Raw genomic sequence first — 57671 nt, 5'->3', positions numbered from 1 at the left:
GCGCTCCTCAGTCAGAAAGGTCCAGTCCGGACTCTCCCACAGACTCAGGGAACGAAGAATATTGGGATGCCGCTCGGGATTGAAGCGCCACATCTGCAGCGGCACGGCCTCGTAACGAGTTTTGTCCACGATCCGAGAAGGCGGCAGCAGGTGCACTGTGATCTCTTGCGAGAGCTTCGTATTGATGGCCGGAATGGAGAAGGGATAGCGCCGAGCGGTCTCGACATCCTCCACACGAAAACGTGTTCCCAGAATGGTCTCGACAGGCACATTTTCGAGCAGGAGCTCCTGCAATTGAGACTGCGGCAGGAGTGCGGGATTCACCACTAGATGCTTGCGGAAATTGCGTGCCTTGATGTTGCTGGAAAGAGCGCTGAACGCCTCCCTAACGTCATCCCGCAGCTTCTCAATGGAGCCAGGTGCATTGGCTGGGTCCGTGAGAGCTGCACGCACTGCAGTCCGCAGCCCCATGGGCAGCTGCGTCAACGCAGGAAAGCGATCAGGATTTTCCCCTGCATAAGGCTGCCCTGTGAGCAGAAGAAAGATGAGTCGGCAAGTCTCGACCACCAGACGGGCGCCGCTCTGACCTTCAGTCCCAGCGTCCAATTGCGAAAGACCGTAATCAAACACGCGCAACTGGAGAAAGGTGTCCTCCAGTGTGGTGACGAGCACGCGATCCAGATGCATGCGGGAGACAAGCCTCTGAAAGCCTTGAAGCTGAAGCAGATCATCAAGCAGTTGATACACCAGTGCCAGCGCGGTGGCCGGGGCCACAGCTCCGCGCCGCTTCACGTAATCTTCGACAAACTCTCCGTCATTAAGGTTGCTGGTGTAATACACCATACCCTGATCTTCCCCCACCTCCAAAATGCGCATGAAGGCATGTCCGCGAATCTCCGAGGCCTGTCGCGCACGCTCAAAAGCGGACTTTTTCATCGCGACATCCAGGGTACTGCCGCCACGCAGCACATGCAGCTCCACCAACCGGGCGATCCGGTTGTCGAATGCCAGGAAGACGACCTCCTCCTTGGAACGCACCAATTCCACCGGCGCTCCACCGGTGCGATGCGCTACTGAAAGGCTGCCAAACTGCTGAAGCTCCTCAATCATAACGATGTAAATGAACCATATAAACCTGCCGCGTCCGAATAAAGATTTAGCGCCGCGTCCAAGCTCATATTATTCTCGAATCTAAGGGTTGTGGCTCAAAAATGCAAAGATTTTCTGAAAAGTCTGGTAATTTGACGACATATTTTAATCTTTCAGCCATATCATGGAAAAAATCCCCTCAACTAGTAATTTTATCAAATCCAGAAAATGCCAAAGCCACTCAAAAATGAGATATTGGCATTTTTGAAACTCACCCCCCTCTCTCTCCAACTACTTCATGTGGGGGGGCTTTAGTGACACCATGTGCGAGGTTACATCATGCGCAATAATCATGCCGAGACGCTTCTTCTCATCTGCGGACCATGAATACGATGGATCTGCCAGGGCTTCCCGGGCTACGGCCTTGATCTCATCGGCGTTGGAGGAGCCGGGGTAGAGCAACAGCTCCCAAAGGGAAATAGCATCCGCCTTCACCCTCTTGAGCAATTGGTAACACACCTGTCTGCGCACCTCGGCATCATTAGGTGGATCTAGATGCAGCCAGACTAGAAGCTGCATATACTGCGAACTCTCGAAGGGCATCTCTTTACCTCTGCCGGTGAGTGTTTCTTCATTCTCACTCCAGCTCCCAGTTTTAGCCTTGTCATGCTGGGGAGTGTATAGCGCGAGTTCAGCAGCCTTTTGCTTCAGGGTATCGTTGCGCCAAGCGGTCAGCTCTGCCTGAGTCGTTATGTCCGCCCGCGGCTTGAGGGTATCCAGAATGCGCACCACAAATTCACGTGGCAGAACAAGCACGGTCAGGATCATGGCCAGACAGCCGCAGAACCAAGGCAGAAGAAAACGTGCCAGCGGCGTGGCCTGTGGATGGGGGCGAAACTCCCGATTTGCGAGGTCCTGCTGCGATGGCGGCGCTTCCACAGGAGTGCGGATGGCAAACGGGCTTTCCGCCTTGTCCTGCTCAGGCTTACGGACAGACTGCGCCAGTTTGTCCTGAGCCTGGGCAAACTTCATGGCCAGCCCCCACCAGCATTGGGGAAGGATTGCTTTATAGAGATCAGCTCCTTCAGCATCCGCCGTCAGCCATTCAGAAAGATGGTCGAGTGCCTCAAGTTCCGCTTTGTTATGCCAACTCCAAGCTGTCTTGGGTCTGCGCAGGCGCAGATCCCAGAAATCACGCTCGTCCTGGGCGGCGCTGCACACAACCCGTCCGGCGGCCAGCCATCGCCGGGCATCCGCCAGCGGCTCCTGGTGCTCTTCTGTGGCAAGAGGCTGCGCGGCATTGAAAAGCTGCTCAGCGCGCGAGAAACGCGTGACAGCCAGCGTGGCCGCTAGAGCCAGCATAATATCCACCGAGTGTACATTCTTGGCAGCGTGGGATGCCACGATGGCATCTGCGAGACGAGAAAGTCGATGCGTCTCTCCGCGTGCCGCCCAGCGAGAAGCCACCATGCACGTCACGCTAACCTCCCCGCTGCTCATTTCGATGACGAGATCCGGGATGCGAGCCATTTCTGCCAGCTGATCCTCATCTTCCTCGAACATCTCGGCGATGAGCCGGCTGCTGACTGCCGCCCATTCAGGTTTGGCAAAGGCCTGGCAGCAAAAAGCGTCGAAATGCCCGGGCACGGCCACTTTGTTCACCACGGCGCGTAGAAGCCCCCTGGCGGAGCTGCGCAGTTCCTCAGGCAATTCGGCTTCTATCAGCGTTTCCAAGCGCCGTGCAGCCTCCGAAACAGGAACCTCGGCCTCCGCACCACCAGAAGTCATATCGCCGGAAGAATCGCCCAGATCGAGACTGGGAGACATCTGCAAGTCGAGTTCTGAGGCGCGGTTACCCATTGGCTGCGCCATTGATAAGGCCAATCACGACCATTGCAACGCATGCGTCACAAGAGAGGACAAAACTAAGGCTTCATACCATGATCTCCCTGGCCACCGTGCCGTAAACATCTGTCAGGCGGAAGTCACGGCCTGCATAGCGGTAGGTAAGACGCTCGTGATCAAGGCCCAGCAGCGCCAGCACTGTGGCGTGCCAGTCATGCACGTGCATCTTGTTCAGCACGGCCTCGTAGCCGTAGTCATCCGTCATGCCGTAGTTCATCCCGCCTTTCACCCCGCCGCCGGCCATCCACATGGAGAAGCCCTTGTTGTTGTGATCGCGTCCGTCTTCACCCTGGCTATGGGGGGTGCGGCCAAACTCACCTCCCCAGATGACCAGCGTGTCTTTGAGAAGTCCGCGCTGCTTGAGGTCGGTGAGCAGGCCCGCGATAGGCTTGTCAATCGCCGCCGTGTTGCGCTCCAGCGAAGCCTTGAGGTTGGTGTGCTGGTCCCAATTGCCATTGGTGATTTCGATGAATCGCACGCCGGCCTCGACAAACTTGCGTGCCATGAGGCACTGCTTGCCAAAGGTGTCCGTCTCCTGATCGTCGATGCCGTAGAGCGCCTTGGTGGCGGCGGTCTCCTTGCTTAGATCCATGACTTTCGGAACCTCCGCCTGCATGCGGAAGGCCAGCTCGTAGGACTCGATCACCCCTTCCACCTCGGGGCTCACGCCGCCGTCGAGCTGCATGCGCGACCTGTTGAGCGCCTGCACCAGATCCAACTGCGTGCGTTGCTCCTCGGTGCTGTAACGGTCGTTCTTGATATTGGCCACAGTGGACTGCGGAGCCATGCCGCCAAATCGACGCCCCTGGCCACCGCCCGGAAAGCCGCCTCCGCCGATCTTAGTGCCTTGGTAGATGGCAGGCAGGAAGGCGCTGCCATAGGTGCGCGTGGCATTCGCAGGTGGATTCACCGTGATGAAGCCGGGCAGGTTTTCATTGAGCGTGCCAAGGCCATACAATGCCCAGGAGCCCAGGGATGGGCGCACAAACTGCGTGGTGCCGGTATGCAGCTGCGAAAAGGCCTGCGGATGTGCCGGCAGGTCTGTGGCCATGGAGTTGAGGATGCACATCTCATCGGCGTGCTTTCCCAGATTGGGGAAGAGTTCGGAAATGTAGAGGCCGCTTTTGCCATTGCGGGTGAATTTCCAGGGAGAGCCCATCAGCTTGGCCGTGCCGTAGCGGCCTGCGGCTGACGGAGCGTTTTTGCCGGAATCGGCCGCCAGTTTGGGCTTGTAGTCAAAGGTGTCCACGTGGGAGGGCGCCCCCTGCATGCAGAGAAAGATCACGTGTTTGGCGCGAGCGGTAAAGTGGGGTGCCTTGGGGGCCAGCGGGCCTGCGGCAGTCTGCTGTGCAGCACGCAGCACCTGCTGCTGAGCCAGCGCGGCAAAGGCCAGGTAGCCAAAGCCGCTGGAGCTGGTCTTCAAAAACTCGCGCCGTGAAAAGGGGGTCGTGTTCATGATGTTGCGTGGGTGAGATGGGGATCAGTTCAGGTAGCGAAACTCGGCGCTGGCGATCAGGCTCTGGCAGAAAGCGGACAGTGCGGCAAACTCGGAGCGGTCGCGGGAATCCTTGTTGTTGCCGCCGCTTTTGGCCACCTGCTGCTGGAAGCGCATCCAGAAGTTGCTGATGGCGCTCTTCTCCTGCGTGGTGGGTTCACGTCCAAAGGCTAGCTCGTAGGCATAGCTCAGGCGCTCGGCGGAACTGCCCTTGTACTGGGCGATGCGTTGCGCAAACGCATCCGCCGCATTTTGAGCCTGCGAATTGTTCAGCAGGTAGAGGCTCTGCGAGGGCACATTGGTAGTGTCGCGGTCACCGTTGACGAGACTGGCATCCGGGAAATCAAAGACAGAGAGCATCTCGGGAATCTGGTCGCGGATGATCGGGATGTAGATGGAGCGGTAGTTGTAGGGTTTGTTGCTGAGGTCTCCGCGCATAGCGGAGAACATGCCCTGACGCCCCTCGCCCATCAGCGCCACGGGTGAGCCATCCACGGGGTAGAAGTTGAGTTTGCCTCCCACGGCCAACATGGCATCGCGGATAGCCTCGGCATCCAGGCGGCGCTGATTCATGCGCCAGTGGTATTTGTTATCAGGGTCGTGGGCGTAGTTTGCCGCATCATAGGTTGAGCCCATCTGGTAAACACGGCTCAGCATGATCTCACGGATGAGCTTTTTCACCGACCAGCCGTTTTCCATGAAAGTGACCGCCAGGTAGTCCAGCAGTTCCGGATGCGTTGGCTTCTGGCCCATGGTGCCAAAGTTGTCCGGCGTAGGCACGATGCCGGCGCCCATGAGCTTCAGCCACACGCGATTGGCCATCACGCGGGCGGTCAGGGGATTGTCTTTGGAGGCAATCCAGAAGGCCAGGTCCAGGCGGCCGCTGCCGCTCTGCGGACTGATGTTCAGCGGTTCGCCCTTGGCACACAGTACCTCCACGAGGCCGCGTGGCACCACATCTCCGGGCTGCTTGATGTCTCCACGCACGAGTATTGGGCTGTTGATGGGATTGGGGCGGTCCAGCACTCCCATGGCCAGGGTGCGCGGCGTGCCGTCATCATTAAACAAATCCATGTCTGCTTTGATCTCCGCTGCACGGTCGCGCGATCCACGCACACGCAGGAAGGTGTTAACGCCCGCCTTCGTACGCTGCTCCGCAGTCATGGAGAAAACCTCCCGCTGCATTTCTGCGGCAGATGTCTGAGCCCGCTCGTAGCTGGTTTTCAACTCGGCCACCTCGGCGCGTGAGATGCGTGATACGGCACTCGTCTGCTCCGCTGCACGATCCAGCTCAATCAGCCCAGCCGTGTTGTTGTTTTGGAGCTGCTCGTAGGTGCCGAACAAAGTCTCGCTGCTCAGGAAGATGCCCGCAAGGGCGTAATAGTCACGCTGCGTCACGGGATCAAACTTGTGGTCATGGCAGCGCGCACAGGCCAGAGTGAGTCCCAGCATGGACTGTGACACCGCATCGATCTGTTCATCTACCAGATCCATGGCGAACTGGCGACGATCACGGTTGTTGTGCCCCTTCGAGCCGATGGCCAGGAAGCCTGTGGCCACGATCTTGCTAGCTTGGTCGCGCTTGTTGTCAAACTTCAGCAGGTCTCCTGCGATCTGCTCTTTGAGAAACTGATCGTAAGGCTTGTCCTTCTTGAATGACTCAATGACATAATCACGGTAACGCCAGGCGTGCGGGTAGAGCACGTTCACCTCCTTGCCGCTGCTTTCCGCATAGCGCGCCACATCCAGCCAGTGCCGTGCCCAGCGTTCGCCGTAGCGCTCAGAGTCCAGATACATGTCCACCACGCGTTTCACCGCATCAGGGGACTGGTCTGCCACAAAGGTGCGCACTTCATCCGGCGTCGGCGGCAGGCCCGTGAGATCAAAGGCGATGCGGCGAATCAGCGTGGGCCTGTCGGCATCGCGCACAGGATGCACGCCATTGGCCTCCATGCCCGCCAGCACAAACTGGTCGATCGGCGTTTTGGCCCATCCATCGGTCTTCACCGCCGGGGGATCTTGCTTCACCGGCTTCTGAAAGGACCAGTGCTTCCTTCCTTCGTCCATGTCGATCACGCGCTTGCCGCCACTGGCGTTGGCCACCTTGTTTTCACGCGGGTCTGGCGCGCCCATCTCGATCCACTTTTTAAAATTGGCGATCACCTCGTCCGGGAGCTTCTGCTTGGGCGGCATCTGCATGTCATCGTTCTTCCAGGTCATGGCCTCATAGATGCTGCTCTGCGCCACACTGCCCGGGGTCACCCCCGGATGCCCGGATTCCCCGCCCAGCAGCGTGGCCTGCTTGGTATCCAGCGTCAGGCCGCCTTTGACCTTGGCCGTGGGCTCGCTGGAGTGGCACTTGTAGCAGGACTGCACCAGGACGGGGCGGATGTTTTTCTCAAAGAACTGCAGCTGATCTGGCGTGATTCCAGCATGAGCCGTCTCTGCTGCGGTGTCGGCAGCAAGCGGAGCCAGAGGGGCCAGCAGGATCATGGAGAGGGTCAGGGTCTTCATGGTGGAGTGAAGCTCTGTAACACCCTGCTGTTGAAAAGGTTTCTCCAAACCTGTCCACGCCATCATCCGCCACTGAAACTCCCTGCCCGCGTGGGCCTTTAGAACCAGCGCTTTCTCATTTCATCACCTCATGCGCCACCTCATTGCCTCCCTGCTACTGCTCGCCACCGCTCATGCCGCCGAACTTGCCATCCCGGACAACGTGACCTTCACGCGTGACATCGAGTTTTCCAACCCCGACAACCAGCACCTGCAGGTGAACCTGGCGCAGCCAAAGGAAGGCCAGGGCCCCTTCCCTGCCATCGTCTGTATTCATGGAGGTGGCTTCCGAGCAGGCAAGCGCGAGGGCTACGACAAGCTCCTGCTCACCCTCGCGCAGCACGGCTATGTGGCCATCACCGTCACCTACCGCCTGGCACCCGCCTATCCCTTCCCCGCTGCCATACATGACTGCAAGGCCGCCGTACGCTGGCTGCGGGCCAACGCCGCTATGTATCACGTGGACCCCGCGCGCATCGGAGCCATGGGCGGCTCCGCCGGCGGGCACTTGGCGCAGTTCCTCGGGGTCACGGCGGGGGTGCCCCAGTTTGAGGGTGAAGGCGGCAACCCAGGCCAAAGCAGCGCCGTGAGCTGTGTGGTCAATTTCTACGGTCCGAGCGATTTCACCAAAAGCTACGACAAAAGCGTGGATGCCAAAGACGTGCTGCCGCTCTTTCTCGGCGGCGACCTCAGCACCAAGCGCAAGGAGCACATCATCAGCAGCCCTCTCTATTGGGTGACACCCAATGCGGCCCCCACACTCTACCTGCATGGCACGGCGGATGAATACGTGGCCTTTGAGCAGGCCTCTTGGATCGTGGACAAGCTCAAGGCCGCCAGTGTCGAAGCCGAACTCATTGCCTTCGAAGGCGCGGGCCACGGACTCAAAGGCGTGCCGCTGGAGAAGACCGAGAGCCCTATGATCGCGTTCTTCGACAAGCACTTGAAACCTGCGGGGGCAAAATAGGCATAATGCAGAGCCGCGACGCTTCGACATGCGGCCAAAAAATCAGAAAGCCCTAAATTGCTTTATCAATTTTCCTGATCAACTCATTGCAGACTGCTTATTGCCCATGACAGTTCAGATGAGTCATGCTCCATACAAGCACGTTCCATTAGAAAAAGTCTAAGCAAGCTTCTTTGAAAGCACCTAACACCCAACTCTCTCGATAAAGCAGCTGCCCATGATCAACGGTAACCACTCCCCCATTTGCATTTTGAACTGCGTCACCGGAGACCGCGCCATTTTTAAAGATGGCAGCTACATGATTGGTGCATCAAGGCAGGCAGACTTCCAGCTTAGCTCTCCGCATTGTCCCCAAGTTCTGTGCAAGGTGACCAAGACCGGACAGGCCGTGGACTTTCAGTTCAGCGGCGCTGTGAAGATTGATGGCGCAGAATCCACCCACTTCCGATCCATGCCCGGAGACGAACACACCGTGGCGGGATACGGCCAGTTGCTGGCCTTCAAGCACGGAACCGACGCCAGCCAGTGGCTGGCACAGGGCCAGGAAAACACCTGGCACGTTTATAACAGCGAGCAGCATGACTGGAACGGCCCGTTCGGGCCGGAGTTTTTGAGGAGCTGGCTGGCTCAATTTTCAGCCAATGCGCGCAAACAACTGCTGCTGGTGCCCACCGGCTTGGAACAAATGGGGTTCTATGTGCATGACGCCATGGACATCCTCAAAATACCGCCTCCCTCGACCCTGCCCGCGCATAAAGCGGCCTGGTTTGAACGATACAGCGGTGCTGAAGAAGCTCCACCGCCAGCGCAGCAGATGCAGAGCTCCCAACGTGCGTCTGCGGAGCCCGAGATGAAGGTGGCTGAGGTGAACAGCGAGTATGGGGAGTTCACCTGCCCCATCTGCTGGTTCAAATTTGACCGTGGCGATGCCATGAACATAGCGGTGCACAACAGCCTGCGCGGCGATCCGCTCCTCGGGGAGGAGGCCATGCAGCGCTTTAATGCCACACGCTTCAATGACCGCGGTCAGGCACTGGATGCCATGGGGCTGGCCACATCGGAGCAGGCCTGTCCGCACTGCCGCCGAAAGCTCCCGCCCGGATTCCTGGATCAACCGCACCACATATTCTCCATTGTGGGCGCCCCCTCCTCTGGGAAGTCCTACTACCTCAGCGTGTTGATCAAGGTGCTGCAAAACTCGTTGTTCCAAAACTTCGGCATCACCTTCCGCGACTCTGATCCCTCGGCGAACGTCATCCTCACCCAGATGAAGACGCAGCTGTTTTCGGCCTCGACTCCTCAAGAGGCTTTTCTGGCAAAGACCGACCTGGAAGGTGCCCTCTATGAGACCCTGCCGCGCCAGGGCCGGAAAGTGCGTCTGCCAAAGCCTTTCATTTTCAAGCTCTCTAATCCCGCCACCCCCGAGAACAGCTTCTCCATGGTTTTTTATGACAATGCGGGCGAGCATTTTGAACCCACTCGAAACAGCGCCGACTCCCCTGGCGCGCAGCATATCGCCGTGGCTTCGGGCATTTTCTTCCTTTTTGATCCGCTGCATAACAGCGAGTTCCGCGCCATGATGAAAGGTGTGACTGATCCTCAGATCAAAAACCACCGCATTGATCAGCAGGATGTCATTCTGGCCGAGACCGAAGTCCGCATCAAAAGCCTGCTCGGCATGGATTCACGCCAGCGAGTCGCCACGCCACTGGCCGTGATGGTGGGCAAGTATGACACCTGGGCACCCCTGCTTGGCAAACAACCGCTGCTACCAGCAGTGGAGGACGGCAGGATCAGCCAGGAAAACATTCAAAAGAACTCTGAGCGCATCCGAACCTTCATGGTGCGGGTTTGCCCCTCCATCGTTGCCAATGCTGAGGCCATCTCTTCTAATGTCTGCTACTTCGCAGTCAGCCCGCTGGGCTGCTCACCGGTGGAGTTTCTTGACCACGAAGGCACAACTCGTATCGGCCCGGATCCGAAACAACTGAACCCCAAGCACGTGGAAGGCCCCACGCTTTGGGTGCTGACGCAGACGACGCCAGAAATGATCCCATCCACTCCAGTACATTGATCTCTCATGGCCTGGCAACTCATCTATACCAGCGCGCCGAGGCTGCTCGAGGCGGGGCGCACTGGCTTTGGCACGGTGGCTCGCCACCGCGCCGTGAGCGGCATGCTGGCCTCCTCTGTTGAACGCTTCAGCCAGTTCGCACGCCTGCCAGGTCATGACCCACGGCGCATCATCTACGCCTGCCGCATTCTGACGGTGGGCTCGGGCAGCTATCATGTGCTGAGTTGTCTGCAGGATGCCGGCTCTGACTACACCGGACGCACCAACCACATCGCCCATCACCTGATCGTCGAGCCGCGCGAGGCACGCACCCTCGCCGCAGCTGGCATCACGCCAGCAGATGTGCTGCATGGCATGCACTGGCGTCGTTCATGGACAGATGGCCCGCGCTACCTTGATGCCGCAGAAGAGGTGGACCTGTCGGCATTCAAAGCACCGGCCTCTCACTCTTGGTCTTCGATCACAGGCAGCCAGGCCTCTGCTGGCATCCTGTGGTCGCGCGATGTCCTCAAAGGCTGCTACCTTATCACCCCTGCCGGAGTTAACACCCTTGAGCTGTTCCAAGAATCACTGCAGCAAGAAACTGCCCAGGCCTGGCAGTGCAGGTTTACCACCTGCTTGGAACCCACAGATGACCCTGCAGATTTCCGCTGGATAGCTCTGCCAGATTCATCACCACTGCGCTCCCAGGTGGAGAACTCCAGCCGGACGCTGCTGGATCTCACCAATCCGTCCACACTGCCTCTCCCCCCGGAACCAGAGCAGCAGCCAGTGAGCCCCGAAAGCACTGCCCTGCCCCCACCGCAAGCATCGTTCCCGCTTCCTGCCGCGCAGCAGAAAAAAGTGCACCAGGAGAGCCCCGCATCTCAAACAGCCAGCACCTTGGGCAATTGGGCTCCAGAATCGAACCAGAAACGGACTGCGGCCAAGGGCAAAAACTATATTGGTTTTTCACTTCTGGTGGCTGCCGTGCTCATCTTGATTGTGGGCGGAGGACTGATTCTCAAATTCCATCACCAGAAGCAGCAGCATCTGGCCGAGGATGCCTATGTCAGCGCCATCGCCAAAACATGGCAGGAATACGATCTGCTGCTGGATGACACACGGAAATTTCTCGAAAGCCAGACCAGCTGGGAGACAGGACAGTCGCTGCTGCAGTCTCACCGTGACTTTTTCCAGGGCATGCGCAAAGTGCTCAACCAACCAGAAGAGCAGATCGATCTGCCTCTGCCTAATGAAAACCGGGATGATCTCAGAAGCTTCTCTCTCCTGCTGAAAGAATGGACGGCTCTCCACAATGATCCGTGGAGCCACCTCCGCCCCGACCAAGGCCCATTGCAGGCCGCGAAGATAAACGAGACCCTTGGTAAATGGCAGGAAGCACGTGCCAAGCTGTGGAGACAGCTGCGCGCATATGTGAGTCTGAAAATCAGCCCTCCTCCAGCAGATGCCTTGATCAAAAAGCTGAAGGAAATAGCCAAGGACTCTCTGCGTAGTACGCCCCCGGCACAGAACAGTCGAAGAGAATGGGAGCAGCTTTTCGAACTCACCGAAGAAGGCTCCGTCCCGGTGGATGCCGAGGTGAAAAAATGGCTGACTACATGGGCAGCTTTGGATGGCCCCGGCGGCTATGCGTCAGCGCAGCAGACCCTTGCAGACATGTCTCTCCCCGAGTGGCTGCGCGCCTTGGCAGCAGGAGTCAAACCTCCTGCCATGCGCGTGGCCGTAGCCTCAGGAAGTACCAAGCCTGCTGGGAAAGAAAAACCTAAACTGGCGGCACCTGTGGAAGATGCAGATTCCCCCACAGGCACCTCTCCCATTTTTATCCATCTACTGCAGTCTGGGGAAGCTGCCGCTGGCAAGATTACTGGATTGCCTGTGGAAGCCGGCATGCAGCTCTACGTGGGAGCGAGCCGGGATGCCCATCCCCCCCCTGATGGCAAGACTGAAACCAAGGACGGCGAACTGAAGAGGTGGGCACTCATTAGTCTGGATGGCCGGAATGACCTCATGTTTGGGCCAAAGATCACTGCCGCGGCGGTGGACACGCTGACATTTTCTGAAACGGGAAGCCTCACCTCGCTGCCGGAGTCTTATAGCCTGTCTCCTGACGGCATCAGGATGGTGGCTCGCGACAAGGATGGCATGAAGGTCCTTTTCGATCTGCGTATTCTGCCTTTGAGCAGCACGGCTACCAGACCCGTCTTTGCCCGGGTCATTGAAGCCACTGCAGACAACGCCACCACGACAACACTGAACCTGCCCGCAGGTTTTCTGGGACGACTGCACCTGGCTGGCGCCTCGGCTCCTGAGTACTCGCTGCGGCGTGAAGGTTCTTTCTCCGAACAGAAGATCTTCTCTTTGCGAAAATCTGGAGACTCCAATTTTGAGGTGATGCCGCCGCAGATGCAGTCTTCCTTCGCACTCGAACGAAACGGCCTAGAACGACAGATCAAGGAACTGGAGGCAGGAATCGTCAAAGACAACGCCGACCTAGCCGCTCTGGAAACGTCGAAAGCCACGGCCCGGGAAAAGGACATCAGGAGAGACAACTACACGAAAGCCAGAAGCGACAAGGAGATCAAGCTGCGGACGCTACAGGACAGGCTGCAGAGCATCTCAGGCCCGTCCGCCGTGCATTTCGACCTCATGCCAGGAGATTACACGCTCGTCGTTGCAACGCCCGACAAGGTCGAACTATGTAAGCTGAGAGTCATACCTGCAGCCACGTCTAATTCCAAACCCGTCAACCCGTGAAACCTCTTCCACAAGCCATCCAGGCCATTCGTGCCGCCTTGAAAGAGGAAATGCCTCCTTCAGCTTTGACGGATGCTGCTTTCGTCTATGCTCAGAACTGCACGGATGCGGAGCGCAGGCTGGACCGCGTCAGCGCCATGCTGCAAAAAGGCAGCGATTATCAGGCCCTTCAAGTGGCCGAGGAAGAACCGCCCCTGCTGGACCTCGTTGCTGCGCTTAGCTTTGGCGAGGAAAAGAACTGGCAGATTTACTGCGAGACCCATGGTCTCAAAGCGGCTCCTCGCCTGGACGCGAACTCCGTGTGCGAGTTGGAGGCCCTTTACGCAAAGGGCATTTCGGCGAATCATCCGCTCTATAAGGATTTTCGTGCCGCCGTGCTGTCCCGCGACGATGAAAAGTCCATCCGCATAATCAGGACAATCCTCAAGCTCAACCCTCAGGATGACAACGCCCAAAAGGAGCTGCAGCGCCTGGAGAACAAGGCGCTGCAGGAAAAGATGGACGAACTGCGCGAGGCGCTGAAAACAGATGATGAGGAGTGCATTGCCACCCTGACGGAAAGCATCAAAGCCATGGCTCCGCCTTCCAAGCTGGAGCGGTTGGATGTCTTCCAGCAAGGAGAAGACGTGCGCGCCGCCCTGCGGCGCAGGCAGGCGGAAGCACATGTGCCAGACACGCTCGCTGTCATCCAAAAAATGAAAGCTGAGGGCCAATGGCGGCAGGTGGGCCAGATGCTCGCAGATCTCGACTCTCTTTTCAAAGAGCATGGACTGGTGCCAGCGGATGATGGCCAGCAGAGCGTCATCGCAGAGCTGACGCAGTACCATGCCAAGTCAAAAGCTGCGGATGAAAAGCAGCACAACTTTGAGCGTACGCTGAAAGGATTCCTCTCTTTCGTGCAGGAAGTGGAGACCCGGCTGCTTACAGGCTCCGGAGTGACCTACGAGGAGATCGCGGAGAAGGACGAAACCTTCGTCAAGCGATGGAAGGAACTTGAGGGCTACCACCTGCCAGTGGAAGCGGAATCTCTAAACCGGCTGCGTGCCGCAGGCCATGAACTCCGAGCCCGCCTGGAGGGCATGCAGCGCGGCATGCGCCTGCGCAGCATGGCGCTGGCCGCCGGAACACTGGCAGTGCTATGCTGCGTCTCCGCCGTTGGCCTGCACGCCTGGAAGGCTTGGACGCTTACCCAAGAGCTGGCCTCGTATCAGAGCAAGGAAAACACCGGGGCGGCGGAAGACCTGATCAAAACGCTGCGCAAAGATGAGGATCTGCTGCTTCGCTGGCCCTACCTGCAGGCGAAGATCGAGGAGGTGAACTCCTGGGCCTCCAAAAGCCGTGGCATCGACAAACAGGCGGAAGATGCCCTGCTGGCGCTGGAGAAATCATTCAGTGGAGACAGCACCAGCCTGCCTCCCGTGAAGTTGCTGCGCCAGCTGGATGACGCCGAAGCTCTCGTCAAACAACTGGGTGGCGACCTGGCCGCGTCGCCCAGAAATCGCCTGGCGGCGCTCAAGACCAAAGCGGACTTGCACCTGGCCGCGACTCTGAAGCAGCTTACGGCCAGCACGACCACCACCCTCACAGAGCTGGAACAGCGCAGCGCCAGCGAACTTACCCATGAGAAGCTGACAACCAGCATCAGCACCAGCATCAAAGGCATAGAGCAGCAGCTCAAGCCGCTCGAAGCCCTTCTCAAGCCTGAGGTGCCAGCGCTCACACTGCCCGCCGATCTGAGCAGCCGCATTCGCGCACTCCGCCAGCAGACAGACACCTTCCAAAAGGATCTGAGTTCTTTCGCGGACCTCCGCGCAGAAACGGCTCGCGCCACTACGTTGGAAGACTACCGAAAGGCCATCGCCAAGTGGCAGGCCGTCAAATTTGCCGAAGCCGCGGCATCTCTGAAAATGCTGGACACCATGCCTGGCGAAAAAGCGTTTCAGGCAGCCCTTTTCACTGGAGGAGACCTGGAGGTATTGCAGGCAATCTTGGATGACAAATCAGGCCGCCAAATGGTGCCAGACACCCTGCTGGGCTCCGAACTGAAAACGATCCTGGGCCTGCTGCACGATGAGTTTCTCAACAACATCTTTGAAAACACAATAACTCATTACTCCAGCAAAAAGCCCAACTCCACCTACTGGTCTGTAGGCAAGCCGGAACAATCCATCGTAGGCAGTTCCACACGCTGGAGCGCCAAGTTTTATGAGCCGGACATCACCCAAACTTCCGTTCTTTTCATTCAGAGAAGTCTGACCCGCGTTGGCATTTTAGGCGAATATCAGGGAGACGCCGTGCTCAACTCCCGCCTTAGCCAGGCCAGTGAGATGATGAACCAGCTCGCGCTCAACCGCGTGACAGACGAGAAGGGCGAACGAATGTACAAGACCATCCAGGAAGTGTGCGACAGGCTGGTGCAAGACACGCACGACGCGCCTTTGGCCAAAGCCTGCGTACTCTTGAAACTGGAAAGCATGATGCTGCTGCGCCCGCGTGACTGGGGCCTGCACTACAGCCCCAGCCTACAGCAGGACCTGCAAAAGCTGCACCAGATTCTGGCAAACAGCCCCCTGCGTAGCGAGGACTGGCTGGTGGAGTCGAGCCGCAAAAAATGGACAGTTCCACTAAGCGAGTTTTTTGCCGCTTGCAAAAAACGCACTTATCAGACGGAAGCCAACGCCCACAGGACCTACCTGCGTGCCGCCATCACCGCTGGGCTGAAATTTGCCGGTTATGTGGAATCAGACTTAACCCTCTCCCTAAATCAACAGGGGCGCGGTGCTGCAGAGCTTTGGGTTCTGGGCAAAGAAGGCGGCAAGCCGCTGATGGTGGCCAACCCATCCCCCGCCGGCTCCTCCACATTCAGCCATATTTCCGCTCCAGGCGCTTTGCCACTCAGCCCTGTTTTCTACGTGCCCGCAGACCGGCAGGCCCTGCTGCGACAATACAAAGAGGCACTCTCAGCCTCAGGAACTGGATCAGATCTCAAGCCCTTTTCTGGCGAATCCCTTTTCCTAACCCAGCCCTGATATGGATGACTTGACTTACACTCTGGAATGGCGCGGAATCAGAAAGTCCGGCTACAGGTTTGAGGACATCGAGGCTGCGCTCGTCACTGGAGATCTGCACTCCATGTACAAGATCCATGCAAACGGACGGTGGCAGGTGCTCCGGGACTACCTGGAGCAGTACCGCGCCCAGTACGCTGCGGCAGCCCTTTCTGCCTTTGACTACCAGAACCAGTCGCCACCAGATCAGCCCAGCAGTCACGAGCCCCTGCCCAGCTATGACGAGGCCATGTCGGAGCCTGCGCAGCCGCAACGTCTGGCCAGACACAGGGAACGCAGCACCCAGCTAAAGCCCGCCTGGTTCTGGCCTGCGATCATACTCTCAGGCACAGCCTGTCTTATGCTGGCACTGGTCCTTGTCTATGTCCTGGCCAGCCAGCACTTCTCTCCTCAGCGCATTGACACCTCGTCTGAAAAAACAGCCATGCAGGAAGCGAGAAAGAATGAAAATCCAAACACCGATAACCAGCCGATCAAGGCAAGTGAGCCGGCACATAAAGAACAGATCCTATCCAACGAAGATGTCGCCACACTCAAATCTCCGCATGTCATCCGCATCAACGCTATCTGGAAAGAGCCCGATAGTAAAAAGGGCGGCTTGATTCAAGCGGGTTCCACTGGCAGCGCCGTACACATCAAGAATGAAGGTGGCTACGCCTATTTTGTAACCAACAAACACGTGGTTGTAATTCCAAAGGGGGCAAAGGATGTCCATTACTTTCTCGAATTCAACGGAGAGGAAATCCCATTCGAAGTCGTGAAAAAGGGCCGCTACGAATTGGATCTGGCCATGGTGCGCTGCAAAGACGGCAGCAATGCCAAGATGGAGCCGCTGAAATCGGCGCGCCTTGCAGAACTTAAGGCTGGTCAGGAATGCGTTGCCATAGGCAATGCTCTCGGTGAGGGCATCAGCGTAACCTCCGGAGTCATCTCAGCATTTGACGACTGGTCCGAAGGAAAATATGTCCGCACCTCCGCACCTATCAGCTCTGGTAACAGTGGTGGCGGGCTCTTTCGCACCAAGGATGGCGCCCTCATTGGCATCACAACCCTTGCTTCGGGACAGATGAAAAACGGCGTCGTTCAAAACATGAATCGTGCCATCCCAATGGATTATGTACTTTCGGATATATTCTGGGAGGATCTCTAGCAAGGCATGCGCGAAAGGAGCCACGTTTAAACATCCCTTTTTGTCAGACATGGAGAATCATTCACCAAGGCAGACTCACTCCGCCATGACCACCGGCACCCTCCCGAACGGAAATCCCTACGAGGCATCGCGCAAGGTGCTCGACTGGTCACGTTGCGATGTAGAGCGCAGGTTTGGCTTTCACGGCGGACGCTTCACCACACCAGGAAAGGTGCCATCTTTCATCCTGGCTCTGCTCCTTGCTGCTACCTTTTACACGACCATTATTCTTTTGCAGCAAAAGTGGCCCCATACGCGCTGGTTTGCCGCCATGTTTCTGGAGCGCGGGCCCTGCCCCTACCCCACCATGCTGCTCTTCTTCTGGGCGCTGACGCTGCTTTTCATCAAGTGGCGCAAGCTTCTCTTCCAGCAGCGCTCATTCGGCCTCTCGATCATACCGCAGGAACCCGAATTCGTCCTCACCTCCGCCACTGCACGCGAGGTGCGGGATCGCATGTGTCACCTGGTGGACAACCCCCACCACTTTGTGCTCTTTAACCGCATCGACCTCGCGCTGGCCAATTTGCATAATATCGGTCACACAGCCGATGTGGCAGCCATCCTCAAGGTACAATCGGAGAATGATGAAGCTCAGGTGGCGGCCAGTTATGGCATCATCCAAGGCTTCATGTGGGGAATCCCAGTCCTCGGATTTATAGGCACTGTGCAGGGCCTCAGCCAGGCGATTGGCGCCTTTACCGACACCCTCACAGCCGGTGGGGATCTCGTGGCCATCCGGGCCTCGCTCAAAACCGTCACCGGCGGCCTGGCCACCGCCTTTGAAACCACGCTTGTGGCTCTCGTCTGCGCCTTTGCACTTCAGCTTATTGTCAGCTTTCTACAGGCCATGGAGTCAGAGTTTCTCGACAATTGCAACGACATCTGCAGCCGCCAGGTGGCCGGTAGACTCCGGCTGCAGGAAGACTGACACACCTCAGCCCGCCGCCGCCGCATGAGAAGCCGATTCACCAAATCCCATGGCAGCACCGTCAGCTTCTTCGCTTTTCAGGACGTCATCACCGGCACCACCGGCTTTCTCATCATCATCACCATTTTCCTAGCGCTGAATCTCGATGAAGTCATCGGCAAGGCCAGCACCACGGCAGATCCCAACACAACGCTGGCGGCGACACTGAAAACGACGCTGGAACAGATCGCCAAACTCAAGGACAAAACCGCTGTTATTACACCCGCGCCCAGTGAGACAGAGGAAACAGTGCGAAGGATGATTGCCGAACTCAGGAACTCCATTGCCCGCCTCACTCCTACCGCCAGCACTCCGGTGATACCGGCAGAAGAACGCCCAGTGGATCGAGAGATTCGCATCGAAAAACAAAAGCTGCTCACCATCATCGAATCCCTCAAAAAACTCCTGCCAACCACAACCAAGGAGGCAACCGATGCTGAGTCCAAAGTCGCATCCATGGAAAGTGAGCGCAAAAAAGCCCAGAGTCAGTTCCAGGAAAGCTCCGATCAGCAGGACGTCATCTACCTTATTCCAGAAAAGAGCGCCACCAGCAAAAATCCCGTGCTTGTCACTGTCGCTAGTTCCGGATTCCGCATTCAAGCCTTTGATGACAGCGAAGCACGAAAGGCCGACTCCCTTGAAGGGCTCATGCAGACCCTCTTCTCTGCCTACCCTGCTAATGGGCATTACATCGTTTTCTACTTCAAACCCTCCGCCGTACTCCAGTTTAATGAGGTCACGCGCCGCACCCGCGGTGCTGGCTATGAGATCGGCTACGATCTTATCCCTGAGCACATCCAGCTCCAGCCCGCGAGAGAGCGCACCAAGCGGCAGCCAGCAACCACGCCACCATGAGAAAACTCCGCGCCAACAAGGATGAAAGCCTTGATCTCCTGCTGGACACTCTATGCAATGTCTTTGGCGGCATCATTCTCATCTCCTGTCTCCTTTCGCTTCTTACCCAGCACAACAGTCCCAAACCAGCGGCATCCTCAAGTCTGGCAGAGACGCAGAGCAAGCTTTCAGCTGAAAGACTTCTGGCGGCACAAAATGAACTAGCCGGCCTGCTGAAGCTCGATGCTCAAAACCTGGCCAAAGGCCAGAACCCTCTTCAGTCGCTCATCCAGGAGCGCAATGAATTGCAGGCAACCCTGGACCGCATTCGTACGCAGCAGCCCACAAACGCCAACTCAGACACCTCACAGCCAAAAGAACGTGCTGGAGATCTCACCGAACTGCGGGCTGAAGTTCGTGCCCTCGAACAAAAGATCGCCGATGCCAAGGCACGCAAACAGGCCGCCGAACAAAAGGGCCGTGACCTGGCCGGAGAGATTCTGAGCATTCGCAACAAAACCTCTGCCGAAGACGCGAAACGAGCGGAGCACGTGCGCTTTCCCAAAGAGCGCACAAGCAGCAAGTCGCCCTACAATGTAATCCTCAAATATGGAGCCCTCTACCCTCTCCAAGATGCCTCAGGACAGAATTTTTCAGGGCTCACGCGCGTGCCTAAAAAGGACGAGGAATTCGAGGCCATTCCCAAAAAGTCTGAAGGCATTCTTATCAACGACATCACCACCATCAGACGACTCCTGGCAAGCTACCAACACAGAGGTGGCTACGTCAGCCTCAGCATCTATCCCGACTCATTCGAGTCATTCCGAATCCTCAAAGCTCTCATTTTGGAAGCTCGCCTCGAATATGGCTTCGAAGTCTTTCCTGAGCATTTCATCATTACTTTCAGCCCTAAAGGCACATCACCCTCGCCTCTTTAAAAGCATCCTCTCAATGCGCATGCAGGGGCACACGAGACCGGGAAACAGACGTGCCTGTTGGAAGACATAATAGAGGAAAACAAAGAACCTGCTTTTAAAAGCAAGTGGCGCACCCGTCAGGATTCGAACCTGAAACCTTCTGATCCGTAGTCAGATGCTCTAATCCGTTGAGCTACGGGTGCGTTGGCCTTAGCCAGTTCCGCGTGGGATGAACCAGCGGGGCGATGAGAGTAGTGCAGGGCGTAGTTTTGTCAAACACTGCTCTGCATTTTATTCTATTTTTACCTCAAACAGCACGTGCCTGCTCATAAGCATGTGCCACGCGCAGCACCGTGGATTCGTCGAGCGCCTTGCCAACGATCTGCAGACCTACTGGCAGCGCCTTACCGTCTTCGTCCACTGTGCCGCAGGGCAAGCTGATGCCGGGCAATCCTGCGAGGTTCACAGGAATGGTGAAAACGTCCTCGAGATATGCCGCGAGTGGGTTGTCCTTAAGCTCTCCTAGTTTATGAGCGGGTGTCGGGCTCGTGGGGGAAAGGATGACATCCACCTGCTTGAATGCTTCGGTAAAGTCATTCCGGATCAGCGTGCGGGCCTTCTGAGCACGAATGTAGTAGGCGTCGTAGTAGCCGGAGCTGAGCATGTAGGTACCGAGCAGGATGCGGCGCTTCACTTCGGGGCCAAAGCCCTCGGCTCGGGAAAGCGTGTACTGGCTCAGCAAGTCAGTGGCGCTGCTGCTGCGATGACCATAGCGCACACCGTCAAAGCGGGCAAGATTGGCAGAGGCCTCCGCCGGAGCCAGCACGTAATAGGTGGCCACACCCAGCTCAGTATGCGGAAGGTTGATCTCCTTGATGATAGCCCCCAGGGACTCCAGCTGGCGGATGGCTGCCTGCACACTAGCGGAGACACCCGGGTGGATGCCGTCGATGTAATATTCCTTTGGCAGACCGATGCGCAGCCCCTTGATATCCTGCCCCAGTGTGGCGGTAAAGTCCGGAACATCCACGTTCAGAGAGGTCGAATCATGTGCGTCGTAGCCGCAAAGATGATTCAGCAGCAGGGCGGAATCCTGCACGGTCTTAGTCACCGGCCCGATTTGGTCCAGAGATGAAGCGAAGGCCACTAGTCCGAAGCGAGAAACGCGCCCATACGTAGGCTTGATGCCCACACATCCGCATAGAGCGGCTGGCTGACGAATAGATCCTCCAGTGTCAGAACCAAGCGCAGCGATAGCGATATTTCCAGCCACAGCCGAGGCGCTGCCGCCGCTTGAGCCCCCCGGCACGCGGGAGGTATCCTGCGGATTGCGTGTCACTCCCAAGGCAGAGTTTTCCGTGCTGGAGCCCATGGCAAACTCGTCCATGTTCAGCCTTCCAAACGGAATGGCACCACCGGCACGCAGACTGCGGATAGCACCAGCGTCGTAAGGAGATGTGTAGTTTTCCGCCAAAATACGGGACCCACACGTGCAGGGCTGGCCTGTGACATTAATGTTGTCCTTAATTGCAACGGGGATGCCTCCAAGAGGGCGGGAGATATCAGCAGAATCCGCCTCAGCCAGCGCTGCCTCCACGTCCCAAGAGAGATAGGCCCCAAGCTCCGAATTGCGGGCATCAATGGATTTGGCGACGTCCAGCACGATATCACGCGGGGTGATTTCACCCTTGGTGAGGCCCTGCCGCAGGGCGGCGATAGTGGAGGAGGCAAGCATATATAGAAGAAGGAGAGAGAAAAAAGAATGATGGAAAAACAGCCATGCCCTGATGGGCACCCAGCAAATCAGCCGCTACTCGATCACAGCCGGAATCTGAATCTGGTCGGCAGTGCGTTTGGGAGCGTTGGCAAGAGCCTGCTCTTGGGTGAAACCTGGGCGGGGCTCGTCTGAGCGCAGCACATCATAAACGGGAATCGCATGGGCAGTCGGCTCCACTCCGTCCAAATTGTAACGAGTGAGGGTATCGATGTAGCTCAGAATACCGTCGAGCTGTTCTGCATAGTGCTTGGCTTCTTCTTCAGTCAGCTTGAGACGGGCCAGTTTGGCCACATGATTGATGTCGATCTTATGGACTTCGGGCATGGGAGGAGGGCTACTTTCTTGCCAGCGGGCGGACTGCTTTGCAAACAAAAGGAAAAGGCACAGGCTGATTACAGCCTGTGCCTTTAAAGGCGGAAAATTTTAGCCGAAATTACCAGCTCTGGAAACTGGAATAGGGAATCTCAGAGCGGAAACCGATCTGCGGAGCGAACTCCGTGTAGCCCCACCAGCCTTCCACGTTTTCTTTGTGATGATACGGCGGACGGTAGGTCTTTTTCCAGCTAGGAACCATGAAGGTTGCGATCTCGTAGATTCCATAGCCAGCACGCACGAAGGTGCGCTTGGTGCCTTCAACGATCATGTCTGAAGTAGCAGCTACATTGCCTTCAGATTGATTGGTATGCCTCCAAACGGAAGGATACTCAAACCATCCGAAGAGGATATTGCCAACTCCACGGCTCAGCTTGCGGCTCCAAGTATAGTGGTGGCCGGGAGGAGACTGGATGTCACCATAGGCAATGCTAGAGACGGTGAAAAGGCTGAGTGCGATGAGTAGAAAACGATTTTTCATGTGACTTTCAGATGATTAACAAAAATCGGGTCTCTTTGGCAACCATTAAATGAGCTTTTTTGCCCCCTGGTCTACTGCGACGCGGGCGGAAACTGCCTATGCAGTAAATTCCGGGCGTGCTCCAAGGCTGCAGGGGCAGCCGGAGTTGCGATCGAATTATCCAGCTCAGCCTCCTGTCGGCTGTGGTCATAGAGCTCCGTGGCCGTCACCCTCCCAGAGTCATAGTCCCGCCACTCTGTGTAACGAAGAGAGTTAGTGCGCACGCTAAAGCCCATCACCTCCGGGCGTCCACGCTTGGTGCGGTCGGCATAGGCCGGGCGCGGATGCTGAGTGTAGGCAGCCTCTTTGAGCGTGCTGCCAGGATTGTCCAAAAGTGGCACCAGACTGATCCCATCCAGCCCTGGGGCCGGTGGTATATCACACAGAGCGGTGATGGTGGGAAAGAGATCCACCATCTCCACCAGAGCTAAAGTCTGCACCCCAGCATGCCGGGCCTTCGGCGGCACCAGGATCAGCGGCACACGGGCATCCAGCTCAAAGTTGGTGGTCTTGCCCCAGAGGCCATGCTCGCCGATGTGGTAACCATGATCCCCCCAAAAAACGATGAGGGTGGAATCCAATAAACCGTGTTTTGCCAGCGCGGCTGTCACCTTGCCCAGCTGGGCGTCCATGTAGCTGATGCCGGCATAGTAGCCGTGGCGCATCTCAGCCACCTGCTCCCGGGTAGGCACCGGTTGCTTTTCCGGCGGTCCCAGAACTTCCGTGCTCTGGTGGAAGGCGATTTCCGGTGCCGCCAAAGGTCGAGCCGGATTCAGAGCGGGCAGCCGGTCCCGCTGATAAAGATCCCAGTATTTCTTGGGAGCATTGAAAGGAGCATGCGGTTTCCAGAAGCCTACTGCTAGAAAAAAGGGCCTGTCTTTCACTTCTCCCAGGACCCGCACAGCCTCAGCTGCCACGCGACCGTCGTAGTAGGCTTCGTCAGGCACATCCCGGCATTCACAGATAGGCTCCTTGCCATAGAGGTGCATGGTGCCGGTGGTCGTGGCCAAATTGGGCGGCAAAGGGCCGCTCACCTGAGGGGTATCGTCTCCATGATTGGCATAGTGCAGAAATTCCGGGGCGCTCCAAGCGCGCGGGTCGCCATGTTCCTTGGTATGCCAGTTGTGGAAAATCTTGCCCACGCAGCGTGTGGTATAGCCGTGCGCCTTCATCCAGCCCGGCAGCGTCTCCACATCTGGCTTCAGTTCGCGGAAGTGTGTCCCGTTCACATAGAGCCCCAACGTGCCAGGGCGCAATCCGGTGAGCATGGAGGAGCGTGAGGGATTACACACCGCCTGCTGGCAGTAGGCACGCTGAAACAGCACCCCCCGACGCGCCAGCGCATCCAGATTCGGGGTGATGGCCGCAGCCCCGTAACAACCAAGTTCCGGACGCAGGTCATCAGCCATGATAAAAAGGACGTTTTTACATGCAGCAGCCGGTGCATTCAGGGTGGATAGAAGGAGCATTGCTCCGAGGGAGGCGATTCGGGACATCATGACTCGGCCATAACGCCGCCCAAGACTGCCAATTGTCAGCAGCCACACCAAAAAAACCTCCACCTCAGACCTGTGCCTGCTTCATCATCTGATTACGCATGTTACGCCACTTTGCACGGTGGTTCTGCGCCCAGTCATTTAGGGCAGATTCGAAGCCTATATCGTGTCCCTCACTTTCGCTGGCCAGCCACTTTAGGCGCTGAATCTCCTCCTGCTCGGCAAGAAACTCGCCATAGGGAGTACCGGGCTGTGCTGGCATGGTCGGATCGTTCATCAGAAAACCTATATTTGCTCCCTCAGCTTCACACACGCAAGTGTGTGCTGCCCCCGGTTCACACTCGAAAACAACAAAAAAGCACGATTTTTTCGTGCCCCTAAAGAAAGCAAATGACAAGGTCGAGCCACCCCTTATATAATCTTCGGCTTACAGTGAAAGTCACACGTTCACGCCGGAGTAGCTCAGTGGTAGAGCATCGCATTCGTAATGCGAGGGTCGCGGGTTCGAATCCCGCCTTCGGCTCCACCAACGCGTGTTTGCCATGACCCCTCCGAGCATTGTTGACAATGATCCGCCGCGCCGCAGCCGAGCACGGCGTAGAGAAGCCATGATCAATGCCGTAGCCACAGTTTTAGGCTGTTTGGCCCTTGTTGTCATGATTGCCACTGTTGTGCGCGTCGTCATGATCAAGCTCTGGGAATCCGCGCGGGTGAACCCTGAGTACGTACAGTCTGTCTACGAGAAGGATATGGAGCGCCGCTGGTCAGGAAAATCCAGGGAGCAGCCCGCTCTTCTAGGCAGCGAAACCCTGGCACCTCCAATGGCGTCCAGCCAGAAAAATGACAACAGTACGGCTGCGTCCGACTCTTCGATAGCTGATATAGAGAACAAGCGCCTGAAAATCGAGCAGACCATCCGCGGCTTTTTCGGTGCCTCCACCGCGGAACAACAGCTAGCCTACTGCCGAGACCCCCAAAGGGTCCGCCCGCTGATGCTGGACTACTACCGCAGTCATCCCCACACTCCCCTCGAATGGAAAGCCCTTGGCTGGCTGCTTCCAGTGGAGGAGCCCGGCTATCGTCTCGGCTATGCTCAGGCCATTTTTACCAATGCCGAGCCTGTTAGCCTCATCATCGAGGAGCAGTCAGACAACTCATTCAGAGTGGATTGGGAAAGTTCTGTCCGTTACAGTGAATTGGACTGGGAGGAATTCATCAAAACCCAGCCCACCTCACCAAAACTATTCAGAGTCATAGCTTCTAAACCCCAGACATCTCCCCCCGAGGCCTTGCCAACCGGCAGCGAGCTTCTGGAGATCAAGCATCCAGACGACAACAATGTCATCTACGCCTATTTTGACCGCAAAGACCCCAAGTTTCAGCCTCTTATTCAACAACTTCAGAGCGGAAACTGGAAAGACGTACCCTTGACCTTGCGGTTATGCTACCCGGGCCCCGTTGGCAGCGGCAAAAACGCTCGGATTGCAGATGTCGAGGGCAAGGGATGGCTGATACTGCACGGAACCAGGAGCTAGACTGTGAGCAAATCCAAACCAACCAAGAAAAAGGCGGCCCAAGGTAAGGCCAGGCCTGCTGCGCCCAAATCGAAAAAGGCTGTGGTCGCCCAAAAGAAGGCCAAGCCTGCTCCGGCTAAGAAAGTGGTGACCAAATCGAAGCCCGCCAAAAAGCCCGCTCCTGCCGCCAAAAAGCCGTTGAAAAAGCCGGTTCCAGCCAAGGCGTCAGTGAAAAAGCCTGCCGCCAAGCCTGCTCCAGCCAAGAAAACCAAACCGGCTCCGAAACCATCCAAAGCAGTCAAGGCTGCAGCCGCCAAAAAACCTGCTGCCAAACCTGCTCCGCCAGCCAAGAAGCCCGTCGTTCCTGCCAAGAAAGCAGCGCCCGCTCCAGTCAAGGCACCTCCTTCAGCACCCGTCAAGGCAGTTGCCCCCGTGAAAGCAGCGCCCGCGCCTGCAAAGGCAGCGCCTCCTCCAGCCGCTGTCAAAGCTCCAGCCCCCGCCAAAGTTGCTGCACCAGCCAAGCCTGCAGTTGCTCCAGTGGTATCTGCCGCACCAGCCCCTGTGGTCATGACCGCCCCTGCCCAAGCTGTGGAAGCACCAGCAAGGAAGGTGATCTCCCTGCCACTGCCACCTCCAGGTCCCACCAAGTCCGGCGCGCTGTTCTACGACTCCCACATGCACACCCCGCTGTGCAAGCATGCTTGGGGAGAGCCCGAAGAATACGCCGAACAGGCCCTCAAAGCTGGCCTCAAGGGCATCATCTTTACCTGCCACTGCCCCATGCCCAACGGCTTCTGGCCCACGGTGCGGATGTCAGAGAGCGAGTTTGACACCTACCTGGGTCTCGTTCAGCGCGCCGCAGACACCTTCAAAGGCAGGCTGGACGTCCGCCTCGGCATCGAGAGCGAATACTTCCCGGGCTACGAAGACTACATCTCCAAACTGCACCAGCGCGCCGACTTCCACTACGTGCTAGGCGCCGTGCACTGGCAGGCCAAGGAGTACCTCAATAAATTCGAGACCGGCACCATCGAAAACTTCCGCCGCATCTACTTCGACCACCTGGCCAAATCAGCAGAGACCGGTCTGTATGACTGCCTGGCCCACCCGGATCTGGTCAAAAACTACCATCCGGACTCCTGGTGCTTCGCCATCGTGAAAAACACCGTGGCCACCGCACTGGACCGCATCGCAGCCACCGGCGTGGCTATGGAACTCAACACCTCCGGCCTCAACAAGAGCTACTCGGAGATGAACCCCGGCGTCGAAATGCTACGCATGATCTCCGAGCGCGGCATCCCCGTGGTCCTCGGCTCCGACTCCCACCGCGCCAACCGTGTAGGCGAGCACTTTGTCACCGCCCTGAACAACCTCACCGAGGCAGGCTTTGAGAAGGTCAGCTACTTCCTCAACCGCCAGCGCATTGACCTCAAAATCTCCGACGTGCTTGCCAGCCTGAAGAAGGCTGCGGACCATAACGCCTAATCTCACCCCATGGTTCGCACAGGCATCGGATACGACGTACACCCTTTCGCTGAAGGCCGCCCGCTGGTGCTGGGAGGGGTCACCATCCCGCACACGCACGGTCTCAAAGGCCACTCAGACGCAGATGTGCTCTGCCACGCCATCGCAGACGCCGTGCTCGGCGCGCTCGGAGAGCCGGACATCGGCCACTGGTTCCCACCCAGCGATCCCAGCATCGAGGGTATCTGCAGCCTGCGGATTCTCGAAAAGTGCGCCCAGATCGCTGCCGAGAAAGGCATGCGCATCGAGAACATCGACGCCTCCCTCATCGCTGAAGCTCCCAGGGTCAAACCCCACGCTGCCGCCATGAAGCAGCACATCTCCGCCGCGCTCGGCATCCAGCCGGACCAGGTGGGCGTGAAGGCTACCACGAATGAGCGCCTTGGCTTTGTCGGCCGCGGGGAGGGCATCGCCGCCATGGCCGTGGCCTGCCTTAGCAAAATCTGATCCAGCCGCGCCCGGGCTTTTGCCTTTTTTGTCTTCTTGCCAGCATGTGCGCAAGAGTGGAAAGAACCTTCGCTCCGCTCTCGTGTTCAATGCGTCGCTGTGGGCTCCCCCTCACGCCTTCGTCACTCTTTCTTCTGATTCCGTTATTTCCCCCGCCGCTCATGTCAGACTCCGCCGCTGCTGCCGCCCTCGTCTCTGGTTACAATAAACTCAAAGCTGCTCTTGGTAAACGTATCGTCGGACAGGAGGCCGTCATCGAGCAGGTCTTCATCGCCATCGCAGCAGGCGGCCACAGCCTGCTGGAAGGTGTGCCCGGCCTGGCTAAGACCCTGCTCGTCAAATCGCTCGCAGATGCCATGCACCTGAGCTTCCGGCGCATCCAGTTCACCCCGGATCTCATGCCTGCGGACATCACCGGCACCGAGATCATCCAGGAGGATGCCGAGACCGGACGCCGCAAGCTCGTCTTCCAGCAGGGCCCCATCTTTTCCCAGATCATCCTCGCGGACGAAATCAACCGTACCCCGCCCAAGACTCAGGCCGCTCTGCTTGAGGCCATGCAGGAAAAGCACGTCACGGTCGGCCAGGTCACGCATGAGCTTCCCAAGCCCTTCTTTGTGCTCGCCACCATGAACCCCATCGAGCAGGAGGGCACCTATCCGCTTCCAGAGGCGCAGAAGGACCGCTTCCTCTTCCTGATCAAGGTGGATTACCCCACCCGCGATGACGAGCGCGAGATCATCGCACGCACAACCGGAGGCGCCACGCAGGAAATCGAAGCCGTCATCACCGCCGAGGAACTGCAGGCTGCCCAGCAGCTCGCACGCAAAGTGCCTGTGCCAGACCACGTCATCGACTTTGTGCTCGACCTTGTCCGCGCCACCCGTCCCACCGAGCCGGATGCCTCCGAATATGTGAAAAGCATGCTCAGCTGGGGTGCAGGTCCGCGCGCGAGCCAGATGCTCGTCATGGCAGGCAAAGTCCGCGCCCTGCTTCAAGGCCGCACCCATGTGACCACTGACGACATCGAGGCCCTCGCCGCCCCTGCCCTGCGCCATCGTCTTGTCGCCACCTTCCACGCCGAAGCCGAAGGCATCACGGTGGACCAGATCATCGCCGAACTGGTGAAGCGGACGAAGAAGAGCGAAGCACGGGTACTCTAAGGCCAAAACAATGACGAATGAGTAAACCCGAATGACTAAATAAATCCGAAGTCCGAATCATGCTCCTCATGCTCGATCTTCGTCATTCGCGTTTCGTCATTCATTCGTCATTCGGATTTCTTCATTCGTCATTTTCCTCCTTCCCTGCCGCCGTTCTCTAATTCCTCCCCGAAGTGGCTTCCCTGTCCGACATCCTCCACGCCGAAGACATCACGAGCCTGCAGTCCCTGCAGCTCTTTGCGCGCACGGTCGTGGAGGGCTTCACCACCGGGCAGCATGCCTCGCCGCACAAGGGCTTCAGCGTGGAGTTCCGCCAGCACCGCCCCTATGTGCAGGGAGATGAGATCCGCCGCCTCGACTGGAAGATCTTTGGCCGCACGGACCGCTTTTACATCCGTGAGTTTGATGAGGAGACAAACCTCCGCGCCACCATCGTTCTCGATGCCAGCGGCAGCATGGGCTACCGCGGGCAGAAGGGCGTGCTGAAGTTTGACTACGCACGCAAGCTCGCCGCCTCCCTGGCCTACCTGCTCATGAGCCAGCAGGATGCCGTGGGCCTCATCACCTTTGACACCAAGGTGCGCAACATCATCCCCTGCCGCACCAAGATCACCCACCTGCACCTGCTGCTGGAGACCATGGTGAAAACCGAGCCCGGCAGCGACACCAGCCTCGCGCCCGTAATCGAGTCGCTGGCCCAGCGCCTCAAACGCCGCGGCCTCGTCATTCTCATCAGCGACTTCTTTGATGATCCCACCGCTCTGCTGCAGTCCATCGGCATCCTGCGCAAAAAAGGGCACGAAGTCATCGCCATGCAGCTCTGGGACCGCGACGAGATCGACTTCCCTTTCGGCAACTGGGCCCGTTTTGAAAACCTGGAGAACAACGACGACTTCCTCCTGCTCGACCCCGCCACCATCCGCCAGCGCTACATTGAGGCGCAGCAAAGCTTCGCCGCCCAGCTCAAAGACGGCTTCCGCAGGCACCAGGTGGATTACCTGAGCCTTCCCACGGATGAATCCCACTCCGCCGCCCTCCGCAGCTATCTGGCCCTGCGCATGCGCTGAACCATGACGAAGCCAACTCCATTGCCAAATAACGAAGACGCAGCATCCCGGATGCCTGCTCTTCGTCATTCGAGCTTCGTCATTCGTTATACCATCTCCCTGCCCCCACGATGAGCTTTCTCAACATCGCACTTCTGGCGGGCGCCCTGGCCTTTCTTGTCCCGCTGCTGATCCATCTGCTGAACAAGCGGAAGGTCGTCACCGTTCGCTGGGGTGCCATGCACCTGCTGCACGAGGTGATCCGCCAGCGGAAGCGCAAGATGAAGATCGAGCAGCTCCTGCTCCTCATCGTGCGTGTGGCCATCCCTATCGTGCTGGCGCTCTGCCTGGCTCGCCCGGTGCTCACGGCTTTGCGCTCGCTCGGAATGGGCAGCTCCTCGCTCATCGTATTGCTGGACGACTCCCTCTCCATGCGTGCTCCCGCCGCGCAGACCTCGCTGCCCGGCGGCACCGTCACGGAGCAGGCACGGCAGGACATCCAGGCCATTCTGGCAGATCTGCCCAAAGGCTCCAGCGCACAAGTGCTGCTCTCCGGCGGCACTCCACGCAAGCTGCTCGACCAAGCCACCACCGATCTCGACCTCGTACCCAAACAACTCGGAGATGTGCCCTCCATGTCAGGCCCGCTGGCTGCCAATGACGCCTTCCAGGCCGCAGGCGCAGCTCTCAAAGACTCGCCCAATGCCGCACGCGAAGTCGTCATCGTTTCCGATTTCCAGGCTGCCGACTGGAAGGCCGTGGCCGAGGGCGCTGCACTGCCAGCACTGGAGAGCCTCTCCAAACAGGAGCCCAAGCCGCAGATCACCTTTTACCGTGTGGGCAGCGATCTGGCGGAAAACCTCAGCATCGCCAGCGCGGACATTTCCGCCCTCGTGGCAGCCGAGTCCCAGCCCATCGGCCTGCGGGTGCGCATCAAGAACCATGGCCGCCGAGCCTGGCAGGACGTAGCTGTGCATCTGGAGGCAGATGGCACACGCCTGCGCACAGCGCGCGTCTCCTTGGCCCCGGAAGGCGAGGCCGTGCTCTCCTTCACGCATGCGTTTGATAAAGTGGGCGACCACTCGCTCTCCGTCCGCCTCGAAGGAGACACCTTTGCTGATGACAACGCCTTCCACTCCATCGTGCAGGTGCGCAATCAACTCAATGTCCTGCTCATGGATGGCAGCCCTGGCCGGGAACCGCTCACCGGCTCGGCAGATTTCCTCGAGATCGCACTCACGCCGCACACGGCGGCAGCCGCTTCGCTCAAGGACCTCATCCGCACGAAAAAAATCGACCTGCGCAAGATCCGCAACGAAGACCTGCGCCAGCAGGAGGTCATCATCATGGCCGACGTGCAGCGCCTGCCGGGGCACATCCAGAACGAGCTCGACAAGTTCGTCAAAGATGGCGGCGGCCTCCTCGTCTTTGCCGGACCAGAATGCGATCTCGACTGGTACAACCGCGAATTTTACCGCAAGGGCGAAGGCCTCTACCCTGCCGCCATCAAAGGCCAGGCCAGAGTGGATGCCGACTCCCCGCCTGCGCATATCCTCATGCAGCGCTTCACACACCCGTCCGTGCTGTATTTCAATGACACCCGCTCAGGCCGCCTTCAGGAAGCCGAATTTCGTCACTGGTTTGACTTTGCCACGCTCGATGACCGAACCCAGCGCATCCTGAACCTGGACCGCAATGTGCCTCTGATGGTCGAGAAAAAGCACGGCCGCGGTCGTGTCGTGGCCGTGGCTAGCACAGCGAATGCTGAGTGGACCAATCTGCCCCTGCAGCCTTTCTTTGTGCCGCTGATGCAGCGCCTCACCACCTATCTGGCCACCGAGGGCACTGCCCCAGCCTGGCAGCTCGTGGGCAGTTCCATCCGCCTGCCGCTGGAAAAGGCTGAGCAGGGCGCGGAGTTCATCCTGCGGGGCCCCACCGGCCAGACGCAAACGCTGAAAGCCGCCAAGGAGGCAGACTCCGTCTTCCTGCAAAGCCCCGTGATCACCCAGCCTGGCATCTTCCAGCTGCAAAAGGAAGGCACAGAGAAAACCGTGCTGCTGGCCTTCAATGTGGATGGTGCGGAGTCCGATCTCAAAGCCCTGCCTGCCACGGACATTCAGAAAATCGCCGAGCGGCACGAGGCCGCCTACGCCGGCACCCTGCCTGCCTACCAGTCCCTGGATCGCAGCCGTCGCCACGGTACCGAGCTCTGGCAGCCGCTGCTCATCACCCTGCTCCTTCTCCTCTTCGCCGAAGTCCTCCTGCAGCAGCACATCGCCCGGGGCTGAGCCTTTTTAAAACATGACACCCCTGACAGAAACCACCCTGCGCTTTACTGGCGGCTATGCACCGCTGCCGGTGATCCTGCTCGCGTTTGGTCTGGCCGGACTCATGTGGTTTCTCTACCGCCGGGAGCTGAAGTATGTGGGCAGTCGTGCTGCACAGGTTCCTGCCGTGCTGCGCTCGGTCGCGGTGTTCATTCTCGTGCTCGCACTGGCGGGTCCGATGCTGCGCAGCGTCACCACCCTGCGTCAGCTGGGACACGTCGTCATCGCGGTGGACAGCTCCGCCAGCATGCAGCTCACCGATGAGGCCCCCGGTGCTCCTGCTGGCAGCAGCAAACCACGGTTTCAGCGCGCGGAAGACCTTCTGCTCAAAGGCACCACCCCGCTGCTGAAAAAGCTGGCCGAGACTCAGGATGTGGAACTCGTGGCCCTGCGTGGCATGAACACCCAGCGCCTCTGGTGGTACCGTCAGGCAGGCAAGGACACCTCCGGAGACATGCCCTCCACCTTTGAGCTGCCAGCCACCGCACCTATCACCAATCTCGATCAGGCACTACGCGCAGCCCTTGGCCCTGCATCGGCAGGTACGGCGCTCGTCGTTTTGACAGACGGTCAGCACAACTCCGCAGGCTCTCCCGAGGAATTCAGCAGCACGCTCAAAACCAGCGGCACACCGGTCTTCACCATCGGCTTTGGCACTGAGGTGCCGCCCGCAGATCTCTCGCTGCTCGCCGTGAATGCGCCCGAGTCGGTCTTTTCCAAGGAGAACTTCCAGGGCCATCTGACCGTGAATGACAGCATGCCTGCCGGAGTGCCAGCCAGCGTGCGCATCGAGAGCCAGGGCAAGGTGTTGTGGAAAAAGGAGTTCACCACCTCCGGCAAGGGTGAGAAGGGCTTTGATTTCATCTTTCCCGTGGCCGAGCTGCCTCCTCCCGCACCGGGCCAGCGGGACAAAACGCTGCGCAGCGTGAACATCCAGGTGGCCGCCAGCGGCGACCGTGCCGCACTGGAAAAGACCCGCTCCAACAACGCCCGCGAGCTCTCCATCCACCTCCTGGAAAAGAAGCGCAAGGCCCTCATCATCGACGGCCGCCCGCGCTGGGAGTTCCGCTACATTCACAACCATTTCGACCGCGACGAACGCTGGCAGACCACGCTCATCTTTGACGACATGAGCGACAACGCCGCCGCTGGCAACCTGCAGAAAAACTTCCCCAAAACCAAGGATGACCTCCTCAGTTATGACCTCGTGATTCTCGGAGATGTCTCGCTGGGCCGCTTCAAGCCCGAGCAACTGGAGTGGCTGGTGGAGTTCGTCGAAAAACGTGGAGGTGGCCTGATCATGATCGACGGCCAGCGCGGCAAGCTGCACGAATGGGCCAGCGGAAAAACCGCCCCACTTGTCCCCGTGCGCTTTGGTGCGGCCGCCAAAAAGCAGACCCCCGCCAGCATCGAGCTCACCGCCGATGGGCAGCGCTTTGACGCCCTGCGTCTGAGCGACAGCCCCAGCGCCAACGCCACGCTCTGGCCCACGCTCAGCAAGGTCAACTGGCACTCCAATGTGGAGCCACTGCCCGCCGCCATCACGCTGGCCAAGGCACAGCAGCCTGCCATCGTTTTCCGTCAAGTGGGCGCGGGCGCGGTGCTCTATCTCGGTACAGATGAGCTCTGGCGCTGGCGTTTCCAGGTGGCTGATCTTTATCACCAGCGTCTCTGGATGCAGCTCGGCGCATGGATCGCCGCGCCGCCTTTCCAGATCGACCAGAAGAAGCTCTCCGTGGGCACAGACCGCCTGCGTTATTCCCCAGGCGAGACCTCAGAAATCCGCGTGCGTGTGCGCAATGATAAGGGCGAGACGCTCACCAATGCCCAGCCCCGCGCCTACCTGCTGCACGACGGCGAGGAGGTGGCCACTCTTCAGCTGGAGGCAGATCCCACCCACGTGGGCATCTACCGCGCCGTCACTCCACCGCTCCGCGCAGGCACCTATGAGATATCCGTGGCGGAAAGCCCCAGCGCACCACGCAGCGAGGCACGCCTCTCCCTCCATGTCTCTGATGCAGGCAACCCCGAATGGGCTACCCTGACCATGAACCGCCCCCTGCTGGAAACCATGGCCACCAACAGCGGCGGCCGCTTCCTGCGCGAAGAACAGGCCGCCACCGACCTCCCCGGCCTGCTGCAGACGATCGACCGCAAGCAGACCATCACCAAGGAGACCAACCTCTGGAGCAGCTGGTGGTGGTTTGGCGCAGCCATTCTCCTGCTCACCGCCGAGTGGCTCATGCGCAAACGCCTCAAACTCGTCTGATCATGGCTGCCTCCAATGACCGCGCCCCACTGGCCGTACGTGTAACGCCAAACGCGAAAAAGTCTGCCTTTGCCGGATGGACCGCCGATGAAAAAGGCCGCCCGGTGCTGCTCGTGAAACTGGCCGCCCCACCTGTGGATGGAAAGGCAAACACCGAACTCATCAGCTTCCTGGCAGATGAACTCGACTGCCCCAAAGGTCAGATCACTCTCCTGCGCGGCACCTCCAGCAGGCAGAAGACTGTGGAGCTGCCTGCGGCTTTCATGGATCGGCTGCCGAAGTAGCCTTGTGGCTGCGCATCGACGGCACGCCTATTGCCGCCGTTTTTGGCAATAGCTTTTTCATGACCGGAAGGCTCACCAGAAAGAGCCCGCCAGTGCACACAGTCATGATGATCCTGGCCTCCCACGAAAACTTGATCAAGCAAACGACAAACAGACAAAACAGAGGCAGCACCAAACCATAGAGCAGTCCTGAGGAGAGCGGCAGTGCTCCCAACACATGAAGCCCAAGGACAATAGGGGCCAGCACCATGGCGGGTATCACCACGACTGAGGCGAGAATGAGAACCTTATCCCTGCTTTTCGCGCGGAGTGTGTCCTGGGAGTTCATGGCAGCAGTGATGATGCTACGTGGTTTGTCAGATGATGAGAAGCTTTTTCATCCGGCGGCTCTGAGCGCGAACCGCACTTTTTGCAGCACTTGCCGGGTTAAGACTGGCTCCTTGAGAAAAAGCTGCCAAGCATGTCATGCATGACGGAAATCAGAACGTACGACGGCAGTTTTAGCTTCAAAATGCTCGCCCGCGAAAAGGCGGACCACCTGGATGAACTCTTTGCAGAGAATGACCTCGAGGTGGATCTGGCCCTGCAATCCCTGGATTTCTCCTGGATGGGCCAGGAGCGCAATCAGGCCATCCTGAAGGTCTTCAGGGAAGTGGCCAGAACGCTGGTGGACGCCGAAGGCGAGCTGCGCTGTGAGATCGATGACGACCAGGAAGATCCGCATTTCGAATTCTTCACCATCAAGCAGGGCCAGCTCCTCCTCCAGCGCGGCACCTTGGTGCGCGAGGGGGAAAGAATCCCGCAGATCTGATCATCCCCGATTCTTTTCCAGCAGATTCATCATCAGAAAGGACAGCAGCAGCGCCAGCTGCTCGCCCTCATTGGCCGGGCCTTCCTGCGTGAGCGCAAAGCGCCCCTCTAAAAGCGCGGGCTTCTTGGTCAGCTTGAGAACGGGCGGCCCGCCCTCGCCTCGCGTGGCGATGTAGCTTGGGTGCAGCATGTAGCCGGTGAACATCCCGAGAATGGGAATCTCTCCCACCAGGCCATCGAGCAGCTTCACAAAGGGATTCGACTCTTGAATCACGAACGTGGGAGTCTCTGCTCCAGGCGCATAGACATCATAGTGCGCACGCCACAGCGACCTCATTCCCTGCCTGCCCACGGCGCCGAGTTCCCGGCCATCCGGAGCCCTGAAAGTGTAGCGCGCCGACCAGTCGATGACGCGGTCTGCCTCGATCGTGGCCAGCAGCGTCCTCTCCGAGTCATCGGCGTACACATCCACCTTTTCTCGCAGCCGGAAAAACTGCTGCCTCACATGGCAGATCGTGCCGCCGTAAGCATCCGTGACGTCGATCTCCGGCGTGAACGTCATGAGCTTGAAGCGGAAGTTAAGCGGGTAGTACATTAGGCCGCCAAGGTGGACGTCCCCAAGACGGAGGCAATGATAGAACAGCCGCAGATTTGCAATCAGCTCGCCGCTTGCGGCATGCTGCTCAGCAGAGCCCCCGCACAGGCCTCGGCAAACTCCGGTGCGTTGATCTCGCAGTCCAGTGCCACGAGCGGGATGCCGGGCCGCAGGTTGTGGCGAATGGCGTCGAACAAGGCTGCGTCCGCCTCGGCATCATGGAAAGGCTTCCCATCTGCGCTGATGATGCTGATCGCCTTCAGCGGCAGCAACACAGTCACGGGCCCGTTGTAGGCATTCGCTTTCCCCGCCAAAATGCGGCCCAGTTCGGCGCATTCAGCCGCATTGGTGCGCATCAGCGTGACCTGCGGGTTGTGAATGTAGAAGGTGCGGCCCTCAAACTTCGCGGGCACGCTGGCGCGCTCGCCGAAGTTCACCATATCCAGACAGCCTGGCGTGATGATGGTGGGGATGCCGGCCTTTGCAGCGGCATCCAGACGAGTCGGCCCGGCACCGAGAATGCCCCCCACCAGTTCATCAGCCCACTCAGTGGTAGTGATGTCCAGCACTCCGGCAAACATGCCGCTCTCAATGAGCGATTCCATGATCTTGCCCCCCGTGCCGGTGGCATGGAAGACGAGCACTTCATAGCCCGCGTCTTCGAGAATCTGCTTGGCCTTGTTCACGCACTCGGTCGTGTTGCCAAACATCGAGGCCGCGATCAGAGGCTTATCCTCACCTGCTGGCACGGCGGTTTCCACCATGCCGCAGATGGCCCCGGCAGCGCGCGCCAGCAGCACGCGGGAGATGCGGTTGATGCCACTGACATCCACGATGCTGGGAAACATCACAATGTCCTTGGTTCCAACATACGGAGCCACATTGCCTGCCGCCAGGGTGGAGACCATCACCTTCGGAAAGCCCACCGGCAGCGCCCGCATGGCCGCTGTGCCGATGGCTGTGCCGCCGCCGCCGCCCAGAGAGATGACGCCCTGCACCTTGCCGCTCACCACCAGCGCCGACAAAAACGCCGCCGCCGCCCCCGCCATGGCGGTAACGGCCTCCCCGCGGTCCTTGCGCTCCATGATTCCCGCCAGATCCACGCCACCCGCCGCCGCCACCTGCTCCCGCGTCACATCCGGCCGCACCTGCGGTGCGTCCCCGCTGCCTGTGTCGATCAGCAGTGTCTGATGCCCGCGTGCGCGGATGATCTCCGCCACATAGGCGTGTTCATGACCTTTGGTGTCGAGGGTGCCGAGGACTGCAATGGTTGCCATAAGGGAAGGATAAAAGCGGTGCGCGAAAGAACAGCAACCATTTCACACCTCCTCCTATCCGGGCTGCACCGAGCATTTTCCCCCGCCTCCGGCATTGAACCCGGCCGATTCCTCGCCTAGTCAGGGGGTTCCCACCCATGTCCAAAGCCGTTTTCCGCACCATCCCCCTCCGCGATCTCAACGCCGACCAGCTTCTTGACCTCTCCAAGCGCATGAAGCTCTCGCTCTCACGCGCCGACATGCTGGCCGTGCAGAAGATCTACCAGGACGAAGGCCGCGAGCCCACGGACGTCGAGATGGAAGTCATCGCCCAGACCTGGAGCGAGCACTGCAAGCACCGCATCTTTGGCGCTAAGATCACCCACGTGCTGGACGGCAAGGAAGAAACCGTGGACGGCCTCTTCAAGACTTACATCCGCGCCGTCACGGAGGAGATCTGCAAGAACAAGCCCGACTTCGTACTCAGCGCCTTTGAGGACAACGCCGGCTTCGTCCGCCTGGACGATGACAAGGCCGTGTGCCTCAAGGTGGAGACTCACAACCACCCCAGCGCCATCGAACCCTACGCCGGAGCCAATACCGGCCTCGGCGGCGTGATCCGCGACATCCTCGGCGCAGGCAAGGGTGCCAAGCCCGTGGCCTCCATCGACGTCTTCTGCTTCGGCCCGCCCGACATCGAGCAGGACCAGATCAAGGCCAAGGACGTCATCCACCCCCTCGGCGTCATGCGTGGCGTGGTGCGCGGCGTGCGCGACTACGGCAACCGCATGGGCATCCCCACCGTGAATGGTGCCATCCAGTTTGACGACACCTTCATCTACAATCCCCTCGTCTTCTGCGGCACCGCCGGCATCATCCCGATCAAGGACATCGCCAAGGAGGTGAAGCCCGGCCACCTGCTCATCGCTGCGGGCGGCCGCACTGGCAAGGACGGCCTCAAAGGTGCCACCTTCTCCTCCGCCGAGCTGACCACCGACTCCCACGAGGAAGACCAGACCGCCGTGCAAATCGGCAATCCCATCGAGGAAAAGAAGGCCGCCGACTTCGTGCTCGCCGCACGTGAGAAGGGCCTCATCCAGTTCGTCACCGACTGCGGTGCAGGCGGCTTCAGCTCCGCCGCAGGCGAAATGCTGCGCGAGACCGGCGGTGAGGTCTGGCTGGAAAACGCTCCCCTCAAAGCCCCCGACCTCGAAAGCTGGCAGGTCTTCATCAGCGAATCCCAGGAGCGCATGGTCATCGCCATCGAGGAGAAAGACCTCCCAGCCATGCAGGAACTGGCCGCCATCTATCAGACTGAGCTCTGCGTGCTGGCCAAGGCAGACGGCTCCCAGCGACTGAAAGTGCTGCACCACGGCACCACTGTGTGCGATCTGCACGTAGCCGCTCTGCACGAGGCCCCACGCCGCGAGATGAAGGCCAAATGGCGCACCCAGCCCGCCGTGAAGCCCGCCGTGCCCGTGCGCCCGGAATCCTGGACTGAAACACTCAAGACACTGCTGGCAGACTTTGCCATCGTCTCCCGCGAGCCCGTCATCCGTGAGTACGACCACGAGGTGCAGGGCAATACCGTCCTCAAGCCCCTGGCCGGAGCCTCCGGCGATGCCCCGCAGGACGGGAGCGTCATCCGCGTGGATGGCAGCAACCAGCTCGTCGCCATGGCATGCGCCCTCCTTCCTGAATGGGGCAAGACCGACCCAAATCTCATGGGCCGCGCCGTGGTGGATGAGTGCATGCGCCAGCTCGTGGCCATGGGCTCCAATCCCGACCGCATCGCCATTCTGGACAACTTCTGCATGGGCAACCCCGACAGCGAGCGCGAGCTTGGAGCCCTCGTGGAATGCACCAAGGGCATGGCCAAAACCGCCACTGCCTACGCCACCCCCTTCGTCTCCGGCAAGGACAGCTTCTACAACTACTTCGTCACCGACGAAGGCCCCGTGTCCATCCCCGTCACGCTGCTCGTCAGCGGCTTCGGCATTGTGGAAGATGCCAAGCACGTGGTGGGTGCATCCCTGCGCCGCGTCGGCAGCAGCATCGCCATCCTCGGAAAGGCCAGCGCCGGACTTCGCGGCAGCATCGTGGCCAAGTACACCAAGGGCATCGGCATGGACGCAGCGCCTGATTTCTGCGAAGTCGAAAGCCTCGCCGCCTACCGCCGCTACTACGAGCTGGTGAAGCAGGGCGCCATCCTCAGCGCCCACGACATCGGCGAAGGCGGCCTCGCCGTCGCACTGGCCGAAATGGCCTTCAGCGGCAAAGCCGGGCTCCGCATTGCCACCGACAAGATGCCCGCCGCCGCCGGCCTCACCACCGCCGAACTCCTCTTTGGCGAAACTCCCGGCCGCCTCCTTGTCGAAATCGACCCCGAGCATGTCGAAGCCGCCGAAGCCGCCGGCCTCGTCATCATCGGCGACTCCACCCGCGACCCCTACCTCTACATCTCCCACAATGGCACCACGCTCATTGACTCCCCCGTCGATCAGCTCAAGCCTCTGTGGAGAGATGGGCTGGTGAAGTATTATTGATTCGCCCGGGAAAACTGGCTCTGCTTGAGTATTCGGCATATGCCGTCTCCTCAAGTTCTCCTGAAAGCTGCCTCGCTCATGCTGGCGCTGTTTGCGGTGCCGTTGAGTCTCTTCGGTCTGTGCTGTGTCATCACCTGGCAGGGCATGCTGCTCAGCGCAGCAGGATTGCTCGGCCTGGGGCCGTTGCTGTACTGGATCGGTGACGAGCGTGGCTCCGTGCTGCAGATGCGGCTGTCGAAAACCATGCTTGCCTTGGCTGCGACGGGAATAATGGTTGTTCTCTGGCAGACGCCCACGGCGCATACACCAGAGACAGCGCGCATTCATTCACGCTACTCCGATGGCGGTTGGCACTACGACCGTCTGGCCCTGGGCTCCATGCTGCCGGAAATCGATCAGATCCATCTCGGCTATGCCGTCGCTTCGGCCTTGGATCCCTTCTTCAATCAAAAGCAGCGCCGCGAACTCTCTGCGATGACTGACTCTATCTATGCCGAGATAGGTTCAGAACCGGACTTCACCGCTGCAGGCTCCGCCCTGCCCTCTATTTATCATGAGATGAGCTTTGGCCAGTTTCGCGACGGACATTACTTCCACTACATTCCTGCGAAGGTGGACCGCAGCAAGCCAACGCCCGCGCTAGTCTTTCTGCACGGCAGCGGTGGCAACTTCAAAGCCTACATCTGGCTTCTCTCAAAGCTCGCGGATGAGCTGGGCATCACCGTCATCGCGCCGACCTTTGGCCTTGGAAATTGGGAGAAAAAGGGCGGCTACGAAGCCATCACGCGCGCCATCACCGATGCGGGAAACCACGCCACCATCGACCCGGAGCAGATTCACCTCATGGGCCTTTCCAACGGCGGCAAGGGGATGTGCCTGGCGGAGTCCTCTGAGGGGCCCAAATTCCGCACGCTCATCTTCCTCTCTGCCGTGCTGCACAACCGCATTTCCCCATCCACACTGGCCTCACGTCTGAAGGGCCGCCCTGCGCTCGTCATTTCAGGCGGGAGCGATGACCGTGTGCCATGGGATTATGTATCAGGCTACGCTGAGAAATTGGAGAGAAGCGGCATGCGCGTCACCACCCGCTGCTTTGAGCAGGACGATCATTTTCTCTTTTTCCGAAAACGCACGGAGGTTCTCAAGATCATCGGCGAATGGATCAACACCGCATCGGCAGCGAGTTCTGCCCTGCAGCGTTAGATCCGCCCCCTCTCATCATAGGCCCGGCAGCCTTTAGAAATCTTTGATCGGCAGGCAGCAGCGGACACAGGTGCCAGGGCCGGAGCGACGGGGCATGATCTCGAAGCTGGCACCCAAGCTCTGAGCCCGGTAGCGCATCGTGCGGAGGCCCATGCCTGCAGTAGGTGGCGAGCCTTCAGGCAAGCCGGTGCCATTGTCTTCCAAGTTCAGTTCCAGCGCATCGCGATGGCGGTTTACAGAGATGACGATTTCACGTGCGCCACCATGCCGCACGGCATTGGCCACCGCCTCTTGCGCGATGCGGTAGAGATGCATCGCCACCTTGGGATTTTCGATCTGCGTCTCTCCGCTCTCTTGGATGACGATGGAGACACCCGTCAGCCTGCTGGTATTCCCCGCCAGTTCTTTCAGTGCGGCGGAGAAGCCGGCGTGATCCACATGCACTGGGAAAATACCCCGGGCGAGATTGCGCGCGTCCGCCACAGCCTGCTGCACGGACTCTTCCACCAGGGCGGCATCTTGTGCCGCTGGCAGCCTCTGTGCATAGAGATCCTCCGCCAGCGCATGCAAGGCGCAGCCTATGGCAGCCAGCTGCTGGCAGAGGCCGTCGTGCAGGTCCTGGCCGATGCGCTGCTGTTCATGCTCGCTCACGCTGACGATGTCTTTCTCCAACTGTCTGCGCTCTTCCAGCATGCGAATGTGGGCAGCGTCTGCGTCCTGCTTGCCGCGCACGGCATTCACAGCAAAAACCAGCACGCAAAAATAAAACTCCCGGTTGAGCATAGCCCAGGCATAGCCCATCTCCGTCTTATAGGGACTGGTGTACCGGTTGGCCACCCACCACACTGCACCGGAAAAAATGGCAGTGAGCATGCCACCTCTGACGCCGGCCCACCACACGGCCATGATGATGGGAACTGCATAGAAAATGAACCAGCTGATCTCCCAGCTGGTGATCTGATCAAGCCAGCCAAGAACCACCGTCAGAAACATGGGCATCGCAAGCGCCATCCAAATCGGGCTGGCGCGCATTTTGACCGTGAGCTCGCTCACGCGACTGCCAGCCGGCGCGGTAGAAGAGCTGGCATCTTCCAAGTTCGCCATCCCTCCTTTGGCAGCAGGAAATGCGGCCTTTTCGGCATGGGTGGATGAGGTCGCTGTCATGAATTAACGCAGTATCATATGCACTCGTATTTCAGACTTAAAGTCTGAAATACAATGAACTGCATCCTTCCCCCTCCGGCGCACAACCTATCGCGGTCTGCCCTTGTTGGCCAACGCCACCTTGGCGGCTTCGATGAGGCGCTCCAGCTGAGGGTCATTCGGCTGCACCTGAGCAGCGGCATTGTAATGATCTAGCGCCCTGTGCGGCAAGCCGGTCTGGTAATAGACTAGCCCCAGGGCCTTATGAGCCTGCGGATCATCAGGCATGGCATGCAAGATGTCCCGGAAGACTGCTACAGCCTCGTCATACCTGCCCACTCCCGCGAGACTCAGGCCTAGAGTGAAAGCCACTGGTGGCTTGGTCGTGGCTGTACTGTCCATCTTGATAAGTTTCATCGTGGTATCCAAGGCCTCCTTTGGACGATTAAGCCTGAGCAGCGAATTGGAAAGGTTGAGCAGTCCGTTCTGAAAACGGGGCTCCACCTTGAGCGCCTCGCGGAAGCAGTGAACTGCTTTTTCGTTTTTGCCTGCATCGGAGTAGGCGGCACCCAGATTGCCCCAAGTGCGATATTTTCCGGGGCTCTTGGCCACAGTGTCTTCCCACAGGCTCTCGCGTGTGCGCCACACATTGTTTCTCACACAGGTCTTCCAGGAGAGCGCAGCCACGCACAGAAGCGTAAAGACTGGAACCCCGATGCGCAGCGCATGCCTGTGCAGGCCGCTGCTGCGCAGCCAGTCCAGGAGACAAGCCACCAGGATCATGATGCCGATGGAGGGCAGATAGGAGCGGTGCTCCGCCACTAGGTCAGGCAGCGGCACCAGTCCGGAGGACACAAACACGGTGAGCAAAAACCAGATCACACAGGCAAAGCCGAGGGCAAATCTGGCATCTCGCCGATGCCGCTGAAAGAGCTTCCATGCCGCCAGCACCATCCCAGTCAGAACAATAACCGCCTGGAGCACAGGCCGCTCCCAGAAGGATTTGTAAAGCGGCCACTCGGGGTCAAGGTTCATCCCCTTGGGCCAGAACATCTGCCGCAGATAATGAGTCATCACCGTCAGTTCGGTCACGATGTAGTGCCAGTGGTTCAGCGGATCATCGCGCGAGTTCACAATGTTCATGGCCGCATGCCAGTCGTGTCCGCCATGCTGTGCTGACGAGGTCATGAGCACCAGTCCGGGCACTACCGGCAGCAGCAGCAGCAGGGGCAGCGCACGCAGCAGGGCGGCGCGCAGGCCCGTGCCCAGCACCAGCCAGTCCAGCAGCAGGGCCAGCAGAGGCACCATCACTGCATCCTCCTTGGTCTGCATGGCCAGCAAAGCCGCCACCACCGCTCCACCGCGTAGGAACCGCCCTCCCCACCGCTCCTGAATGTGAAATGACGCAAAATACAGCCACAGGCTGATCAGCGAGAAAAGAACCACCAGGGAGGTGAAGCGCTGGATGATGTAAGTCACCGACTCCGTGGCCAGCGGATGCGCGGCAAACAGCAGGGCTGCTGCCGTTGCGATGAAGAATACAGAACTGCGCTGCACTTTCTGCACTCGCGATGAATGACCGAGCAGCACACCTACGAGTGCATAGACCAGAAACGCATTCACCGCATGCACCGCCACATTCACCAGTCGGTACCAGTGGGGCCGGAATCCATCGAGCAAATAATTCAGACGAAAGCTGACATACGCCACTGGGCGGAGCACTGCGTTGACTGCATAGTCAGGGTCGGAGCCCATCTTTGCAGGGCGGTTGGCAAACTCCTCAAAGTTCTTCAGGTAGTCAAAGGTGGCACCATCCTTGAAAAAAGGATTATCCTTGAGATAAGTATGGTCATCAAAAGCCATCGGAAAATCTGCCGTCCAGCTGTAAAGGCCCACGCAGAGTCCTGCAAGCAATACGGCTACTGCAGCATGAACCCACGCCGGAGTCTTTTGTGCGACTGCAACAGGACTCTCACCCCCATCAGAAGCCGGCATTAGCGCCTCATTTTCAGCATGCGGAACAGCGGCTTCGACAAGGGGTGCGGAGGCGCGTTCCACTGCTTTGCTTCCGGAGTGCTTTTGACGGCTGCGTTTGGACATATGGCTCAGGGATTAGTTATGCTGTTATTTTGCCCTGAAACGCCTGATTTGAGCAAAAGACATGCCTTGTGGTAAGCATCACCACAGCCGCTAAAGCTGACACTCAGCGCATGTTCAGGCACCATGATCGCGCACCCACTGCCCGGCGCGCAGATACAGCTCTGCAGCACTGCGCAGCTGCAGCTTTTCCTTGATGCGCGCACGGTACGTTTCCACGGTGGATTCCCCAAGGTTGAGTGTTTGCGCGATCTCGCGCGTGCTCTTGCCCCGGCCCAGCATCTGGAAGACTTCGAGTTCGCGGTCCGCCAGTGTCTCCATGCCTGCCAGTTCGGAGTTGCTGCGCTTTTGCGTCATGCGCTCCAGCAGCTTGGCAGTCATCTGTCGGCTGGCGTACACGTCTCCGCGCATCACACAGCGGATGGCCTCGATCACCTCGCTGGAAGCTTCGTTTTTGGTAATGTACCCCTTCGCGCCGGCACGCAGCGCACGTTCAGCGTACAACTCTTCGTCATGCATCGAAAGCACGAGCACATTGATTTCGAGCCCCTGTGCCTTGATGTCCTTCAGCAGTTCCAGACCGCTGGAGCCGTGCAGCGTGATGTCCACAATCGCAATGTCAGGCTTGGTCTCCAGAATAAGGCGCATGGCGTCGCGGATGTTGTCCGCCTCCCCGCAGACTGACATGCCGAGATCCCTGTCAATGAGCTGGCCCAGATGTTCACGAAACATGGGATGGTCTTCGACGAGGAGCACCTTGTAACCGTTGGCTTCTTTAACTTCAGTTTTTTTCATTGGGATGACTGGGTGTGGGTTTGATTTTTCTCAGATCTAGTCGGCAGGTCACATGTGCACCGCCCTTCGGGCGTGTGCCGAGCGAAAGCTCAGCCTGCAACATCTGGGCGCGATAGTGCATGGTGCGCAGTCCCATGCCCTCGCCACGTGCGGCGGAGGTGGCAGGCATGCCTCTGCCATTGTCCTCCACGCGCAGCTCCAGCAGATCTCCGCTTAGCCTGGTGGAGATCTGCACCTCCGTGGCGCCGCTGTGCCGCACGGCATTGGCCACGGCCTCCTGCGCGATGCGGTAAAGATGCATGGAAATCTCAGGAGCGTCCAAAGGCACGTCCACGCAGTCGTCGACTGAAATGGGCGTGCCCGTGAGCTTGCTGGTGATTCTTCCCAGATCTGCCAGCGCTGCAGCCAGGCCGCTGCGATCCACATGCACAGGAAAGATCCCACGTGCGAGATTGCGCGCCTCCAGCACCACCTGCTGCAGGGAGTTTTCAATCAAGCTGGCATCCTCGGCAGACTGCACGCCCTGCGCCTGGAGATCCTCCGCCAGCACACGCACCGCCAATCCGATGGCCGCCAACTGCTGGCAAATGCCATCGTGCAGATCCTGCCCGATACGCTGCTGCTCGTGCTCGCTGACGGTTACGATATCCTTCTCCAGCTGCCGCCGCTCCTCCAGCATCTGGATGCGTGCCTCGTCAGCCTCCTGCTTGTTGCGCAGCGCAGTCACGGCAAAAACGCCCACACAGAGATAGACCAGACGGTTGGCCAGCGCCCAGGCATAGCCAAGCTGTGTCTCGTAGGGAGTGGTGCTCATGTTGGCCAGCCACCAGACGAGGCCGGATAGTACCGCAATGAAGAGACCAGGCTTGTTGCCAGCCCACCAAACCGTCATGAAAATCGGGATGCCGTAAATAACAAACCACGTGACCTCAAAACCGGTGATGTGGTCCAGCCAGCCGATGATAAGGGTGAAGGAGGCCGTGAGCGCCACCGTCGTCCACGGGCTGCGGCGGCGCATTTCGTTGGTGATCCTGCTCCAGAGCGCGGCCACGTTATCCCTTGCCTCCTCGTTCTTGCCTGAGGTGTCTGTGCTGGTGTTCATGCGGCTGTGTTCATCCCCTCCTTTACCATAGTCAGAAATTGCTGGTAATCACGAATGTAATCCGCCGCTTCATACGGCCTTGATGCCAGCACCATCAGCACTGAATCCTGCGAGTGCAGATGCTCCTGCGCCCAGACCATGGGTGGCACGCTCAAGCCGAAGGTGGGCCGGTTCAGGCAGAACTCCTCGCGGTTCTCCCCATCGTCCACGATCACATGGCACTCCCCATGCACGCAGACCAGAAACTGCGCGCACTGCCGGTGGGCGTGCTCCCCGCGCGTGCACAGGGATGGGATGCCATAGGTCATGAAAATGCGCTGAGGCACAAACGGCAGGTCCTGAGTGAACTCCAGCGCCGTCAGATGGCCGCGCACATGGTCCACCACATGGCGCATCTCAAAAAGATGCACACCGCGCACTGAGCAGTTCTCGATGACGGTTTCGTGGATCATGCGGAAGTTGGCCCGGGATTCGGAATCAGCGCGCGCACCAATGACTGCGGTTTGCCAGAGACGGTGAGAAAGGCACGCCCGATGTATTCACCGATGAGACCCAGCATCAGCAGCTGCGCTCCGCTGAAGACTGCCAGCGCCCCCATCAGGGAGCCCCAGCCGAGCTGCCGCTGGCCCACCATCAGAGTCTCCGCCACCACTTCAGCCAGCACCAGGCCGCCTAAGGCACAAAGCAGCAGGCCCAGCACGCTGGCCATGCGTAGCGGCATCACGCTGAAGTCAAAAAGCAGGCTCATGGCCAGACGCACCAGCTTGCGCAGAGTGTAGCCGCTGCGGCCCATGCTGCGCTCTACGTGTGCCACCTCCAGCGTGGCGATGCGGTTGGTCGCGCCGAGGATTAGACCATCGATGTATGGATAGGGTCCGCGATAGCTCACAATGCGCCCGACCAGCTCCTGGCGCAGTGCACGAAAGCTGGAGAGATAGAGATCCCGGGGTTTGCCGAGCAGAAAGGTGGCACAACGGTTCACCAGCCAGCTGCCCGCATTGCGCGCCCAGGGATGCTTCTTCTGGGCATAGCGTGAGTAAACCACCTCAGCCCCGGTGAACCGCAGGTGCCGCAGCAGTTTGACGGCTTCTTCCGGCGGGTTTTGTAGATCGTCGTCCAGATTCACCACCAAGCGTCCGCGTGCGCGGCGGTACCCTTCCAGCACGGCGGCATGCTCACCATAGTTGCGCGCCAGCTCTACAAGCGTCACCGGCACGGGAAAATCAGTCGTGAGCCGCTGAGCCATCTGAAAGGTGTCGTCCGCACTGCCATCATCCACCAGCACCAGCTCCCACGCTTCCGGGATGGAAAGGGCGCGAAAAGCATCCAGCAGCGGCTTCAGGCCCGCACCCGTGTTGTAAAGCGGCACCACAAAGCTCATTTCCGGCATGTCGCTCATGACAGTCATGCAGCTTTCCTCCCGGCTGAGCAGTTTGTTTTTCGTGCCACGGCGAAGACCGATGAGCCAAAGGGCACTAGGAGGGAGCGGCAAAGCCCTGCATCCAGCCGGCCTGCGCACGCCAGCATTCGGTTCATCCACACCGGAGCACAGCCCAGGTCTGAGGCGGTGCTTTTGGTTAGTCGGCTCAGCTGTCGCCACACGAGCAGCGGCAGGCACAGCCATGCGTTCCAGTAGTGGATCTTCTCCACAGCCAAGCTGGAGCGGCTTAGCAACGCACGCACCTGGCCTGCCTCATAGCGCCTGGCACCGCCCACAGCAGCATCGTGCGCGCCGCGCAGCACGGAAAAGGCTGGCAGGTTGAGCAGCAGCAGACCTTGTGGGCGCAGCACACGGGCCAGCTCTGCCAGCGCCTGCTGCTCATGAACATCGCTGTGATAGAGCACATCCAGGCAGAGGACAGCATCAAAAGCATCATCAGCAAAAGGCAGCGCCTCCACCCACCCCTGCTGCACAGCAGCCAGGCCCCGCTGCTGGCAGTAGCGCACGGCCTGTTCTGCGGCATCCACACCAGACAGCTCCATATCCGCTTTCCGCGTTTGCAGATAGGCCAGCATACCGCCGGTGCCGCACCCGGCATCCAGCAGCCGCGCCGCAGCAGGCAGCCGCCCCGCCAGCGCTTCGTCCACGAGGCCTCGCAGCACAGCATACCACCAGTGCCCGTCCTCCACGGCATGCATCAGGTCGTATTCAGCCGCACGCATGATCAAACCTTTCTATGACTTCACCCACTTCGGCAGGAGCTTCTTCGGAAAGGTAGGGGTGCACTGGCAGGGAGATAACCTCAGAGGCAGCACGCTCAGCCTCCGACAGCGGCATGTGACTGCCGGCAAAAGCACGCTGCCGGTGCAGCGGCACAGGGTAGTGCACCGCCGCAGGTATGCCCGCCTGCTGCAGATGCTGCAGCAAAGCCTCGCGATTTTTGGTGCGGATCACATACTGATGGTAGGCATGCTCGCAGCCGCCGCGCACCACCGGCGGCACCACCATACGGCAGCCGCTTAAACTGGCATCATACACCGCCGCCAGCCGCCTCCGCTGCAGGACGTTGTCACGCAATGAGCCCAGTTTGACCCGCAGGACAGCGGCTTGCAGTTCATCCAGCCGGCTGTTCACACCGGCAAAGTCGCTGACATTCCGGCGGCCCCAGCCATACTCGCGAATCAGGCGCAGGCGCTCCGCCAGTTCAGCATCCTGTGTGGCCACCGCACCCGCATCTCCCAGCGCGGCCAGGTTCTTGGTGGGATAAAAGCTGAACGCAGCAGCCCTGCCCAGAGTGCCAGCCATGCGCCCCTGCCAGAGTGCGCCGTGCGCCTGCGCGCAGTCTTCCAGCAGCTCGATGCCGTGCTCTACGGCCACACTGCGCAGCCCCTGCCAGTCTGCCGGGTGCCCATACAAATGAACCACCAGTGCCGCATCTACGCCGCTCCCCTGCGGAGATCGCAGCAGGGCGGCCAAGGACTCGGGGCAGAGTGTAAATGTGTGCGGATCAATGTCTGCAAACACCACCTCCGCGCCACTGCGCCGCACACCGGAAGCCACGGCTGAAGGCGCGAAGGAAGGCACCACCACTTTGCTGCCAGACCCGATGTTCAGTGCGCGCAGCATCAGCTCAATCGCATCTGTGCCGCTGGCCACGCCCACCACCCGGCCACCGCCAAGAAACGCCGCATACTCCTTCTCAAACGCCTCTACTTCCCGCCCCAAAATGTAGCTGCCGCTCTCACACACACGCTGCCATGCACCTCTCAGTGCAGGCTCATGCCGGTGCTGATCCGCCAAGGGATAGGGCACTGACAATGTGTTGAGGAGACTGGGCATGCCAAATACTCCAGCACGACAGTTTTGTCGCAAATAACGCTACGCGTGGCGAAAAACGCGACATCATGTAAATACGCGGCTTAACACGCGTCTGGCAAAGGCTCAGAGCAGACCGCCTGCCTTCACGTCCAAGTACTTGTTGGCCAGTGCCACCGGCAGCATCTGGGCGGACTCATCCACCGTCAGGATCTTGCGCGCACGCAGGGACTCCAGCAGCTGGCGGCGCTCGCCAAAGTAGTGCGAGAGCGCTCCGTACTGCAGCGCATCATGTAGATTGTCGATGGGGGCTGCGGCCTTCTGATCCAGCTCCTGCTCCCTCAGGGTGGCGGCCAGCACCAGGTGACGGCGTTGCATGGCGCTGGCGGCGGCGGCCAGTGTAGCCCCATCCTCGCTGCGCAGATTGGTCAGCATGATGACGAGCGCACGTCGCTTTTGCAGCGTCATCACACGCTCGGCGGCCTCGATGAAATCACTGGGCTCGCTGCTTGCTTCGTAGTTGTAGAGGTGGTTCAGCAGCTTGGGCATGCTGTGCGCCCCCTTCACCGGCGGCAGCCAGCGCTGCACTCCGCCAAAACCAGCCACGCCAACCTCATCTCCCTGCCTCAATGCGATGAAGGCGATGAGCAGCATGGCATTGAGGCAGTGGTCAAACTGGCTCAGCCCACCGTCCAGGGCACGCATGCGGCGGCCGCAGTCCGGCACCAGCAGGATCGTCTGATTGCGGGTCTCCTCATAGTCACGACTTACCAGCGTGGAGCGACGCGAGGTGGCCTTCCAGTCGATGCGGGAGAGAATGTCTCCATCCTGATAATCACGCAGCTGGTGGAAATCCAGCGAGGCCCCCATGCGGCGGCGGCGCACAATACCCATCTGCTCCACCCGGTTAGCCATCGCCAGGAGGGCAAAGCGCACCACCGGCTCATAATTGGGATACGCCTTGGTCTGGCTCTCCCCGGCAATAAAATGCAGCCTGCGCCACAGCCCGAGCGCGGAGCCGACCAGCACATGCGCTGCTGTGAAGACATGCTGCCCGCGACGCACAAAGCTCACGTCATACGAAATGGCGGCATATTCTCCGGGTGGGATGCTGACCTGATGCGGAAGCCCTTCCGCCTCCGCAGCAGTAGGGATGCCATCAAACACCTCCAGCTTCAGTGTGCGTCTGACTGTATGCGTGACCGTCAGCGTCACCTGCGAGCTCACCCCCAGCGCAAAACGCCCCGGCAGCGAACGCTGGCCGGTAATACGACCACGCCTTGGCAAAGTCAGGGCATCTACTGCGAGCAGCAAAAACAGCAACCCGCCTCCAATCTGCCAGAGGATGACAAAACTCTCCCAGACACAGGCCGCCAGCGCCAGCGCCAGCCAGGCGATGAAGAGTCTGAGCAGTTCGGCAGTCGGACGCATGAAAATCAGACGCGGGGGGCTTCGATGGTCTTGATCAGGGAGTTCAGCATGTCATCCACGCTTTGGCCGCTGATGGCGATTTCTGGCGCAAGCTGCACACGATGTCTAAGCACCGGCAGCACGGCGCGCTTCACATCCGCTGGGGTGATGTAGCCGCGCCCCTCCAGCAGTGCGTAGGCTTTGGCCACACGCACGAGGCTGATGGCCCCACGCGTGCCAGCCCCCAGCGAGATGGCGCTGTGCTGGCGTGTAGCGCGCACGATCTTGACGGCATAATCCACCACCTGCTCCACCGCCTGCACGGCTGCGGCTTCTGCCTGTGCTGCCAGAATGTCCTGCGGCGTGCAGACCTGCGGCACCTCGGAGGTGGAGAGCCCGCCGCCCGAAGCACGGGATGACACCGCCTTCACCACCCAGGTCTCGTTAGCTGCGTCCGGGTAGTCGATGAGCACTTTGAGCAAAAAGCGGTCGAGCTGCGCCTCTGGCAGCGGGTAGGTGCCCTCCTGCTCGATGGGATTCTGCGTGGCAAAGGTCATGAAAGGCGGTGCCAGCGTGTGGCTCTCTCCATCGATCGTCACCTGCGTCTCCTGCATCACCTCCAGCAGTGCGGATTGCGTCTTGGCTGGAGCGCGGTTGATTTCATCCGCCAGCAGCAGATTGGCAAAGACCGGCCCCCGCCGCACTCGGAAGGTGCCGCTGGTCATGTCAAAAAGCGTATGGCCGCAAACATCCGAAGGCATCAAATCTGGCGTGAACTGGATGCGACGAAAGCTGCCGCCAAACGTGCGTGAGAGCGCCAGGACGAGGTGCGTCTTGCCCAGGCCAGGCTTTCCCTCCAGCAGCACGTGCCCTCCTGCCAGCAATGCGGCAAGCACTTGGTTCAGCACCTCCTCCTGCCCCACAAAGACCTGCCCCACCGCCTGGCGGATCTGCTGGAAAATCCCTGTGCTCTGCGGCACCACCGGAGGCGAATAGCCTGCTGGTGGAAGCTGACCCGCAGGCGGCGGCGTGTAGAGGCTCGACACATCAGGTTCTGGAAGAATGGGGTTCATGGAGGTGAGGATGATGGATGTTTAAAGGACACGGCGCATGGCTTGGAGATCGCGCATGAGATTGACAAAGTTGTGGGCGCTATCAGGCGGTGCGGCATCAAAGGCGGCTGCCACACGCTTGGCTGGCAGCCCGGTGCGGCGGGAGATTTCCTCGGCCAGACGGTCATTCATCTGCCGGCTGCCGTCGTCCAGCGGCCGGTGGCGCTCCCGCACCCGCTCCCACACAGCCTCGCGTGCTGCATCCACCAGCATGGGCGCACGACGCATGCGCCAGAAGAACTCCCCCAGTGCGCCGATGTGGCTGGCAAAGTGGCGAGTGGCGTCCAGTTCCACTTCCATGAGCGGCCCAAATCGTGGCATCTGCTGCCAGAGCCAGAATACCAGGCAAAGCCCCAGGGCCACCAACGCCTTCCAGCCATGCTGCCACAGCATGCCAAAAAAGCTGCCCGAGGTGCTGGCCACAAAGAGCACCTCCTTGCGTGCATTTTCACCCACCAACGCGGACAGCCAGCTCGCATGGTCATGCTCCCCGATCCAGTGATTACGGAACGGACGCGCATGCGCCAGCAGCGTCACGCTGCCCATGCCATGCTTCAGATGCAGCGCCAGGGAGTCGTTCTTGGACCCGGCGGAAAACTCCCCCGCTCGCAGCTTGCGCTTGAGCACCATGCTTTGATAGCCGCCCAGGCTAAGATGGTAGGTCCTGCCATTCCATGACACCTCCTCATTTGCCTCCATCTCCTTGTCTTTTTCCTCCTGGGTTTTGGCCTTTTTGTCTTTTGCCCCCTGCTCTCCGACATCCTCCTTCTGCCCGGCCTTGTCCTTCTCTTTTTCTTTCTTGGCGCCCGGGGCTTTTTCCTCTCCGTGGAATTTTTCCAGCAAGCCCGGCAGCTCTTCGGCCGGCAAGCGCTTCTGCACCCCGACACCGAGCTGCTCCAGAACGGTGTCCTTTTCCTCTTCCAGCAGCAGAGCGGAGATAAAGGAGCCAAACTGGGTTTCAAAGTCGTTGTAGGGACGTGTGCCGGACAGACAGTAGATGAGATGGCCTCCGCTGTAGGCCCAGCGCAGCAGCTGCTTGGCCCGGCCCTGCGGCAGACCACCCTCCCCTGAGATGAGGATCACGGCATCGTGCTTTGGCATCTTGGTCAGAGACTTCGCTCCATGGGCATCGTGGCCGAGTTCGTCCAGCAGACGCTCGGCGGCCAGGAAGGGGTTCACACGCGCCTTGCCCTTGTAGCCTGTGGTTATTTCCACATCCTCCCAGTGCCCATCGCACGAGCAGATCATCAGCAGGCTGCACAGCATGAGAAGGCTGCGAATGGCAAGCCGAGGAGTCATGCTGCCCCTCCTTTCTCAATGAAGGGCCACTGATCACACAGTGCACCCATCTCGGCATCTGACACAGGCAGCAATGCATAGGCCACCTGCACCCAGGCCCCCGTCAGCTGGCGAAAATACTCTGCCTCAGGCTTCTCTCCGGCCTGGATCACCTGCATCAGACAGTCTTCCTCCGTATCGCTGTCGGAGATCGGCACCCGACGGCGGTTTACCAGCCAGGACAATGAACCGCGATAAAGCAGGCTGAGCGCTTCTTTGCCGTCTCCTGTCGCCCAGGCGGCGCGTGCAGCGGCCACAATGTCATCTGGCAGGCTCTCGCGTGTGATGTTCATGCCCATGAGCACCTTGGGCGCACGTACTGGTGCCCTGCTCGCACTGCGTGAGATGAAAAGATGACGGTTCCTCACCAGATAATACACCAGCCAGGAAGTCAGCCCAATGAGCAGGAGCCAGAACAAGCCCTTCCCTATGATCTCCAAAAAGCCCAGCGATGGCATCTCAGCCGAGCTTTTCTTTTCAGATTTGAAATCGGGCACCCACTTCTTGCTTTTGATCTTATGGATTTCAAATTCCGGCTCTTTGAGCACCTTCTCCACGGTCTTGGCGGGATCTGATTTCACTTCAGAGCCCAGCCTTGCCTTCTTAATATTGCCCTCCAGTTCACCGAGCATCTTGCGCAATTCCGGGTTGGTATCAGCCTGCGCCAGCTTTGGGTCTGCGGCATGCAGCGGCGAAGAAGCGGCCATCAAAGCCAGCAGGGCGATGACAAGCGCAGCCGAGCCGGAAGTCAGGCGCGCAGCCATGCGCCGGAAGGCCAGCTCCACATCCCAGCCCTCAATGCGTGTGCGGCAGTTCAGATAAAGCGCAAAGCCCGCCCCCACATAAAAAGGCTCGATAAGTGTGACGATAAGCATATGGCAGGCCGCTCCCCACCAGAGGAAGGCACGCGGGATGCTGCTTTCGATATCCAGCGCAGCGGAAAGCCCGCTCCATTCCGGCTGGGCAGCCTCCGGCAGCAGATCATAGGTGCCTGCCATCAGGCCAATCCAGGCAGCCAGCTCGATCTTGCTAAACACATACGACAAGCTCAGCCCGGAGCCGCCTCCGTCCATGGCCAATGTCTTGATACGCTGGTTGGCAGCCCCTCCGCTTAGGCCCTCCAGCATCTGCGCGGGCAGCGCAAAGCTGCGGATGAAGGATAACCTGCGCCAAAGAAGCGCAGGCAGGCAGTTCTTGAGCCACAGCCGCGGCCACTGTTTCATCGTCTCGGCAAAGCCAGGGCGCTCTCCAAAGGCGGCGCGACTCAGAAAGAAGAGCGGCACACGGTCATAGAGTGGCTTGAGCCACCACACCACGAGCGGAATCCACACCGGCGCAGCGTGCAGCAGCATGCATACCAGCACCCACAGCGGCAGCACCGTGCAGGCCCAAAGCAGAATGATGCGCCCGTAGTCCCGGCGCACCATCGCACAGCCCAGGTCCACAGCCTCCCACGGCTGGCGCGGCCGCAGATTTACGGTGATGTTTTCAAGCCGCATTGCCGCTCCTCCTTCCGCTAAAAAGTAGAAACACCGTCAGCAGCACCCAGCACATGCCACCCGAGGCAAATTTGATCGAAAGCGGCAGGTTCAGCGGCGACCAAAAGCCCTCCAGCACTGCCGCCAGGCTCGTCAGGATCGCAGCACCGATCAGCAGCGGCAGCGCTTTGCGCCCCGCCAGCACCAGCGCCTCGCGCCTCTCCATGCGGCCCGGCCGCAGCACCGACCACCCCACCCGCATCCCTGCCATGGCAGCGATGATCATGCCGGTGATTTCAGGCGCTCCGTGTGCGACCACCCACGCATACAGCGTCATAGGATTGCCGGAATAGTGCACGTAGCCAAATACCGCGCCAAGAAACAAGGAATTGAACATCAGAACAAACAAAGAGCCCACACCGCCGAGGATGCCTCCGGCGAAAGTCTTGAAATTGATGCTGACGTTGTTCCAGATGTAGAAGCAGAAGGCCGCAAAGCCAGAGCCATAGCTCTCACGCACAAAATCAGAGGGCTTGCTGGACTCTCCGTACATGCTCTCGATCTGCACCATGCCTTCCGGCCCCAGCAGCGCCATGGCCCACTCCGGATGTGCCGGAGTAATGGCGGCGATCAGCACTGCCGGCAGGTAGAACAGCGCGGTGCACCACCAGAAGAGTCTCCATTCTGCCCGTACCGCCTGGGGAAACTCCACAAAGAACAGCCGCACAAACGCCTCCCAGCCCCCGGCGCTGTGGCGCTCAAGCACACGGTACGTCCGCAGGGCCAGCGCATTGAGCTTCTGAGTGAGGCGCTGCGGGCTCATGCGGTGCTGCGCCACGCTCAGGTCATGGCAAACCTGGCGAAAGGTGGCTGGCAGTTCGTCCACCGCCGCCGTGGGGTGATTCTGCTCGGCCTCTGCCAGCAGCTTTTCCAGCTTCTGCCAGCGGGGCTCGATCTGCTTTTCAAACTGCGCCGGTGTCATGAGCGGGAGTAGGCTGCTCCTTTCAGCGGTGGCGGTGTGGCGCGTTTCTCCTCAGGTTCCTGCAGCCACAGTGCCATGCCGCAAAGGCGTCGCAATCCTTCTGGGCCGGGTGCCTTTGTCAGTGGCTGCGCCAGCGAGGCCAGTTCAAGACGCCGCTCATCCGCCCATAACGGTGCACGCTCGATGAACTGCAACAGCGCCGCCTGCTCCTCCCGCGTGAGCACCTGGGAGGGTGCCAGGCGCTCTGCTTGAATTGGTACTTGAGCTACAACGGTGTGCGGCAGCTCGACATACGTCACCACCGTGTTCGCCACCAGATCTCCCAACCGCTGAAATCGCCGGGTGAAAAGCATGCAGACAATCCCTGTAAGGTAAAAAAACGGCATGAAATCCACCACGCGCAAAAAGTTTCGCATCACGGCCTGCGCCAGCGTCACCGGGCCCCCTGTCATGCTCATGACCCGCAGCTTGAAAACGCGCTGCCCAGGTGTTGCACCCTTGGCACCCGCTTCAAAGATGACGTTGTAAAACCACTCCATGAAGAAAATGAAAAGTAGGAACAGTCCCAGAGTGACCTGCGGCCCCAGCACGTCTGCCAGAAGCCAGAACATGAGGATGGAAGCACCAATGTAGATGGCTATGCGGATCAGCAGGTCAATCAAGTAAGCCATGCTGCGAACTGCCACACCCGCGACGCGGAGCTGAATCTCCACGCCATCTGCGAGTTCGACTGATTGCAAGGTGTCCGCGCGCGCCGCTGCCATTGGTGCCTAATGAAGCGGCTCCGATTGGTTTTGACAACCATCGAATTATTTTCGTAGGTTTGAATAATGTGCGGGTTCACACCCGACGCTCATTCACCTCAATCTCCACACCTATCATGGAAACACCCGCCAACCCTTACTCCACCCCATCTGCCAACTTGTACGGGGCCCCTGCGGGTGTGAGTTCCGACATCGTTGCCCCCAGCACCATCGCTCAGCTTACCGGCACCAAGCCCTGGGTACGCTTCATGTCAGTGATGATGTGGATCGGCGTCATCTTCATGCTGCTGGCAGCCGGAGCCATGGCGGTTGTGGCCGCCATCGGCAAGGGCAAGCTGGCTGGCAACTCCCCTTTTGGTGACGTGCAGTTCATCGCGCTAGCCGCGATTTACGTGTTCTTTGCTGTTTTGTACATCATCCCCGCCACCAAACTCTGGAAATATGCCAACCGCATCGGCTCCCTAGCAGCCTCACATAGCCTGGCCGATCTGGACAAGGCCCTGAATGAACAACGTGGCTTCTGGAAATTCGTTGGCGTCATGATGATCATCATGCTTTCCCTGTACTTGATCGCTATCATTGGCGTAGTGGCACTGGGCACCACCGCTGCGCTGAAATCCGGCGCCTTCCCGGTGAAATAAACCTGCCCTACCCCATCAGCGCCACAGCGATGGGATCAACCAGCGGCTTCCCTGCTCGGGTCAGCCGTAAGTGACTTTCGTCATAGCTCAGCAGCCCCTGATCTCGCAGAGTCTCGAGCATTTTGCGCGACTCCGGGGCGATCAGCTCCAGCGGCAGGCCGCGCGCCGTTCGCAGTTCCAGGCCAAAACGCTCGGTGCGGCGTTGATCAGGTGTGAGTTCCTCCACCTCCACGGCGGTATCTTCTCCGGCCAGCGTCATCGCCATGTAGCGCGGGGTGTCTTTGACATTGTGCCAGCGCCTGCCACCCACGGTTGAAAAAGCGCCAGGCCCGATGCCCAAATAGTCTTCTCCCATCCAGTAGGCCTCGTTGTGCACGGAGCGGTGCCCCGCTTTGGCGTAGTTGGAGATCTCGTAGTGCTCAAAGCCGTCTGCCTCCAGCAGATCGATCGCCAGATTGAAAAAATCCGCGTCGCGCCCTTCGTCCTCGCGGTACTCCCCAGCCTTGAGTCGGCGGAAAAAGTCCGTGTCCTCCTCATAGTTCAGGTTGTAGGCGGAGATGTGGTCAGGCTGTAGGGCGATGGTGTGCTC

General features: G+C 59.4%; 47 protein-coding genes and 2 tRNA genes (2 of these 49 only partly in view). 21 read left to right on the top strand and 28 right to left on the bottom strand.

The features are described 5' to 3' along the window. The 4 genes from HNQ65_RS15530 to HNQ65_RS15515 all read right to left on the bottom strand — a co-directional run. On the bottom strand, positions 1–1110 hold the beginning of the coding sequence (locus tag HNQ65_RS15530; RefSeq protein ID WP_184340499.1) for a hypothetical protein. 1395 nt of this gene lie to the left of the window's left edge; the window shows 1110 of its 2505 coding nt (coding positions 1–1110); the start codon lies at positions 1108–1110; its stop codon lies beyond the left edge, outside the window. A gap of 270 nt (positions 1111–1380) precedes the next feature. Then, the gene (locus tag HNQ65_RS15525; protein ID WP_184340498.1) at positions 1381–2949 is read right to left on the bottom strand and encodes a hypothetical protein; all 1569 of its coding nucleotides are present in this window, start codon (positions 2947–2949) and stop codon (positions 1381–1383) included. A gap of 73 nt (positions 2950–3022) precedes the next feature. Then, positions 3023–4450, bottom strand: coding sequence for a DUF1501 domain-containing protein (locus HNQ65_RS15520; RefSeq protein WP_184340497.1), 1428 nt, complete (start codon positions 4448–4450; stop codon positions 3023–3025). 24 nt (positions 4451–4474) lie between these two features. Beyond that, complete coding sequence (locus HNQ65_RS15515) at positions 4475–7003, bottom strand: PSD1 and planctomycete cytochrome C domain-containing protein (RefSeq protein ID WP_184340496.1); 2529 nt, start codon at positions 7001–7003, stop codon at positions 4475–4477. A gap of 130 nt (positions 7004–7133) precedes the next feature. Between HNQ65_RS15515 and HNQ65_RS15510 the strand changes: the two genes are divergently transcribed. From HNQ65_RS15510 to HNQ65_RS15475, 8 genes are all read left to right on the top strand, one after another. After that, positions 7134–8009, top strand: a complete 876-nt coding sequence (locus tag HNQ65_RS15510; protein WP_184340495.1) for an alpha/beta hydrolase — start codon at positions 7134–7136, stop codon at positions 8007–8009. Positions 8010–8259: 250 nt separating this feature from the next. Beyond that, positions 8260–10083, top strand: a complete 1824-nt coding sequence (locus tag HNQ65_RS15505) for a hypothetical protein (RefSeq protein ID WP_184340494.1) — start codon at positions 8260–8262, stop codon at positions 10081–10083. A gap of 6 nt (positions 10084–10089) precedes the next feature. Beyond that, complete coding sequence (locus HNQ65_RS15500; protein WP_184340493.1) at positions 10090–12840, top strand: GAP1-N2 domain-containing protein; 2751 nt, start codon at positions 10090–10092, stop codon at positions 12838–12840. Beyond that, the gene (locus HNQ65_RS15495; RefSeq protein WP_184340491.1) at positions 12837–15869 is read left to right on the top strand and encodes a coiled-coil domain-containing protein; all 3033 of its coding nucleotides are present in this window, start codon (positions 12837–12839) and stop codon (positions 15867–15869) included. The genes HNQ65_RS15500 and HNQ65_RS15495 overlap by 4 nt, the downstream gene beginning before the upstream one ends. A gap of 1 nt (position 15870) precedes the next feature. Beyond that, on the top strand, positions 15871–17058 hold the full coding sequence (locus HNQ65_RS15490) for a S1C family serine protease (RefSeq protein ID WP_184340489.1): 1188 nt from the start codon (positions 15871–15873) through the stop codon (positions 17056–17058). 85 nt (positions 17059–17143) lie between these two features. After that, complete coding sequence (locus tag HNQ65_RS15485; RefSeq protein WP_221306180.1) at positions 17144–18025, top strand: MotA/TolQ/ExbB proton channel family protein; 882 nt, start codon at positions 17144–17146, stop codon at positions 18023–18025. Between the two features lie 24 nt (positions 18026–18049). Further along, positions 18050–18919: a hypothetical protein gene (locus HNQ65_RS15480; RefSeq protein ID WP_184340487.1), complete on the top strand. Its 870-nt coding sequence runs from the start codon at positions 18050–18052 to the stop codon at positions 18917–18919. Continuing rightward, the gene (locus HNQ65_RS15475; protein ID WP_184340485.1) at positions 18916–19836 is read left to right on the top strand and encodes a hypothetical protein; all 921 of its coding nucleotides are present in this window, start codon (positions 18916–18918) and stop codon (positions 19834–19836) included. Before HNQ65_RS15480 ends, HNQ65_RS15475 begins: the two co-directional genes overlap by 4 nt. A gap of 105 nt (positions 19837–19941) precedes the next feature. Here HNQ65_RS15475 and HNQ65_RS15470 read toward each other — a convergent pair. From HNQ65_RS15470 to HNQ65_RS15445, 6 genes are all read right to left on the bottom strand, one after another. After that, a tRNA-Arg gene (locus HNQ65_RS15470) sits at positions 19942–20018 on the bottom strand. A gap of 104 nt (positions 20019–20122) precedes the next feature. Continuing rightward, entirely contained in the window at positions 20123–21550 is a 1428-nt protein-coding gene (gatA, locus tag HNQ65_RS15465) for an Asp-tRNA(Asn)/Glu-tRNA(Gln) amidotransferase subunit GatA (protein ID WP_184340483.1), read from the bottom strand. Between the two features lie 75 nt (positions 21551–21625). Beyond that, positions 21626–21916 (bottom strand): Asp-tRNA(Asn)/Glu-tRNA(Gln) amidotransferase subunit GatC, encoded by a 291-nt coding sequence (gatC, locus tag HNQ65_RS15460; protein ID WP_184340481.1) that lies wholly within the window; start codon positions 21914–21916, stop codon positions 21626–21628. Positions 21917–22025: 109 nt separating this feature from the next. Beyond that, positions 22026–22445, bottom strand: a complete 420-nt coding sequence (locus HNQ65_RS15455; protein ID WP_184340479.1) for an exosortase system-associated protein, TIGR04073 family — start codon at positions 22443–22445, stop codon at positions 22026–22028. Between the two features lie 71 nt (positions 22446–22516). After that, positions 22517–23983, bottom strand: a complete 1467-nt coding sequence (locus tag HNQ65_RS15450; RefSeq protein WP_184340477.1) for a sulfatase — start codon at positions 23981–23983, stop codon at positions 22517–22519. Positions 23984–24047: 64 nt separating this feature from the next. Continuing rightward, entirely contained in the window at positions 24048–24257 is a 210-nt protein-coding gene (locus HNQ65_RS15445; protein ID WP_184340475.1) for a hypothetical protein, read from the bottom strand. A gap of 174 nt (positions 24258–24431) precedes the next feature. Between HNQ65_RS15445 and HNQ65_RS15440 the strand changes: the two genes are divergently transcribed. The 9 genes from HNQ65_RS15440 to HNQ65_RS15400 all read left to right on the top strand — a co-directional run bounded on the left by HNQ65_RS15440 (position 24432) and on the right by HNQ65_RS15400 (position 34554). After that, positions 24432–24506, top strand: a tRNA-Thr gene (locus tag HNQ65_RS15440). Positions 24507–24588: 82 nt separating this feature from the next. Further along, a complete protein-coding gene (locus HNQ65_RS15435; RefSeq protein ID WP_221306179.1) occupies positions 24589–25515 on the top strand; it encodes a hypothetical protein in 927 nt (308 codons plus the stop codon). Between the two features lie 3 nt (positions 25516–25518). Continuing rightward, positions 25519–26979 carry a histidinol-phosphatase gene (locus tag HNQ65_RS26995; RefSeq protein WP_343076564.1) on the top strand — a complete coding sequence of 487 codons (1461 nt, stop codon included), beginning with the start codon at positions 25519–25521 and terminating at the stop codon, positions 26977–26979. A gap of 9 nt (positions 26980–26988) precedes the next feature. Continuing rightward, positions 26989–27465 carry a 2-C-methyl-D-erythritol 2,4-cyclodiphosphate synthase gene (gene ispF / locus HNQ65_RS15425; RefSeq protein WP_184340472.1) on the top strand — a complete coding sequence of 159 codons (477 nt, stop codon included), beginning with the start codon at positions 26989–26991 and terminating at the stop codon, positions 27463–27465. Between the two features lie 161 nt (positions 27466–27626). Further along, positions 27627–28628: an AAA family ATPase gene (locus HNQ65_RS15420; RefSeq protein WP_184340471.1), complete on the top strand. Its 1002-nt coding sequence runs from the start codon at positions 27627–27629 to the stop codon at positions 28626–28628. A 173-nt stretch (positions 28629–28801) separates the two neighbouring features. Beyond that, a complete protein-coding gene (locus HNQ65_RS15415) occupies positions 28802–29695 on the top strand; it encodes a DUF58 domain-containing protein (protein ID WP_184340470.1) in 894 nt (297 codons plus the stop codon). Between the two features lie 110 nt (positions 29696–29805). Then, positions 29806–31962: a BatA domain-containing protein gene (locus HNQ65_RS15410; RefSeq protein WP_184340469.1), complete on the top strand. Its 2157-nt coding sequence runs from the start codon at positions 29806–29808 to the stop codon at positions 31960–31962. Positions 31963–31975: 13 nt separating this feature from the next. Continuing rightward, positions 31976–34270 (top strand): VWA domain-containing protein, encoded by a 2295-nt coding sequence (locus HNQ65_RS15405; RefSeq protein ID WP_184340468.1) that lies wholly within the window; start codon positions 31976–31978, stop codon positions 34268–34270. 2 nt (positions 34271–34272) lie between these two features. Next, positions 34273–34554 carry a DUF167 domain-containing protein gene (locus HNQ65_RS15400; protein WP_184340467.1) on the top strand — a complete coding sequence of 94 codons (282 nt, stop codon included), beginning with the start codon at positions 34273–34275 and terminating at the stop codon, positions 34552–34554. Here HNQ65_RS15400 and HNQ65_RS15395 read toward each other — a convergent pair. After that, a complete protein-coding gene (locus tag HNQ65_RS15395) occupies positions 34532–34882 on the bottom strand; it encodes a hypothetical protein (RefSeq protein WP_184340466.1) in 351 nt (116 codons plus the stop codon). The two genes, HNQ65_RS15400 and HNQ65_RS15395, sit on opposite strands and share 23 nt — an antisense overlap. A gap of 141 nt (positions 34883–35023) precedes the next feature. Here HNQ65_RS15395 and HNQ65_RS15390 point away from each other — a divergent pair, with 141 nt between their 5' ends. After that, on the top strand, positions 35024–35365 hold the full coding sequence (locus HNQ65_RS15390) for a hypothetical protein (RefSeq protein WP_184340465.1): 342 nt from the start codon (positions 35024–35026) through the stop codon (positions 35363–35365). Here HNQ65_RS15390 and HNQ65_RS15385 read toward each other — a convergent pair whose 3' ends face one another. Beyond that, the gene (locus HNQ65_RS15385) at positions 35366–35959 is read right to left on the bottom strand and encodes an LURP-one-related/scramblase family protein (protein WP_184340464.1); all 594 of its coding nucleotides are present in this window, start codon (positions 35957–35959) and stop codon (positions 35366–35368) included. Positions 35960–36021: 62 nt separating this feature from the next. Then, positions 36022–37236 carry a Tm-1-like ATP-binding domain-containing protein gene (locus HNQ65_RS15380; protein WP_184340463.1) on the bottom strand — a complete coding sequence of 405 codons (1215 nt, stop codon included), beginning with the start codon at positions 37234–37236 and terminating at the stop codon, positions 36022–36024. Between the two features lie 137 nt (positions 37237–37373). Between HNQ65_RS15380 and purL the strand changes: the two genes are divergently transcribed. Both purL and HNQ65_RS15370 read left to right on the top strand, forming a co-directional pair. Continuing rightward, the gene (gene purL, locus HNQ65_RS15375) at positions 37374–39761 is read left to right on the top strand and encodes a phosphoribosylformylglycinamidine synthase subunit PurL (protein ID WP_184340462.1); all 2388 of its coding nucleotides are present in this window, start codon (positions 37374–37376) and stop codon (positions 39759–39761) included. A gap of 39 nt (positions 39762–39800) precedes the next feature. Next, a complete protein-coding gene (locus HNQ65_RS15370; protein WP_184340461.1) occupies positions 39801–40964 on the top strand; it encodes an alpha/beta hydrolase in 1164 nt (387 codons plus the stop codon). Positions 40965–40997: 33 nt separating this feature from the next. On the opposite strand, the gene HNQ65_RS15365 is transcribed toward HNQ65_RS15370, so the two are convergent. The 14 genes from HNQ65_RS15365 to HNQ65_RS15300 all read right to left on the bottom strand — a co-directional run bounded on the left by HNQ65_RS15365 (position 40998) and on the right by HNQ65_RS15300 (position 56441). Next, on the bottom strand, positions 40998–42128 hold the full coding sequence (locus HNQ65_RS15365) for a sensor histidine kinase (RefSeq protein ID WP_184340460.1): 1131 nt from the start codon (positions 42126–42128) through the stop codon (positions 40998–41000). 87 nt (positions 42129–42215) lie between these two features. Beyond that, positions 42216–43970 carry a tetratricopeptide repeat protein gene (locus HNQ65_RS15360; RefSeq protein ID WP_184340459.1) on the bottom strand — a complete coding sequence of 585 codons (1755 nt, stop codon included), beginning with the start codon at positions 43968–43970 and terminating at the stop codon, positions 42216–42218. Positions 43971–44321: 351 nt separating this feature from the next. Continuing rightward, positions 44322–44999, bottom strand: coding sequence for a response regulator transcription factor (locus tag HNQ65_RS15355; protein WP_184340458.1), 678 nt, complete (start codon positions 44997–44999; stop codon positions 44322–44324). Then, on the bottom strand, positions 44986–46101 hold the full coding sequence (locus HNQ65_RS15350) for an ATP-binding protein (protein WP_184340457.1): 1116 nt from the start codon (positions 46099–46101) through the stop codon (positions 44986–44988). Before HNQ65_RS15350 ends, HNQ65_RS15355 begins: the two co-directional genes overlap by 14 nt. Then, positions 46098–46553 carry a sugar 3,4-ketoisomerase gene (locus HNQ65_RS15345; protein ID WP_184340456.1) on the bottom strand — a complete coding sequence of 152 codons (456 nt, stop codon included), beginning with the start codon at positions 46551–46553 and terminating at the stop codon, positions 46098–46100. The genes HNQ65_RS15350 and HNQ65_RS15345 overlap by 4 nt, the downstream gene beginning before the upstream one ends. After that, a complete protein-coding gene (locus HNQ65_RS15340; RefSeq protein WP_184340455.1) occupies positions 46550–47500 on the bottom strand; it encodes a glycosyltransferase family 2 protein in 951 nt (316 codons plus the stop codon). The genes HNQ65_RS15345 and HNQ65_RS15340 overlap by 4 nt, the downstream gene beginning before the upstream one ends. A gap of 5 nt (positions 47501–47505) precedes the next feature. Beyond that, positions 47506–48264 carry a class I SAM-dependent methyltransferase gene (locus HNQ65_RS15335; protein WP_184340454.1) on the bottom strand — a complete coding sequence of 253 codons (759 nt, stop codon included), beginning with the start codon at positions 48262–48264 and terminating at the stop codon, positions 47506–47508. Beyond that, complete coding sequence (locus HNQ65_RS15330) at positions 48251–49381, bottom strand: DegT/DnrJ/EryC1/StrS family aminotransferase (RefSeq protein WP_184340453.1); 1131 nt, start codon at positions 49379–49381, stop codon at positions 48251–48253. The genes HNQ65_RS15335 and HNQ65_RS15330 overlap by 14 nt, the downstream gene beginning before the upstream one ends. Before the next feature lie 102 nt (positions 49382–49483). After that, complete coding sequence (locus tag HNQ65_RS15325; RefSeq protein WP_184340452.1) at positions 49484–50788, bottom strand: DUF58 domain-containing protein; 1305 nt, start codon at positions 50786–50788, stop codon at positions 49484–49486. Between the two features lie 5 nt (positions 50789–50793). Next, entirely contained in the window at positions 50794–51840 is a 1047-nt protein-coding gene (locus HNQ65_RS15320; protein WP_184340451.1) for an AAA family ATPase, read from the bottom strand. Between the two features lie 21 nt (positions 51841–51861). Next, positions 51862–53178: a DUF4350 domain-containing protein gene (locus tag HNQ65_RS15315; protein ID WP_184340450.1), complete on the bottom strand. Its 1317-nt coding sequence runs from the start codon at positions 53176–53178 to the stop codon at positions 51862–51864. Then, positions 53175–54716, bottom strand: coding sequence for a DUF4129 domain-containing protein (locus HNQ65_RS15310; protein ID WP_184340449.1), 1542 nt, complete (start codon positions 54714–54716; stop codon positions 53175–53177). The genes HNQ65_RS15315 and HNQ65_RS15310 overlap by 4 nt, the downstream gene beginning before the upstream one ends. Then, positions 54706–55677 carry a stage II sporulation protein M gene (locus HNQ65_RS15305; RefSeq protein ID WP_184340448.1) on the bottom strand — a complete coding sequence of 324 codons (972 nt, stop codon included), beginning with the start codon at positions 55675–55677 and terminating at the stop codon, positions 54706–54708. The genes HNQ65_RS15310 and HNQ65_RS15305 overlap by 11 nt, the downstream gene beginning before the upstream one ends. Next, positions 55674–56441, bottom strand: coding sequence for an RDD family protein (locus HNQ65_RS15300; RefSeq protein ID WP_221306178.1), 768 nt, complete (start codon positions 56439–56441; stop codon positions 55674–55676). Before HNQ65_RS15300 ends, HNQ65_RS15305 begins: the two co-directional genes overlap by 4 nt. 116 nt (positions 56442–56557) lie before the next feature. Between HNQ65_RS15300 and HNQ65_RS15295 the strand changes: the two genes are divergently transcribed. Continuing rightward, on the top strand, positions 56558–57082 hold the full coding sequence (locus tag HNQ65_RS15295; RefSeq protein ID WP_184340446.1) for a DUF5362 family protein: 525 nt from the start codon (positions 56558–56560) through the stop codon (positions 57080–57082). 7 nt (positions 57083–57089) lie between these two features. Here the strand turns inward: HNQ65_RS15295 and hemW are convergent, their stop codons facing one another. Beyond that, positions 57090–57671 carry the 3' portion of a radical SAM family heme chaperone HemW gene (gene hemW, locus HNQ65_RS15290; protein ID WP_184340445.1) on the bottom strand. The gene runs 507 nt beyond the window's last position, so the window shows 582 of its 1089 coding nt (coding positions 508–1089); its start codon lies beyond the right edge, outside the window; the stop codon is at positions 57090–57092.

Source organism: Prosthecobacter vanneervenii (genome assembly GCF_014203095.1).
Taxonomy (GTDB): Bacteria; Verrucomicrobiota; Verrucomicrobiia; order Verrucomicrobiales; family Verrucomicrobiaceae; genus Prosthecobacter; species Prosthecobacter vanneervenii.
The sequence above is the reverse complement of the archived record's forward strand: the minus strand, read 5'-3'. Positions and strand labels throughout refer to the sequence as shown.

What these genes read in the sequence shown, in the direction of transcription:
- HNQ65_RS15525 (WP_184340498.1), bottom strand. Translation starts at nt 2,949, where the DNA reads ATGGGTAACCGCGCCTCAGAACTCGACTTGCAGATGTCTCCCAGTCTC.
- HNQ65_RS15520 (WP_184340497.1), bottom strand. Translation starts at nt 4,450, where the DNA reads ATGAACACGACCCCCTTTTCACGGCGCGAGTTTTTGAAGACCAGCTCC.
- HNQ65_RS15515 (WP_184340496.1), bottom strand. Translation starts at nt 7,003, where the DNA reads ATGAAGACCCTGACCCTCTCCATGATCCTGCTGGCCCCTCTGGCTCCG.
- HNQ65_RS15510 (WP_184340495.1), top strand. Translation starts at nt 7,134, where the DNA reads ATGCGCCACCTCATTGCCTCCCTGCTACTGCTCGCCACCGCTCATGCC.
- HNQ65_RS15500 (WP_184340493.1), top strand. Translation starts at nt 10,090, where the DNA reads ATGGCCTGGCAACTCATCTATACCAGCGCGCCGAGGCTGCTCGAGGCG.
- HNQ65_RS15490 (WP_184340489.1), top strand. Translation starts at nt 15,871, where the DNA reads ATGGATGACTTGACTTACACTCTGGAATGGCGCGGAATCAGAAAGTCC.
- HNQ65_RS15485 (WP_221306180.1), top strand. Translation starts at nt 17,144, where the DNA reads ATGACCACCGGCACCCTCCCGAACGGAAATCCCTACGAGGCATCGCGC.
- HNQ65_RS15480 (WP_184340487.1), top strand. Translation starts at nt 18,050, where the DNA reads ATGAGAAGCCGATTCACCAAATCCCATGGCAGCACCGTCAGCTTCTTC.
- HNQ65_RS15475 (WP_184340485.1), top strand. Translation starts at nt 18,916, where the DNA reads ATGAGAAAACTCCGCGCCAACAAGGATGAAAGCCTTGATCTCCTGCTG.
- gatA (WP_184340483.1), bottom strand. Translation starts at nt 21,550, where the DNA reads ATGCTTGCCTCCTCCACTATCGCCGCCCTGCGGCAGGGCCTCACCAAG.
- gatC (WP_184340481.1), bottom strand. Translation starts at nt 21,916, where the DNA reads ATGCCCGAAGTCCATAAGATCGACATCAATCATGTGGCCAAACTGGCC.
- HNQ65_RS15455 (WP_184340479.1), bottom strand. Translation starts at nt 22,445, where the DNA reads ATGAAAAATCGTTTTCTACTCATCGCACTCAGCCTTTTCACCGTCTCT.
- HNQ65_RS15450 (WP_184340477.1), bottom strand. Translation starts at nt 23,983, where the DNA reads ATGATGTCCCGAATCGCCTCCCTCGGAGCAATGCTCCTTCTATCCACC.
- HNQ65_RS15445 (WP_184340475.1), bottom strand. Translation starts at nt 24,257, where the DNA reads ATGAACGATCCGACCATGCCAGCACAGCCCGGTACTCCCTATGGCGAG.
- HNQ65_RS15435 (WP_221306179.1), top strand. Translation starts at nt 24,589, where the DNA reads ATGATCAATGCCGTAGCCACAGTTTTAGGCTGTTTGGCCCTTGTTGTC.
- ispF (WP_184340472.1), top strand. Translation starts at nt 26,989, where the DNA reads ATGGTTCGCACAGGCATCGGATACGACGTACACCCTTTCGCTGAAGGC.
- HNQ65_RS15420 (WP_184340471.1), top strand. Translation starts at nt 27,627, where the DNA reads ATGTCAGACTCCGCCGCTGCTGCCGCCCTCGTCTCTGGTTACAATAAA.
- HNQ65_RS15410 (WP_184340469.1), top strand. Translation starts at nt 29,806, where the DNA reads ATGAGCTTTCTCAACATCGCACTTCTGGCGGGCGCCCTGGCCTTTCTT.
- HNQ65_RS15405 (WP_184340468.1), top strand. Translation starts at nt 31,976, where the DNA reads ATGACACCCCTGACAGAAACCACCCTGCGCTTTACTGGCGGCTATGCA.
- HNQ65_RS15400 (WP_184340467.1), top strand. Translation starts at nt 34,273, where the DNA reads ATGGCTGCCTCCAATGACCGCGCCCCACTGGCCGTACGTGTAACGCCA.
- HNQ65_RS15395 (WP_184340466.1), bottom strand. Translation starts at nt 34,882, where the DNA reads ATGAACTCCCAGGACACACTCCGCGCGAAAAGCAGGGATAAGGTTCTC.
- HNQ65_RS15390 (WP_184340465.1), top strand. Translation starts at nt 35,024, where the DNA reads ATGACGGAAATCAGAACGTACGACGGCAGTTTTAGCTTCAAAATGCTC.
- HNQ65_RS15385 (WP_184340464.1), bottom strand. Translation starts at nt 35,959, where the DNA reads ATGTACTACCCGCTTAACTTCCGCTTCAAGCTCATGACGTTCACGCCG.
- HNQ65_RS15380 (WP_184340463.1), bottom strand. Translation starts at nt 37,236, where the DNA reads ATGGCAACCATTGCAGTCCTCGGCACCCTCGACACCAAAGGTCATGAA.
- purL (WP_184340462.1), top strand. Translation starts at nt 37,374, where the DNA reads ATGTCCAAAGCCGTTTTCCGCACCATCCCCCTCCGCGATCTCAACGCC.
- HNQ65_RS15370 (WP_184340461.1), top strand. Translation starts at nt 39,801, where the DNA reads ATGCCGTCTCCTCAAGTTCTCCTGAAAGCTGCCTCGCTCATGCTGGCG.
- HNQ65_RS15365 (WP_184340460.1), bottom strand. Translation starts at nt 42,128, where the DNA reads ATGACAGCGACCTCATCCACCCATGCCGAAAAGGCCGCATTTCCTGCT.
- HNQ65_RS15360 (WP_184340459.1), bottom strand. Translation starts at nt 43,970, where the DNA reads ATGGCTTTTGATGACCATACTTATCTCAAGGATAATCCTTTTTTCAAG.
- HNQ65_RS15355 (WP_184340458.1), bottom strand. Translation starts at nt 44,999, where the DNA reads ATGAAAAAAACTGAAGTTAAAGAAGCCAACGGTTACAAGGTGCTCCTC.
- HNQ65_RS15350 (WP_184340457.1), bottom strand. Translation starts at nt 46,101, where the DNA reads ATGAACACCAGCACAGACACCTCAGGCAAGAACGAGGAGGCAAGGGAT.
- HNQ65_RS15345 (WP_184340456.1), bottom strand. Translation starts at nt 46,553, where the DNA reads ATGATCCACGAAACCGTCATCGAGAACTGCTCAGTGCGCGGTGTGCAT.
- HNQ65_RS15340 (WP_184340455.1), bottom strand. Translation starts at nt 47,500, where the DNA reads ATGAGCGACATGCCGGAAATGAGCTTTGTGGTGCCGCTTTACAACACG.
- HNQ65_RS15335 (WP_184340454.1), bottom strand. Translation starts at nt 48,264, where the DNA reads ATGCGTGCGGCTGAATACGACCTGATGCATGCCGTGGAGGACGGGCAC.
- HNQ65_RS15330 (WP_184340453.1), bottom strand. Translation starts at nt 49,381, where the DNA reads ATGCCCAGTCTCCTCAACACATTGTCAGTGCCCTATCCCTTGGCGGAT.
- HNQ65_RS15325 (WP_184340452.1), bottom strand. Translation starts at nt 50,788, where the DNA reads ATGCGTCCGACTGCCGAACTGCTCAGACTCTTCATCGCCTGGCTGGCG.
- HNQ65_RS15320 (WP_184340451.1), bottom strand. Translation starts at nt 51,840, where the DNA reads ATGAACCCCATTCTTCCAGAACCTGATGTGTCGAGCCTCTACACGCCG.
- HNQ65_RS15315 (WP_184340450.1), bottom strand. Translation starts at nt 53,178, where the DNA reads ATGACTCCTCGGCTTGCCATTCGCAGCCTTCTCATGCTGTGCAGCCTG.
- HNQ65_RS15310 (WP_184340449.1), bottom strand. Translation starts at nt 54,716, where the DNA reads ATGCGGCTTGAAAACATCACCGTAAATCTGCGGCCGCGCCAGCCGTGG.
- HNQ65_RS15305 (WP_184340448.1), bottom strand. Translation starts at nt 55,677, where the DNA reads ATGACACCGGCGCAGTTTGAAAAGCAGATCGAGCCCCGCTGGCAGAAG.
- HNQ65_RS15300 (WP_221306178.1), bottom strand. Translation starts at nt 56,441, where the DNA reads ATGGCAGCGGCGCGCGCGGACACCTTGCAATCAGTCGAACTCGCAGAT.
- HNQ65_RS15295 (WP_184340446.1), top strand. Translation starts at nt 56,558, where the DNA reads ATGGAAACACCCGCCAACCCTTACTCCACCCCATCTGCCAACTTGTAC.